Genomic DNA, 57,671 nt, shown 5'->3' on the forward strand with positions numbered 1-57,671 from the left:
GATCATCTGGATTCCACACACCCACATGATCACTGCGGTGGCCGTCTCACGTCTCAGCCTCGACCAGATCGAGATCTCGAAGTGCGGCTGGAGTACTAAGCCTCAACCGATCCCTGAGAAGTTGCCGAGCGTCGTAAAGTTTGCGTCGATGGGTTCAGTACACGTGGGGATGACGAATGCCGCAGATCTCGCCGCTGGTCGCCGGCGATCCCACCGAGCTGGGGTCCTTCCGGCTGTCAGGACGGATCGGTGAGGGCGGGCAGGGCATCGTCTACCTGGGGGTCAACGGCCAGGGCGAGCGGGCCGCGATCAAGCTGCTGCACGTCAAGTTCAGCGGTGACCAGATCGCGCGCTCGCGCTTTGCGAGGGAGCTGAAGGCGGCGCAGCGGGTCGCGTCGTTCTGCACGGCCCGGGTGATCGAGGCCGACCTCGACGGCGACACGCCGTACATCGCGAGCGAGTACATCGACGGCCGGCCGCTGCGCGAGATCGTCGAGACCGACGGGCCGCTCACCGGCACCGTGCTCGACCGGCTGGCCATCGGCACGGCCACCGCGCTGACCGCCATCCACCACGCCTCGATCATCCACCGCGACTTCAAGCCCGACAACGTGCTGATCGCCGCCGACGGGCCGCGCGTGGTCGACTTCGGCATCGCCCGGATCATCGACTCCACCGGCACGATCACCAGCCGCGCCATCGGCACGCCCGCCTACATGGCGCCCGAGCAGATCGCCGGCGACGACATCGGGCCGTACACCGACGTGTTCTCGTGGGGCGCGACCATCGCGTTCGCCGCCACCGGGAAGGTGGCCTTCGAGGGCAAGTCGATCGCGGTCGTGCTCAACCGCATACTCAACCACGAAGTCGACGTCACCATGATGGACGAGCCGCTGCGCAGCGTGGTGCGCTCGGCGCTGGCGAAGAACCCCGCCGACCGGCCGTCCGCCGACCAGATCCTGCTGCGGCTGCTCGGCCAGTCCTCCTCGGCCAAGGGTGCCTCGACGGCGGTGCTGACCAAGGGCGCCGAGGTGGCGAGCGACGACACCACGCCGTTCCTGCGGGTGTCGGCGAAGTCGATCACCGACCGTCCGGGCGCGACGGGCGCGACGGGCGCGACGGGCGCGACCGGGGCGACCGGGGCGACGGGGGCGCAGTCTTCGTCCGGCTCTTCCGTCGTGCCGGGCGCGCGCACCGGCTCCCAGGTCGCGCAGAGCGGCCGTACCGGTGGGCAGGCGGTGTCCGGCACCCATTCCGGCACGTCAGCGCCTCAGACCGGTGCCCAGGCCCCGCAGAGCGGCACGTCAGCGCCTCCGGCGGGTGCCCGGACACCTCAGACCGGGGTCCCCCATGGCGGCACGCCGGTGCCGCACAGCGGCCCGCACGCCGTCGCGCCCACGGGGCTTCCCACGGCTCCCACCGCGGCCTCCGGGATTCAGCATCCGCCGACCGGCCCCGGGCACACCGGTGGCGTGGCGCCGCCGGACGGAGGTGCGGTGCCGTACGGGCCGGTCGAGCCCGCCGCGCCCGCCCGGCGTCGGCGGGCCCGGCTGTGGATCGCGGTGGTCACGGTGCTCGTGCTGCTCGCCGCCGCGGCGCTCGCCCTGTTAGCGAACGGCTGGAACCCGCTGGCCTTCGGTGAGCAGACCGACCCGACGCCGCCGCGCAAGGGGTCAGGGGGGAAGACCAGATACACCTCGGTCGTGGACAAGGTGGCCGAGACCGGGAAGATCGTGATCGGTGTCAAGGGCGACCTTCCCGGTATCGGGCTGCAGAACGGCGACTCCTTCCAGGGCTTCGACGTCGATGTCGCCAAGCGCATCGCGGCGGAGCTGGGCGCGAGGCAGACGACGTTCGTCAGGGTCGGCCGCTTCGACCGCGCGTCCGCGCTGGCCGAGGGGCGGGTCGATCTCGTCGTGGCCACGTACTCGATCGACGACAGCGACACGCAGTTCGCCGGGCCGTACTACCTTGCGCACCAGGACGTCCTGGTGCGCAAGGGCGACATCGACGACATCGGCGACCTGAAGGGCAAGGCCATCTGCGCGCCCAACACCCCGTCGGTCGGCGTCGTCCAGGACCGCGTGCCGGTCAAGCCGGTCGCGGCCAGCGACTACGCCGCCTGCATGGACATGCTGCGCACCGGCCAGGTGGACGCGGTGCCCGGCGAGGACCTCATCCTGGCCGGGTTCGCGGCCCGCGAGAACATCCGCTACAAGGTCCTCGGACTCAAGCTCAGCAACGAGCGCTACGCGGTCGGCATCAAGAAGGGCGACGTCAAGACCTGCAAGGCCGTGTCCGGCATCATCGCCGACATGTACGCCAAGGGCGTCATCAAGCAGCTCCTGACCAGCTATTTCAGCAAGGTCGACTTCAACGAGGAGCTGAAGGTGCCCGCGATGGAAACCTGCTGATGACGAGCGGGTAACATCCCGAACGTCAATGAACCACGCAGCGAGTTAGGGGAAGGCCATGGCGTCGTCAGCCACTGAGCCCGTCAAGGTGACCGTTACCGGAGCCGCCGGCCAGATCGGCTACGCATTGCTGTTTCGCATCGCGTCCGGGCAGCTGCTCGGTGCCGACACGCCGGTGAAGCTGAGCCTGCTGGAGATCCCGGCGGCGGTGAAGGCTGCCGAGGGCACCGCGATGGAGCTGGACGACTGCGCGTTCCCGCTGCTGTCCGGCATCGAGATCACCGATGACCCCAATGTCGCCTTCGACGGTGCCAACATCGCACTGCTTGTCGGTGCCATGCCGCGTAAGGCCGGCATGGAGCGCGGCGACCTGCTCGGCGCCAACGGCGGCATCTTCGGCCCGCAGGGCAAGGCGATCAACGACCACGCCGCCGACGACATCAAGGTCCTGGTCGTGGGCAACCCGGCCAACACCAACGCGCTCATCGCCCAGCAGCACGCCCCCGACGTGCCGGCCGAGCGCTTCACCGCGATGACCCGCCTCGACCACAACCGCGCGATCTCGCAGCTCGCGGCCAAGCTCCAGGTGCCGGTCACCGAGATCAAGCACATGACGATCTGGGGCAACCACTCCGCGACGCAGTACCCCGACCTGTTCCACGCCGAGGTCGGCGGCAAGACCGCGGCCGAGCTGGTCGAGGAGGAGTGGCTGCGCGACACGTTCATCCCGACCGTGGCCAAGCGCGGCGCGGCCATCATCGAGGCGCGCGGCGCGTCCTCTGCCGCCTCCGCCGCCAACGCCGCGATCGACCACGTCTACGACTGGGTCCACGGCACCGAGTGGACCTCGGCCGCCGTGGTGTCCGACGGCTCCTACGGCGTGCCGGAGGGCCTCATCTCGTCCTTCCCGGTGCGCGCGGTGGACGGCCGTTACGAGATCATCCAGGGCCTGGAGATCGACGCCTTCTCCCGCGAGCGCATCGACGCCAGCGTGCGCGAGCTGGAGGAGGAGCGCCGGGCGGTCAAGGAGCTCGGCCTCATCTGAGCAGCGTCCGGTTTCATCTGCGGCACGCGCGCCTTCCGCCTCGGCGGGGGCGCGCGTTCGCGTTCGAGCCGGTCGCGTGCGTGCCGGTCATGAAGGGCCGGTCATGAAGGGCCGGTCATGTAGGGCTCGCCTCGACGCACGGCACCGTGCCGGCGGCCGGTACGGGCTCCGGCGTGGCGATGACCACGCCGGCGGCGGTCAGGAGGCTGCCCACCACGACGAGGGCGACGAAGAGCACCCTCGTGACCCTTGGTGAAAAGCTCCTCACATTTCGGTATCACAGCACAGATCGCCCCCGCGAGGGGTCATTTCCGAGAAAGCGCTCCCCAGGCGTCGGCGACGATGTCGCGCAGCGCCGCCCGCTCGGCCTTCCACCCCAGCTCACGCTGGATTTTCGCGGACGATGCCACCAGCACGGCCGGGTCGCCGGGCCGCCGCTCGCCCACCACCGCGGGGATCTCGTGGCCGGTGACCTCGCGGCAGACGTCGATGACCTCCTGCACGGAGAAGCCGGTGCCGTTGCCCAGGTTGTAGATCTCGTGCCGGCCGGGCGTGACCGCGTCAAGCGCCAGCAGGTGGGCCCTGGCCAGGTCGGCGACGTGGATGTAGTCGCGGATGCAGGTGCCGTCGGGCGTGGGGTAGTCGGTGCCGAACACGCTCACCGACTCCCGCTCGCCGGTCGCGACCTTGAGCACGTTGGGGATGAGGTGGGTCTCGACCGCGTGCCGCTCGCGGTAGCGGCCGTAGGCGCCGGCCACGTTGAAGTAGCGCAGGCTCACCGCGCCCAGGCCGCGCTGCTCGGCGTACGCGGTGAGCGCGCTGTCCACGGCCAGCTTCGTCGCGCCGTACGGGTTGGTGGGCCGCGTGGGATCGGTCTCCTCGATGGGCGTGCGCTCGGGCTCGCCGTACGTGGCCGCCGTCGAGGAGAACACGATCCGGTGCACGTCGTGCTCCCGCATGGCGTCGAGCAGCGCCAGCGTGCCGCCCAGGTTGTTGGCCCAGTAGCGCTCGGGCTGCTGCACCGACTCGCCGACCAGCGACTTGGCGGCGAAGTGCAGCACCGCGTCAACGCCGTCGAGCGCCTGCCCGGCCTCGGCGATGTCGGCGCGGACGAACCGGGCGCCCTCGGGCACCGCGTCCTCGTGCCCGGTGGACAGGTCGTCGAGCACGGTCACCTCGTGCCCGGCCTCGATGAGCTGGGCCGCGACGACGCTGCCGATGTATCCGGCCCCTCCGGTGACCAGTAGCCTCATGTGTACCCCTGTGGAAATATGTTTGATTTTGTAAGGCTCGCGGTTCAGCATACGCCGGAAAGGCGGCGAGTACGCTGCCAACCACCATGTTTGACACCGTCGCGGCCAACATCGCCCTGGTCCTGCTCTTCATCCTGATCGGGGGCTTCTTCGCCGCCGCCGAGATCGCCATGGTGTCCCTGCGCGACAGCCAGGTCCGCAAGCTCTCCCAGCAGGGCAAGCGCGGTGAGCGGGTGGCCAAGCTGGCGCAGGACCCCAACAGGTTCCTGTCGGCCGTGCAGATCGGGGTGACCGTGGCCACCATGCTGTCGGCCGCGTTCGGTGCCGACCGGCTCGCCGCGCAGTTCGCGCCCGTCCTGGTGGGCTGGGGGGTGCCGGAGGCCGTGGCGGAGGTGCTTGCGCTGGTGCTGGTGACGCTGGCGATCTCGTACGTCTCCCTGGTCCTCGGCGAGCTGGCCCCCAAGCGCCTCGCGCTGCAGCGCACCGAGGGGCTCTCGCTCTTCGTCGCCCCGTTCCTCGACCGCATCGCCTCGCTGTCGCGCCCGGTCATCTGGATGCTGTCGAAGTCCACCGACCTCGTGGTCCGGCTGCTCGGCGGCAACCCGGCGGCCGACAGGGAGGAGGTCACCACCGAGGAGCTGCGCGACATGGTGGTGGGACACACCGACCTCACCGCCGACGAGCGCAAGCTCATCGTCGAGGTCTTCGCCGCCGGCAAACGGCAGCTCAGGGAGGTGATGCTGCCGCGTACGGAGGTGGAGTTCATGGACGCCGACACGCCGCTGAACGAGGCCGCCCGCCTGGCCGCGACGCTGCCGCACTCCCGGTTCCCCGTCTACCGCGAGTCGTACGACGAGGTGGTGGGCTTCGTCCACGTACGCGATCTGCTGGATCCCGGGCTGATCGGGCGCACCGAGCCGATCAGCGCCGTGGTGCCGATCAGGCCGGTCAAGTTCGTGCCCGCGTCCAAGCGCCTGCTCACCACGCTCAACGAGATGCGCGACGAGGGCCAGCACCTCGCGATCGTGGTGGACGAGTACGGCGGCACGGCCGGCATCGTCACCATGGAGGACCTGGTCGAGGAGCTGATCGGCGACATCAGGGACGAGTACGACATCGAGGAGGAGGTCGTCGTCCTGCCCGCCGGTGAGATCGAGATCGACGGCCTGACGAACCTCAACGACTTCGCCACCGAGACCGGCATCCGCCTGCCGGACGGCCCGTACGAGACGCTGGCCGGCTTCGTCATGGCCATGCTCGGCCACATGCCGGAGATTGGGGAGCGCGTGGAGTTCTCCGGCTTTGAGCTGATCGTGACCGAGCTCGACGGCCGCAGGATCGCTCGCGTCAGAGTGAAACGCCGACCGCCCGCCGAGTCGGCACCCGAGCAGGATTCCTGACACAATTGCCTGCTATGGCCAGACCTCGTGTACTCTCCGGCATCCAGCCCACAGCGGACTCATTCCACCTGGGCAACTACCTGGGTGCTCTCCGTCAGTGGGTCACGTTGCAGGAGACCCACGACGCGTTCTACTGCGTGGTCGATCTCCACGCGATCACGGTGCCGACCGAGCCCGCCGCGCTGCGCCGCCGCACCCGCGTGGCCGCCGCCCAGCTCTTCGCCGCCGGTCTCGACCCCGAGCAGTCCACGGTTTTCGTGCAGTCGCACGTACGCGAGCACACCGAGCTGGCGTGGATCCTGATCTGCCTCACCGGCATGGGCGAGGCCGGCAGGATGACGCAGTTCAAGGACAAGGCGGCCAAGTTCGGCGAGAGCGCGGCCAGCGTGGGTCTGTTCACCTACCCGATCCTGCAGGCCGCCGACATCCTGCTCTACCAGGCCGACCGGGTGCCGGTGGGCGCCGACCAGAAGCAGCACCTCGAGCTGACCCGCGACCTCGCGCAGCGCTTCAACCACCGCTTCGGCGAGACGTTCACGCTGCCCGAGCCGCACATCCTGAAGGAGGTCGAGAAGATCACCGACCTCCAGGACCCGACCTCGAAGATGTCGAAGTCGTCCTCCAGCCCCGCGGGCATCCTCGACGTGCTGGAGCAGCCGGGACCGCTGCGCAAGAAGGTCATGCGCGCGGTCACCGACACCGGCTCCGAGGTGCTCTTCGACGAGGAGAACAAGCCGGGCATCTCCAACCTGCTGCGCATCCAGTCCGCGCTGACCGGCACGCCCATCCCCGAGCTGGTGGCCCGCTACGAGGGCCAGGGCTACGGCACGTTCAAGAAGGACGTCGCCGAGGCGGTGGTCGAGACGTTCACGCCGATCAGGGAGCGCACGGAGAAGCTGCTCGCCGACGAGAAGGAGCTCGACCGGCTGCTCGCGATCGGCGCCGAGCGCGCGTCGGCGGTGGCCAAGCAGACCATGGAGCAGGTGCGCGACCGCGTCGGCTTCCTGGTCTGACAGTCCTGCCCTGACAGACTGCTCTGCGGTTTCGATGGCCCGGCCCGCTTGAGACGCGGCCGGGCCCTCGGTCAAACGCGCGGGCGCTCGCTGTCGCGGCGGGCCCCTTCGAGACGGGCCCCTTCGAGACGGGCGCCGTCATGGCGGGTGCTGTCAGGACGGGTGCTGTCGTGCCGGACGGCCCGGTGCAGGCGCAGGATGGCGCGCAGGGCGGCCAGGCTGGGCCTGCGCAGGCGGGTCTGGTCGCGAGTGGCGGTCCAGCCCGAGCGGTCGCGTTCGAACGACCATCCAGGAAACTCCCGCGCGGCCTCCTGGAGCAGGTGGTCCATGACGAAATCGGCACTCGGCGCTCTGGTCATGGGACGCAGCGTGGCATCTCGGCGGCTGACGGTGACGAACTCGGGGTAAAGATCTCCGCGTTCGCAGGGCCCGAACTGAGAGTTCGGGCCGGCCGGTCGATCCGGCGGGGTTCGCGGGGGTTCAGACGGTGATGTCGTGCCGCTCGGCCAGGTGGCGCACCTCGGGAGCCCATGACGGGCGGGCCCGCCGCGCCAGCGACCTGACCATCTCCCGCAGCAACAGCTTGTGATCGAGCTCCTCGGGGCTCTCCCGCTCGATGCGCAGCAGGTGGAGCAGGCTGGCCGCGTCGTCGCCGAGGTCCTCGCAGGCGCGCGCGACCTGGGCGAGGTGGGCGGTGCGCCGCTCGATGGACGGCGTGCGGCGCAGGTCGATGTCGTCGGCGATGCGCAGCACGTTCTCGGGGCGGCCGACGTCGTTCTCGATGCTGGCCATGTGGATGGCGACGTTCGTGGGGCCGAAGAAGGCGAGGTCGTAGCAGTCGGAGGAGTCGTCCACGCGCTCGGCCAGCCGGGCGGCGGTGCCGCGCAGGCGCTCCTTGGCGGCCTCGTCGTCGCCCCTGCGGGCCTCGCCGATGGCGGCGAGCAGGTGGAGCGCGCCCAGCGCCTTCAGGTGCCGCTCGTCGCCGTCGGGGACGTGCGGTTCGAGGAGTTCGAGCCCGCGCCTGGCCACGTCGTAGGCGATCTGGTGCATGTCGTCCGACAGCATCGACTGGCCGAGGCTCCAGTACGCCCACGCGGTCATCAGCGGGTCCTCCGACTCCTCGGCGAAGCGCATGGCCCGGTCGGCGGCGAGGTGCGCGAGATCCACCCTGCGCAGGTGCTTGAGCACGCCCCTGGCCAGCAGGTACGCGTCCGTCGCCGCCGCGCAGGCCCGCGGCGTGCGCTCCAGCGCCACGCTCTCGGCGTCGGTGACCAGCGACGGCAGCGCGGACATGAGGATCGAGTAGCGGCGCGTGGAGGTGAACCAGGCGTTGCGCGCGGCGGCCACCCGTTCTGAGAGCTGCTCGGCGTCGGGCGGCTCGATGTCGGGCCGCTGCGAGCGGCTGGTGAACAGGGCCCGCTCGATGTCGCCGATCTGCGGCCTGCTGGGCTCGTGCGAGTCGCGCGGCGCCTCGCCGAGCAGCACCGCCGTACGGACGCCGAGCACCTTGGCGATCTCTCTGAGCAGGGGGAGCGACGGGGTGCGCTTGCCGTGCTCGATCAGCTCGATGTGCCTGGGAGTGCAGCCGGACTGCGTCGCCAGCGCGGTGGTGCTCATTCCCCTTCGCTCGCGCTGGAGCCTGACCATGTGCCCGGTGCTGATTTCGGCCATGGGCGTGACGCCTCCTGGGTCGGTCGGAACACAGCACAGGCTAGGGCGCGCGAAGTCCGCACGTCCTGGTTTCCGCCCTGCTCAGAGCACATATGACGGGCGCGGAAACGTGTGAAACGCTCGCGTTCTCCGGTCGGCGGTGGCGGTCGCGGGGCGTGCCGTGCAGCCTGCTGGGCAGGTGCTTCACCACGAGGTGGCGGCGGCCGTCGCCGCCCTGGCGGACAGCGCCCGCGCGGTGGTCGGATGATCACCGCCCCGGGCCCGGGGTAAGAGGGTGTGATGGCGAGTCTGGCGGAGCGCGTGGCGGCGGCGAAGGCGTGGGGACGCGGCAGGCTGACCGACTGGCGGGTGCGCAGGCCCGCGCTCGACCACCTCATCAGGGCCGTGCACCGCTACCAGCTCCAGTCGGGCGACCGGCTGGCGGGCGCGGTGACGTACTTCGCGTTCCTGTCGTTCTTCCCGCTGGTGGCGCTCTCGTACGCGGTGCTCGGCTACGTGGTGGCGGCCAGCGAGACCGCCAAGGCGGCCCTGACCAAGGCCATCGAGGAGCGCCTTCCCGGCATCTCCAGCCAGCTCGACCTGGCCGCCATCGCCACGGCCAAGGAGACCGCCGGCATCATCGGCCTGCTCGGCCTGCTCTACGCCGGACTCGGCGCCATGGACGCGCTGCGCGGCGCGCTGCGCGAGATGTACATGACCACCGTGCCGCCGCTCGGCTTCTTCCTCGGCAAGCTGCGCGACCTGGCCTCGCTGCTGCTGATCGGGGTGACGGCGATCTCGTCCGTGCTGGTCGCCGGGTTCGCCACCACGGCCACGACCAACGTCATACGCCTGCTGTTCGGCTCCGAGTCCGAGCTCGCCGCCTTCGGCCTCCGCACGGCGGCGGTGGGGGCCGGCGTGGGCGCCGACTGGCTGCTGTTCGTGATCCTGCTGGGCTGGGTGGCGCGTACGGACCAGCCGTTCCGCGTGATCGCCAAGGGGGCGCTGCTCGGCGCTATCGGGTTCGGGGTGCTCAAGCAGATCGCGACGCTGCTGCTCGCGAACACGCTGGGCAACTCCGCGCTGTACGGCGTCTTCGCCGTCATCGTGGGCCTGCTGGTCTGGATCAACTTCTCGGCCAGGCTCGTGCTGTTCGTGGCCGCGTGGACGGCTACGGCGGGCTTCGGCCCGCCACCCGCCCCCTCCCCGATCCCCGCCGCCGAGCAGACGAGTCGGGCCAGGGAGGAGGCGCGGGAAGCCGAGCAGGCGGCCCTGGGGAGGGTGGAGCGGGAGCGCGCGTCAGAGACCTGAACGTGAGCGCTTGCGGCGGATGCCGAAGCCCAGCCAGAGCAGCCCGAACAGCAGCCCGCCGCCGATCACGATCGAGCCGACCATTCTGGTGGAGTCGGTCTGCTTGGAGGCGGCGGTGTCGAGCAGCGGCGGCTGCGCGGCCGGCGTGACGGACGCGGCGCCCGACGGTGCCGCCGACGGCGTGGCCTTGGCGGCCTGCGGCCCGGCGAGCGCGTTCGCGGGCAGCGGGTCCACCAGCTTGCCGACCGGGGTGGCCTTACCGCGTACGGCGAAGCCCCAGTCCAGCAGCTTGGCCACCTCGTCCCAGAAGAAGCCCTCGTGCCGCATGATGCTCACCACGATCGTGTGGCCGCCCCGGGTGGCCGCGCCGACGAAGCTCGCCCGTGCCTTCGACGTCCAGCCGTTCTTGACGCCGATCATGCCGTCGTAGCGCCACAGCAGCTTGTTGTGGTTGCTGATCTCGTAATAACCCTTGGGCGCCGGGAACTTGGCGGTCTTGGTGCTGATGTAGCGGCGGAAGTCGGGGTTGGCCAGGCCCGCGCGGGCGATCAGCGCGAGGTCGTAGGCCGAGCTGCTCTGCCCCTTCTCGTCCAGCCCGCTGGGCGTCTTGGCCACCGTGTCGTACGCCTGCAGGCGCTTGGCCTCGGCGTTCATGTCGGCCATGGTCTTGGCCACGCCGCCGTTCGTCTCCGCCAGCGCCATGGCGGCGTCGTTGCCCGACGCCATCATCAGCGCCCTGAACAGGTCCTCGACCTTGTACGTCGCCTTCGGCGACAGGCCGACCGCGCTGCCCTCCTGGTTGCAGGCGTTCCTGCTGGGCCGGATCTTGCGGTTCTTGTCCAGCTTGGGGATCAGCGTGAGCGCGGTCAGCGTCTTGAGCGTGCTGGCCGGCAGGTAGCGCCCGTGGGCGTCCTTGGCCGCGAGCACGTCGCCCGTGTCGGCGTCCGCGATGACGTACGAAGTAGCCTTGCTTTTGGGCGGCTTCTTGACGCCTGCGGGGGCGACCAGGCCGCGGCTGCCCAGCGCCTCGCCGCCGATCGGCGTCGTCGGTTCCGCGTGCGCGGTCCCGCCGGTGAGCGCGACCGAGGCGATGAGTGCCGTGACCGGCACGAGTTTCGTCCACATGGCGGGTCTCAGCGTAGCTCCGTGTTAGTGCACATGTGGCGACACATCCCCCGAAGATCCACGTTCGATGCTAGAGAGGCACATGTGTCACGAAAGATCGCCGGATTCCTCATCATCCTAGGCGCATTCATGATCTTCGAGTGGGTGAACCTCGGGTTTAACTTGGCCGACGGCCACCCCACCGCCTTCTACGTGGTGCACGGGGTACTGATCGTGGTGAACGTCGTGCTCGGCGTCGTCCTCGGGGTGATCGGCTGGCGCGCGTGGCGCGGCTCGGGAGAGGTCAGAGGCCGCACAGGAGACGGCGGGTGAGCGCGTGCAGCTCGTCGGCCTCCTCGCGGGAGTCGCCGATCGAGGTGAAGCCCAGCTTGCCGTGCTCGGGCAGCGCCCCGAGCAGATGGAACACATTTCCGGTACGCCGCTGGGCGTCGAAGCCGATGCCCAGCCGTTCGGCGGTCCGCATCACCTCACCCGGCGTGCGGCCGCGCAGGCAGACCGACGAGCAGTTGTCGGTCGCGGTGTAGTACTTGGGCTGGTCACCGGCCATGAGGTGGCCGGTGTCCGGGTCGTACGTGGCGCCGGTCGTCAGCACGGCGGCCCCGTACGGGTGCGTGGTGCCGCCGATGCGCAGGTTGATCTCGCACAGCAGCGCCGCGTACCCGGCGTCGCCCTTGAGCGCGAAGAAGTCCATGCCGAACAGCCCCACCACGCCGCGCTCGGCGAGCACCTGCGCGATGCGGGAGGCGGACGCGCCCACCTCGGCGCGGTACTCCGGCGCGGCGGGGAACGTGCAGCCCTGGTAGACGTGCCCGTTGGGGCCGCCGAGCACCTGGTCGTGGGTGGCCAGCACCCGGGCCTGACCGCCGGGCGTGATGCCGGCCAGCGCGCTGGGGTAGTACATCGGCCGGTGCTCGATGAACTCCTCCACCACCGCGCCCCGCTCCCGGATCTTCGCGGTGAAGCTCTCCCAGTCCTCGCCGTCGGCCGAGAAGCTGATCAGCGACCGGTCGGACCTCGTGACGATGGCGTTGCCCAGCCCCGAGTAGCCGTCGTTGAGCTTGACGATCACCCGCTCGCCCGGCAGGGCCTCGATCGCCTCCTCGATCTGCGAGACCGTCCGCACGTCGCCGAAGCCGCGGGCCATCGGCACCCCCGCCTCGTGGCCCACCTCTCTGGCGCCGCTCTTGGAGCCGTAGTAGGAGAGCGCCGTGGCGGGTCCGTAAAGGGGCACGCCGAGCAGCGAGGCCAGCTCCTCCTCCAGCTCGCTCAGCACGAACGGCACCAGCCAAGCGTCCCCGTCGATCGCCGCGCGCAGCTGCTCGATCACGTCGGGACGGTCGAGCACGCCCCTGGTCAACGGCTGGGACCAGGGATCGTCGAGGGTGATCAGCGTCAGACGCTTGGCCGCGTCATCCGGATCGGGCAGGAAGCCGAAGTAGTAGTCGATGATGTCGGGATCGACGGGTGCGGAGGACAGATAGACCACTTTGACCCCGGGCTCCCGGAGCGTCAGCAGCAGGAACAGCAGGCGCTCCTCGTAGGACCTGGCCGCCGTGATCCGGCGGAGCTCGTCCTGCGGAAGGGAGAGCGAGGGTACGACCACCAGGGTCCCCTCGCCCGGCTCGAAGATGCTCAACCCGGCATACTTCTCCCCGAACGGGATTTTAGTGATCATATAGCGAGTGAAACACGCAATCCTCCCAAAAGCAGCAACCGCCGAAGACTGATGACCATGACGGAAGGTGACAGGATTCGTAATCGCTGACCACGTTTGAACTGGCAGCATCGGGTCACGATCTACTGATCCCTTGTGACTATTTCAGGATCAGTCGCCTCCGTACGGAACGTGACAACCTGCGATTTCGGACGTGCTCCAAGCCAACTTTTGGGGAGTCTGTCGGTCCGGAGTCACGTGAGGGCGATAAAGTCGAAGCTATCGCCATCAGGCTTCACGGCCGACCGCCGTGTTCCTGGCTGCGGCTACGGCTGCTCGCGAACATGCAACGCGGGGCCGTGCGCCTGACGATGTGACGCCGACTTTTGGGCGGGGCGATCTTGTGACCGCCGCACCCGGCCGCTGTTCAACCAGGTGGTGGCCGCCGCGGCGATGGAGAGGTTCTTTTGGAGCGCATGAAGCCATGCATCGCCTAGCACTTTCCGGGCAGTGCATGGCATAGGACGGGACGGTGACATATGCGGGGACGTGAGCTTCGAGGAGAGCTCGACGCGTTCCTGGCGGAGACCGAGCAGGATCTCGTGGCATTCCGCCGCGACCTCCACATGCACCCGGAGCTGGCCTTCGCCGAATATCGCACGACGCAGCGGATCGCCGAGCGGCTCACCGCCGCCGGGCTCAAGCCCTCCGTACTTCCCAAGGGCAGCGGGCTGATCTGCGACGTCGGCAGCGGCGACGGTCCCACCATCGCCCTGCGCGCCGATATCGACGCCCTGCCCCTGCAGGACGAGAAGGACGTGCCCTACCGCTCCACCGTGGCCGGCGCCTGCCACGCCTGCGGCCACGACGTGCACACCACCGTCCTGCTCGGCACCTCGCTCTTCCTGGCCCAGCAGGCCGCCGCCGGGTTGCTGCCCGGCCGCGTACGCCTGATCTTCCAGCCCGCCGAGGAGCTGCCCGGCGGCGCGCTCGAAGTCATGGCCCACGGCGGCATCAGCGGCGTCGACCGCATCTTCGGTCTCCACTGCGACCCGCGCGTCGACGCCGGTCAGCTCGGCATCAGGACCGGCCCCATCACCTCCGCCTGCGACAAGATCGCCGTGCGCGTGTCCGGGCCCGGCGGCCACACCGCCCGCCCGCACCTGACCGCCGACCTCGTCTTCGCGCTGGCCAAGATCCTCACCGAGCTGCCCGCCGCGCTGTCGCGTCGCGTCGACCCGCGCTCCTCGCTCAGCCTCGTCTGGGGCAAGGTCGTCGCCGGGTCCGCGGCCAACGCCATCCCCGACGACGGCGTGGCCGAGGGCACCGTACGATGCCTCGACGAGGACGCCTGGCACGCCGCGCCCGACCTGATCAAGTCGCTGCTGGAGTCCGTCGCCGGGGCCTACGGCGTTGAGGCCACGCTCGACTACACCCGCGGTGTGCCGCCCGTGGTCAACGACGAGCTCAGCGTCGAGATGATGTCCGCCGCGGCCGAGCAGGCCCTGGGCTCCGGCGCCGTCGTCCCGACCCAGCAGTCGCTCGGCGGCGAGGACTTCGGCTGGTACCTCGAGTCGATCCCCGGCGCCTTCGCCCGCCTCGGCACCCGCTCGCCCGGCGGGGTGACGTACGACATCCACCAGGGGACCTTCGACGTGGACGAGAAGGCGATCGCCGCCGGGGTGCGCGTGATGGCCACCACGGCGCTGACCTCGCTGTGGGAGGTCGGCCCGATCGACTCCATCACCAACGCCATGGCCTGACCCGGGCTCGGCCTTGTGCACGGGGGCGCTGACCTCCCGCCGTCGTGAGGACCCTCGCCGCATTTCGGCGAGGGTCCTTTCGCTTGCAGGGGGACGTCGCACTCCGGGACGCGCCGAGCCCTCGCCGGGGTCCCCGCCCGGCCTCTGACCTCGAAGGGGGCTTCGCCGCACTTCTGCGAGGTCCCCGGCTCAACCCTCAAAAAGGGCCTCGCCGTGGTGCGGCGGGGTCCGTGCTTCGACTTCCGAAGGGCGTTGCCGTGGTGCGGCGGGGTCCGTGCTTCGACTTCCGAAGGGCGTTGCCGTGGTGCGGCGGGGTCCGTGCCCCGACCTCCGAAGGGCCTCGCCGGAGTTGTGGCGGGGTTTGCGGTCCGACCTCCGAGTGACCTTGCCGTGGTGCGGCGGGGTCTTTGGTGCGGAGGGAGGGTGTCGCGCTCGCGCCGTGTGCGAGGGGCTTCGGCGCACGTCGGCGCGGGGCCTTCTGGCGCGGGGCCGTCTGGCGCGGGGCGCGCTGCGGCGCCCGTTCGGCTGCGCAGGTTCCCGCTGTGCTGCGGGCCTCGCCCGGCATCGTTGCACGCCGCCGGAGGGCCCCTCTCCAACCCCCAGAAGGGACCTCGCCGTAGTTCGGTGAGGTCCCTTCGGTGCGGAGGGAGAGGGCTACGGGAGGCGGCCGAGGGTTACGGGGAGGTTGAGGGTGGAGCGGGACGGGGAGACGGTGATCTTGGTGCCCGGCGGATAGCGGAGGGTGTAGTCGTAGTCGGTCGAGATGATGACCAGGCCCAGGCGGTGACCCTTCTTGAAGAGGTAGTCCGTGGGCTGGAAGTCCCAGGTGAAGTCGTACTCCTTGCCGGGCCGCAGCGGCTCGGTACGGTCGGCGCGGTGGCGGTTGCGGACGTCGAGCCAGCCCCGCGTCACGATCTTGTACGGCGTGCTCGCCGTCCCGAGGTTCCGCAGCACGGTGCAGCCGGTGTCACCGGGCACCCCCTGGCCGTAGCAGTACTGCTCGCCCGTCGAGACGAGGGTGCCGTTCGGGCGGACGTCGGTGCCGTAGTCCACGAGCAGCGCCGTCAGGTACGGCGAGGCACCGTCCCTGAAGGACGCGCGCACCTTCACGGTCGGCGTACCGGAGATCCGGACGTCGGTCGGCAGCGCGGGGGTGGTGTAGGCGAGCCGGTTCGGGTCGCGGCCGGTGGCCTCGACGAGCTGCTCGGCTGTCCTGACCTTCTGATCCACGAACGTCTCCTTGCGCGCACCGGGCCGGGGCAGCAGCCCGAGGGAGGAGCCGGGCCCGGGGCGCAGGGGCACGGTGACGGTGCCGGGCAGCGGCCACGAGCGGTGCCGCTCCCACTGGCCGGCCGCGATCTCGACGTCGGCCTGCGGCTCGCGCATGATGCCGGAGTCGATGCCGTGCAGCCAGTGGTCGAACCAGCCGTGGAGCTGGCGCAGCCATTCGGCGGTGCGGAAGTTGAACGGGCTCATGTGGGTGCCCTGGTGCAGCCAGATCTTGCGCGGCACCCGCTGCTTGGCCAGCGCGTACCACCACTGGGCGAACTGCTTGGTCTTGACGTTCCAGTCGTTGAGCCCGTGCACGACGAAGACGCTGGCCTTCACCTTGCGCACGTCGTTGAGGTAGTTGCGGGCGTCCCAGAAGGGGCTGTAGTCGCCGGTGATCCGGTCCTGCTTGGCGGCGATCTCGTCGATGACGGCGCCGCACGCCTCCTGACCGTTCTCCCTGGTCAGTACGTACTTGGCGAGCACGTCGAGGTCCTCGCCCTGGAAGCCGCCGGGTGCGAGGACGCCGCCGTTGGCGCGGTAGTAGTCGTACCAGCTGGAGATGGCGGCGATCGGGACGATCGTCTCGAGCCCTTCGACGCCGGTGGCGGCGACGGCGTTGGGCAGGGTGCCGTTGTACGAGACGCCGATCATGCCGACCTTGCCGGTGGACCAGGTGGCGTGGACGGGGTCGCCGTCGGCGTCGAACCCCTTGGCGCGGCCGTTGAGCCAGTCGATGGCGGCCTTGGGGCCTGCGGTCTCGTTGCGGTCGCCGGAGGTGGGGCAGCCGGTGGCGCGGGCGCTGCCGACGTTCTCGACGAGGGCGATGGCGTAGCCGCGGGGCAGGAAGTAGTTGTCGTAGTAGCCGTCGAAGGGCCCGGCGTCCTGGCGGGACTTGAGCGTCATCAGCGCGGGCAGCGGGTTGCCGTGCTCGTCGACGTCCACGGGGTGGTTGGCGACGTCGTTGCCGGGCGCGTAGTACGGGCTCGCCTCCATGATGACCGGGACCTTGAGTCCCTGCTCGGTCTCCTTGGGGCGCAGGATGTCGACGGCGACCCGGTCAGGCTTGCCGTCGTTGTCGCTGTCGGTGCCCTCGACCTCGACGAACACCGTCTGCCTGACGGCGTCCGCCCGGGAGAAGACGGGCTGCGTCGCGTTGTTCTCGACCTTGATGGCGGGGGTGTCGGCCGAGGCGGGCGCGGTGCCGGTGAGATTGGTCACGAGTAACGCGGCCAGCGGCACGGCGAGCCTCCAGCGGGCCTTGCGAGGATGCATGCGGGCTCCGATGAGAGTGTTCGACCTTCGCTGGGAATCTCCGTCACGATGAGCCCTTGGGGCAAGGGGGAAACGAGGGGCGAAGTTGGGAGAAAGTTTCCGGATGTCGTACCGTGTGCCTGCTTCGTGCCTGATTCAGGTGCCAGGTCACGGACGCGAGTGATGTCGATAACGGAGCGGTTGCGACCCTGTGCGACGGTTTGGTGGTCCCTGGTCAAGCAACTATCTTCCGTGCAGGTGCCGCGCGTTTCTTCGCGCCTGCGATGAGATCCGGCGGCGGGGAAATGGAAGGAGTCGCCTTGCTCGGCAAGCGATTCAGCAAGCTGATGCTCGGTTCGGTGGCGGGCGTCATGCTCATGGCAGCCGCCGCGTGTGGCGGCGGCGGTGGTGACACCACGGCCGGTCAGGAGCCGACGGGGGCCGCGAGCTCGGAGGCGGGCGGTGGCTCGCTGAAGGTGGGTCTCGCGTTCGACGTCGGTGGGCGTGGTGACAAGTCCTTCAACGACGCGGCATACGCCGGTCTGGAGAAGGCCAAGGCGGAGCTGGGTGCGGAGATCAAGGAGCTGAGCCCGTCCGCCGACGGTTCCAACCGCGGTGACCTGCTGCGCCAGCTCGCGGACGCGGGCTACAACCCCATCATCGGTGTCGGCTTCGCCTACGCCGAGGACGTCAAGAAGGCGGCCGAGGAGTACCCCGACATCCAGTTCGCGATCGTCGACTCGGCCTCGAACGCCCCCAACGTGACCGGCCTGCTGTTCGCCGAGGAGCAGGGCTCCTACCTGGCGGGCGTCGCCGCGGCGACCAAGTCGGAGACCGGCCACGTCGGCTTCGTCGGCGGTGTCGAGTCCGACCTGATCAAGAAGTTCGAGGCTGGCTTCGTGGCCGGCGTGAAGTCGGTCAAGTCGGACGCCAAGATCGACATTCGTTACCTCACCCCCGACGGTGACTTCAGCGGCTTCAAGGCCCCCGACAAGGGCAAGGTCGCGGCCGAGAAGATGTACCAGGACGGCGCGGACATCGTCTACCACGCCGCCGGCGACTCCGGTCTCGGCGTGTTCCAGGCGGCCGCCGCGGCCGGCAAGAAGGCCATCGGCGTCGACTCCGACCAGCGCGAGACGGTCAAGGAGCCGGAGCTGCAGTCGGTGATCATGACCTCGATGCTCAAGCGCGTCGATGTCAGCGTGTTCGAGTTCATCAAGGCCTTCCAGGGCGGCGCCAAGGGCGGCACGAACGTGACGTACGACCTCAAGGTCGACGGCGTCGGCCTGTCCACCACGGGCGGCGAGATCGACGACATCAAGGACAAGCTCGACGCTGCCAAGAAGGACATCGTCGACGGCAAGATCACGGTTCCTGCCAAGCCGTAATCGGGGTTGGACGTGAACAACTGAAGGCCCGGAGTCCGTACACTTCGGGCCTTCTGTCTATGCGCCCCACCCGCTTCTAGGAGAGGCGAAATGAGTGCTGACACCCTGGCCACGGCGCGACCCGCCGTAGAGCTGGAGGGCATCACCAAGCGTTTCCCCGGTGTCGTCGCGAACCACGACATCTGCATCACCGTCCAGCCCGGTACGGTGCACGCCATCGTCGGGGAGAACGGCGCGGGCAAATCCACCCTGATGAAGATCCTCTACGGCATGCAGAAGCCGGACGAGGGCACGATCAAGATCAACGGCACGGAGGTCAGCTTCCGCACGCCGAGTGACGCGATCGAGGTCGGGATCGGCATGGTGCACCAGCACTTCATGCTCGCCGACAACTTCACGGTGCTGGAGAACATCGTCCTCGGCGCCGAGCCGAAGCGGGCGGGACGGCTCGACACCGCATCGGCCCGCAGGCGCATCATCGAGCTGGCCGAAACCCACGGCCTGCGGGTGGACCCCGACAAGCTGGTGGAGGACCTCGGCGTCGGCGACCGCCAGCGCGTCGAGATCCTCAAAGTGCTCTACCGCGGAGCCCGCATCCTCATCCTCGACGAGCCGACCGCCGTGCTCGTGCCGCAGGAGGTGGACGAGCTCTTCCAGAACCTGCGCGAGCTGAAGGCCGAGGGCCTGACGGTCATCTTCATCTCGCACAAGCTCGACGAGGTGCTCGGCATCGCCGACGCCATCACCGTCATCCGGCGCGGCACCACCGTGGCCAGCGTCGATCCCCGCGAGGTCACCGCGCGGCAGCTCGCCGAGCTGATGGTGGGCAGCGAGCTGCCCACGGCCGAGACCCGCGACTCCACCGTCACCGACACCGTCGCGCTCCGGGTCTCCCACCTGACCGTGGAGGCCGACGGGCACCACCCGCCGCCCAAGGGCGTCGGCTTCGCCGGTTACGCCGCCAGGCTGCGCGAGGAGGGCAAGCGGCTGCTGCTGGACGACGTCACGTTCCAGGTGCGCAAGGGCGAGATCCTGGGCATCGCCGGCGTCGAGGGCAACGGCCAGTCCGAGCTGATCGAGGCCATCATGGGCATCCGCCCGGCGCACGGCCTGGTGGAGCTTGACGGCCGCGACATCAGCCACTGGTCCACGCTCAAGCGGCGCGAGGCCGGCATCGGCTACATCCCCGAGGACCGCCACCGCCAGGGCCTGCTCCTGGAGGCGTCGCTGTGGGAGAACCGCGTGCTCGGCCACCAGACCAGGAAGCCCGCCAGGCGCGGCATCTGGGTGGACAGGAAGGCGTCCAAGGCCGACACCCAGCGCATCATCGAGGCGTACGACGTGCGCACCCCGAGCGTGGAGACCCTGGCCCTGGCCCTGTCCGGCGGCAACCAGCAGAAGCTGATCGTGGGCCGTGAGATGAGCGGCGACCCCGCCTTCCTCATCGCCGCACACCCCACGCGCGGCGTCGACGTCGGCGCGCAGGCCGCGATCTGGGACCACCTGCGCAACGCCCGCGCCGCCGGGCTCGCCGTGCTGCTCATCTCCGCCGACCTCGACGAGCTGATCGGCCTGTCCGACTGCATCCAGGTCATCTACCGCGGCCGGCTCGTGGCCGCGCTCGACCCCTGCGAGATCACGCCCGAACAGCTGGGCGGTTACATGACCGGCGCCATCGCCGGAAACGAGGAGAAGTGATGCCCGCCGGGCTCAACCGGGCACTGCTCACCGTCGTCGGCGCCGCCGTGGCCGTCGTCCTGGCGATCGCCGTCTGCAGCGTGGCCATCGTCGTCGCGGGCGGCAGCCCGATCGACGCGCTGGCCGCCTTCTTCGACTTCGGAGAGAGCGCGCGTGCCCAGTCCAACTCCGTCGCCACTCTCCTGAACCGGGCCGTGCCGCTGTTCATCGCCGGTCTCGCGGTCGCCGTCGGCTTCCGCATGAACCTGTTCAACATCGGCGTCGAGGGCCAGTACCGCATCGCCGCCATCTGCGCGGCGTTCGTGGGCTCCACGTTCACCGCGCCCGCCCCCATCCAGATCACGGTCATCATCCTGGTGGCGGCCGCGGTCGGCGGCCTGTACGCGCTGATCCCCGCCGTCATGAAGGTGACCAGGGGCGTGAACGAGGTCATCTCCACGATCATGCTCAACTACATCGCGATCGCGCTGTCGGCGTACCTGCTGCGCGAGCCGTTCGCGGGCGAGCGGGCGGAGGGCCAGCTCAACACGACCACGCCGCCGCTGCCGGAGTCCGGCATGTTCCCCGATCTGAACTTCGTCTTCGAGTGGTTCGGCATGCTGCCGCCCACCCGCAACGGCGGTCTGTGGGGCTTCCTGCTGGTCGCCGTCGTGCTCGGCGTGGTGATCTGGGTGGTGCTCGAACGCACCAGGTTCGGCTTCAACATCAAGGCCAGCGGCCTGAACGGCCCGGCCGCGCTCGCCTCCGGCGTCAACCCCAAGACGATGATCATCGCCGCCATGATGCTGTCCGGCGGCATCGCGGGTCTCATCGGCCTGCCCGAGATCCTCGGCGACCGCGGCGCCTACACCAACAACTTCACCGCCGGGCTGGGCTTCCTCGGCATCGCGGTGGCGCTGCTCGGCCGCAACAAGCCCGTCGGCATCGCGTTCGCCGCCCTGCTGTTCGCCTTCCTCGACCGGGCGCAGGGCGCGCTCCAGTTCGCCGACATCCCCGCCTCCGTCGTCACCATCATCCAGGGCGCGATCGTGCTGCTGGTCGTCGTGGCCAACGAGGTGACGAACCGGATCGCGCTCAGAATCGAAGAACGGCGAGCCGCCCAGCAGCTCGGCAGGAACACCCCCGTTGAGGTGGCAGCATGACCAAGGTCCGCAAGTACCACCTCGCGCTGATCGCCGTCGCCGGGCTCATCCTGGTGGTGTCGCTGGTCCGCGTGCTGACGGGCTTCGACGACCTCACCTCGTCCGGCACCGTCGGCGCCGCGCTGATCCTCGCCGTGCCGATCGCCCTGGCCGGTCTCGGCGGCCTGTGGGCCGAGCGGGCCGGCGTGGTCAACATCGGCCTCGAAGGCATGATGGTGCTCGGCACCTGGTTCGCCGGCTGGGCCGGATACCAGTGGGGCCCGTGGGCGGCGCTAGTCGCCGGGCTGATCGGCGGCGCGCTCGGCGGTCTGCTGCACGCCGTCGCGACCGTGACGTTCGGCGTCGACCACATCATCAGCGGCGTCGCCATCAACCTGCTCGGCCCCGGCATCACCCGCTTCCTGTCGGAGGTGCTCTACAAGGAGGGCACACCGGCCGCCGAGGCGGGCGCGGGCATCACCAGCTCGCCCGCGGTCAGCGGGGACACGCCCACGATCAGCCTGCCGCTGCTGTCCTCGGGGCCCGACCTGCTCGGCAAGCTGGAGAGCACCCACTGGTTCCTGGTCGCCGACATCGCCGGCGTGCTGCGCGGGCTCACCCACGAGATGAACCTGCTCGTGGTGCTGGCCGTGCTGCTGCTGCCGCTGACGTTCTTCGTGCTCTGGCACACCGCGTTCGGCCTGCGGCTGCGCTCGGCCGGTGAGAACCCGTGGGCGGCCGAGTCGCTCGGCGTCAACGTCTACCGGATCAAGTACATCGCCGTGGTGATCTCCGGCGCCTTCGCCGGGCTCGGCGGCGTGTTCCTGGTCTTCGTCTCCGACAAGTACGTCGAGGGCCAGACCCAGGGCCGCGGCTTCATCGGCCTCGCCGCCATGATCTTCGGCAACTGGCGGCCGGGCGGCCTGGCCGCGGGCTCGGCCCTGTTCGGCTACGCCAACGGCCTGCAGCTGCGCAGCGCGCAGACCGTCAACACGTTCTTCCTGTTCGGCGCGGTGCTGCTGCTGGTCTACATCGCCCTGCAGATCCGCCGCATGACCGCGCCCGACCGGCCCGCCGAGCTGGCCGCGCCGGGGGGCAGGCAGTATGTGCTGATGGCTCTGGCCGTCGTGGGCGCGGCCGTGCTGTTCTGGCTCTGGCTGGTCATCGACCAGCTGCCGAACGACTTCGTCTTCATCACGCCACACGTGCTCACGCTGCTCGTGCTCCTGGTCGCCTCGCAGCGGCTGCGGATGCCCAAGGCGGACGGCGTGAGCTATCGCCGGGGGGAACAACATTGAGCATCGACTGGGACCGCCTGCGCGAGGAGGCCGCCGAAGCCATGCGGCACGCCTACGCGCCGTACTCGAAATTCCCTGTGGGAGCGGCGGCGCTGGTGGACGACGGCCGCGTCGTCACCGGGTGCAACGTCGAGAACGCCTCCTACGGGGTCGGCCTGTGCGCCGAATGCGGCCTGGTGTCGGAGCTGCAGCGCTCGGGCGGCGGCCGGCTGGTCGCCTTCACCTGCGTGGACGGCCACGGCGAGCTGCTGATGCCGTGCGGGCGCTGCCGCCAGCTGCTGTACGAGTTCGGCGGTGATGACCTGCTGGTCGAGACCGAGGACGGGCCCAAGCGCATGGCCGAGATCCTGCCGTACGCGTTCGGGCCCCAGGACCTCAGCAGGAGCTCATGATGGACGCCATCGAGGTCATCCGCGCCAAGCGGGACCGGCGCGAGCTGACCACGGCGCAGATCGACTGGATCATCGACGCGTACACGCGCGGCGAGGTGGCAGACGAGCAGATGTCGGCCCTGGCCATGGCGATCCTGCTGAACGGCATGGACCGGCGCGAGATCGCCGACTGGACCCTGGCCATGATCCGCTCGGGCGAGCGCATGGACTGGTCCTCGCTCGACCGGCCGACCGCCGACAAGCACTCGACCGGCGGGGTCGGCGACAAGATCACGCTGCCGCTCGCGCCGCTGGTCGCGGCCTGCGGGGCGTACGTGCCGCAGCTCTCCGGGCGCGGGCTCGGGCACACCGGCGGCACCCTCGACAAGCTGGAGTCGATCCCCGGCTGGCGGGCCTCGCTGTCCAACGCCGAGATGCTGGACGTGCTGCGCACGGCCGGCGCGGTCGTGTGCGCCGCCGGGTCCGGTCTCGCGCCCGCCGACAAGAAGCTGTACGCGCTGCGCGACGTCACCGGCACCGTCGAGTCGATCCCGCTCATCGCCTCGTCGATCATGTCGAAGAAGATCGCCGAGGGGACCGGGTCGCTCGTCCTCGACGTCAAGGTCGGCTCGGGGGCGTTCATGAAGACCGTGCCCGACGCCAGGGAGCTGGCCGAGACCATGGTCGCGCTCGGCACCGACGCGGGCGTGCGCACGGTGGCCCTGCTCACCGCCATGGACCGGCCGCTCGGGCTGGCCGTGGGCAACGCCCTGGAGGTCGCCGAGTCCATCGAGGTGCTGTCGGGCGGCGGTCCCGCGGACGTGGTCGAGCTCACCGTACGGCTGGCCCGCGAGATGCTGGAGGCCGCCGGCATCACCGGGGCCAAGGACCCGGCCAAGGCGCTGGCGGACGGCTCGGCCATGGACGTCTGGCGGCGGATGATCTCCGCTCAGGGCGGCGACCCCGACGCGCCGCTGCCCAGGGCGGCCGAGACCATGACGGTCGAGGCGCCCGGCTCCGGCGTGCTGACCAGGCTCGACGCCTATGCGGTCGGCCTGGCCGCCTGGCGGCTCGGCGCGGGCCGGGCGCGCAAGGAGGACCCGGTGTCGGCGGGCGCGGGCGTCGTGCTGCACGCCAAGCCCGGTGACGAGGTGCGGGCCGGGCAGCCGCTCATGACGCTGCACGCCGACGAGGCTCAGCGCTTCGAGCGCGCGCTGGAAGCCTTGGAGGGCGCGTACGAGGTGGGTGAGGCCGCCGAGGAGCGGCTGCCGCTCATCATCGACCGCATCACCCCCTGACGCGCGCAAAGGCAGCCGCCGCACGGCCGGACGGGGGTCGTGCGGCGTTCGTCATCGCGCCGCCGGTTCGCCGCTGAAGATCTCGTTGAGCACGGCGCGCTGCGTGGGCAGCGCCTCGGCGTGCCGCGCGCGGCCCTCCTCGGTGATGCTGACGAACACCCCGCGCCGGTCGGCGTCGCAGACCCCGCGCGAGACGAGCGCGGCCTTCTCCAGCCGCCCCACCACCCGTGAGAGCGCGCTCTGGCTGAGGTGGACCTCGTCGCACAGCTCCTGGATGCGGAGCTTGCGATCGTGATGGACGATCCGGTCGAGCACCTCGAACTCGCTGGGCCCGAGGCCGTGACGCTCGCCCAGCTCCCGCTCCAGCGCGCACATCGCCTGGGAGTGCTTGGCCAGGACGTAACGCCAGGTCTCGACCACGTGCTCCGCGTCCATGTCGCGGAGATTACCACCACGTCAAACGAGCATGCAACGACATTAAATGCATTTGCATTAGATGCGCGTGCATGTATTGTGTCGCGTCATGACCTCCTCTTCCTCGCGCTGGGCGGCACTGGCCGTCCTCTGTGCAGTGATCTTTCTTGACGCGCTTGACGTCTCGATGGTGGGTGTCGCGCTGCCCGCCATCCAGCACGATCTCGGTTTGACGACCTCATCGCTGCAGTGGGTGGTGAGCGGCTACGTGCTCGGCTACGGCGGCCTGCTGCTGCTCGGCGGCAGGACCGCCGACCTGCTCGGGCGGCGCAGGGTGTTCCTGGTCGCCTTGGGCGTGTTCGCCGTGGCGTCGTTGCTCGGCGGTGTGGTGGACGACGGCGGGTTGCTGATCGCGGCGCGCTTCGTGAAGGGCGTGGCCGCCGCGTTCACCGCCCCGGCCGCCTTGTCGATCATCACGACCACCTTCCCCGAGGGGCCGCAGCGCAACAGGGCGCTCAGCATCTTCACCGCCTGCGGTGCGAGCGGCTACTCCCTCGGTCTGGTGCTGTCGGGACTGCTGACCGAGCTGGGCTGGCGGTGGACGTTGCTGATGCCGGTGCCGGTCGCGATCGTCGCGCTGCTCGCCGCGCTGAAGGTGCTGCCGCGCGGCCGTGAGGAGCGGGCCGAGGGCGGCCACGACCTCCTCGGCGCAGTGACGATCACCGCGTCGATGCTGCTGCTGGTGTTCACGGTCGTGCAGGCGCCGGAGGCCGGGTGGGCGTCGCTCCGCACGATCGGCTCGCTGGCCGGAGTGGCCGCGCTGCTCGGCCTGTTCGTGTTCGCCGAGCTGAAGGTGCGCCACCCGCTGGTGCGGCTCGGCATCCTGCGCTCAGGTCACATCGTGCGGGCCAACCTCGGGCTGGTCATCCTCATGGGTTCGTACGTGGCCTTCCAGTTCGTGGCCATGCAGTACTTCCAGAACCTGCTGGGCTGGTCGGCGCTCGGCACCGCGCTCGCGTTCCTGCCCGCCGGCCTGCTCGTCGCGCTCACCTCGACCAAGATGGGCGACTTCGCCGACAGGTTCGGCACCGGCAGGCTCATCGTCATCGGCGCGGCGGCGCTGGCCGGCGGGTACGCGATCTTCCTCGGCATCGACCGCACCCCCAGCCTGGGCGGCATGGTGATCCCCGGCATGATCCTGCTCGGCATCGCGTTCGCGCTGTCGTTCCCGTCGCTCAACATCCAGGCCACCAGCGGCGTGGACGACGACGAGCAGGGCCTTGCCTCCGGCCTGCTGAACACCTCCGGGCAGGTGGGCGGCGCGATCGTGCTGGCCGTGGTGACCGCCGTGCTCACCTCGGGCGGCGGCGGTGAGACGCTCTCGATCGGCTCGCTGCGCGCGGCGATCGTGGTGTCGCTGGTGCTGGCGCTGGTCGGGCTGGCGATCTCGGCGACCGGGCTGCGGGCCCGCAAGGCGGTTCCGGCGCAGGCCGAGTCCGTACGGGCGTACGAAACGGTGTGATCATCGCAGAGCCCCTGCATTCGCTCAGTGCGGGGGCTCAGTGACAAAAGGGTTAATTCTCCCCCAATGCTGCGAGATCTGATCATCCGTTGACGGCCGGCGACTCTACAATCCCGGAGGACGAATGGGAGGATGCCGGGTGGCCGACGCGTTCGAGGCGACGATCGAGGAGATGGCGCGCGAGATCGACCAAGAGGTCGCTCGGGTCCGGGAGACGTACGCGGAGTACAACGCCATCGAGCACACCGCGCGCTCCAAGGACGGGCTGGTCGCCGTCACCGTCGGCACCGGCGGCCGGCTGCGCGGGATCGAGCTGCACCCGCGCGTCTACCGCAGCCTGTCGCCGTCCGAGCTGGCCGAGGCCATCATGCGCCAGGCCGACATGGCCACCGCCGAGGTCGCCGAGCGGGGCAGGGCGCTCATGGCGCCGCTCATGCCCGACACCGAGCACCTCGACGCGCTCTTCGGCGAGAACCCCGGCATCGACCCCTTCCTGCCCGGCCCTGCCTCGCCGGCCGCGCAAGAGGACGCCCGGCGGCAGGAGGCGAGGTGAAGGACGGCTTCTCCGTACGGCCGGAGTCGCTGCGCCGCCACGGCAACCGCTACCAGGACCTGAAGACCAACGTGGAGGAGGCGAGGACCGCTCTGCGGGCCGCCTTCGACCGCGACAGGAAGACGCTCGGCAACGACGAGTACGGCGCCGAGCTGGCCAGGAAGCTGCCCGGCATCGAGCAGGGCATCGAGGACGCCTTCAAGGCCTACCTCGGCGAGCTCGACGACCTCACCTCCGGCCTCAACGTGGCGAGCCGTAACTACGAGGCGGCGGACCGGCCGCCGGAGCGGCGCGGCTGATCGCCCATGGGGTTCGACGGGTTCCTTGTGCCCGACTGGGCCAAGCCGTACGTCGGCTGGGTCGTCGGCATGGACTGGCCGGAAGGCGACGAGAGCGGCTGCTTCCGCATGGCCGACGCCTGCATCACCGCCGCGTACCAGGTCGTCGAGGGCACCGACGCGTACCTGCCGCAGAGCGCCCGCCTGATCGGCGCCGACTGGGACGGCGACGCGCACCTCGCCTTCGCCGCGCACGTCAAGAAGACGGCGGACGCGAAGGTCGCCACCCTGGTCGAGCGGCTGGTGAACGCCGCTCTTTCGCTCAACGGCGTGGGCGTGCAGATCCAATGGGCCAAATACATGATCGAGGCCACGGTCTGGCTGCTGATCGCCCAGCTCGCCATGCTGATCAAGGCGGCCATCGTCAACAAGGCGGTGCTGCTGCTCATCCCCGCGCGCCTGCAGATCGCGCGCATGACGGTCATGCAGATCGCCAAGATCTGCCTGCGCAACATCGCCATCTACGCCGCCGTCGTGGGCGGCATGGAGGCCGGCGTCCAGGCGCTGCAGATCCAGCAGGGCCGCAGGGACGAGTTCGACCTCAAGACGATCGCGATCTCCGCGGCGAGCGGCGGCGCGATGGGCATGCTGATGGGCCTGCTGACGGGCGGGCTGTCCCGGCTGGCCACGCCCGGCCTGCGCGCCGGGCTGACCAAGGCCGAGATGTCCACGGCGGAGAAGCTGATCGCGGCGGCCCACTCCTCGCTGTACGGCCAGGCGGCGCAGTACGCCGTGACCGGCGGCCTCACCACCGCCGGGACCATGCTGGCGCAGGGGAACTTCAGCTGGGAGATGCTGGCCAAGGGCATCACGTCCAGCGCGCTCGGCGCGGACGGGCAGCACCTGGTGACGTCCCTGCACGGCGGCGGGCCCGGCGGCCAGGGCGGGCCCATGCCCGGCACCTCGCTCGCCTCGGCACCGGACCCCCAGCCCGGCGGTCCCCGTGAGCCGGGCTCCCCGCAGTCCGGGCCCCAGGGCGGCTCTCCGCAGGCGGGCGCACAGCAGCCGGTCGGCGGCCCTGTGGTGACACCTGCCGTGCCCAGGGGAGAGGCCGCCTTGCAGACGGCCCACCCGGACGGCGGCGGGCAGGCGGCGCGGTCCGAAGGGGCCGGGCAGACGGCTCGGGCGGGTGAGGGCGCGGGGCAGTCGCGTGGGCCGCTGCGCCCGCCGCGTACCGTCGAGATCGGCTCGCTCGGCGAGACGGCCGTGCACGACGTCAAGGTCCCGCGCGACGCGAAGGCCGCCGCGCAGACGATGACCGACGGCATGCCCGGCCTCACCAAGCGGGAGCGCGCGGCGGTCCGCGACTGGCTGGAGCGGGTGCTCGCCGACGGCGACCGCGACGCCTGGACCGAGCGCCTGGCGAAGGGCCACGCGCTGAGCGTCGGGGACAAGGCGCTCTACCTCAAGCTGCGCCCCGAACACTTCAGGCACGTCGAGAACCCGGACGTGGCCCCGGAGAAGCCGGTCGCGTTCGGCGGTGACGGCGTGGAGGGCAAGTCCGTACGCTCCTCCTCACGCGAGGTCAACGGCGGCCTGGTCCGCAACCTGTCCGAGTCGCCGGACGCGGCGGAGGAGTCGACCGCGCTGCCCCGTACGGGCCTGGTGGACTCCACGCGGACCACGCACATGAGCACCCTTGAGGTGATGAGCGGCCACAAGGTCATCTCGCCCACGCACGACTACTTCGTCGCGGACATCGCCATCGACGTCTACCGCGACGGCACGAAGCTCACGGGAGCGGGCAAGGTCCCCGATCTGTCGGTGACCCTCCCGTTCCCCGAGCAGTTCACCCGCGAGGGACCGGCGCGGCCCTCCGACCACCCGCCGGCCCGGCCGCGCCACGAGGTGCCGCAGGGGGCGGCGGGCAAGTTCCGCGACCACGGGATCACGGTCAGCGGGCTGGACATGACGCCGCTCGTCCTGGAGGTGCAGCGTCGCGCGCTCGCCCAGGGGGTGCCCGCGGGCGAGGTCGTCAAGATCATCGACCACCTCACCTCGACCATCCTGCAGGAGCAGGGCATCAAGAACCGCAGCCAGGCGCTGCTGTCGAGCGGGGCGGTCTCCGAGGCGGTCACGTTCAAGACGTCGATGCTGCGCTCGGCCGAGGAGTCCATCAGGATCACCGGCGAGGTGGCGCGGATCGAGCCGGTACGCGTGGACGGTCCCCCTGTCGAAGGCATGCTCAGGGACGACCTCGGGCGCCGCAACGGCGAGAACACGGCGTACCGGCAGGGCAGGGACCTCAACCTGCACGTGGGCGGCAAGATCGGCGTGCGCGTCGGGCGCTTCGCCGAGGCCATCGGGCGCGGCGTCTTCGGCTTCGGCTTCGGCTCCGACCACATCGCGACCTCGAACCGGGCGCTCGGCAACCACACCGTGGTCACCGAGAAGGCCGACCTCACCATGTACGACGCCCACCTGCGCCTGCGGGTCGAGACCGAGACGATGGGCACGTTCACCGTGGAGGTGCCCGCCGAGCTGGCCCTGCCGGCCCGGGACGCGCCGGGACTCGAACGCGACGTCTTCGGCCATGAGCTGACCCCGCCGAGCGAGTTCGGCCGCATCCAGGAGGAGCTGGCCGACCTGCACAGAGAGCTGAACCGCATACGCCGGGACTTCGCCCCCGACAGGACGGTCTACGACCCGCACCCGCTCGAACCGCGCACGCTCGCGGCGGGACGCGGGCCCGGCCTGGGCAGCGCCATCAGGGTGCACGCGGACACGCGGCTGTTCACCGAGCTGCGCCAGGCCGTCGAGCAGGCGCTGCCCGACATGCCGCAGAACATCAGGCGGCAGATCGTCCGCGACCTGGAGCTCCGCTTCGGCGGCGCCGCCCTGGAGGCGGACCTGACGTACGCGCTGAACGGCATCAGGTACGAGCGCGCGATCGCCGGGCACACGATCGAGGTGGTGGCGCGCGGCGAGCTCGGCGCCAGGCAGGAGGTCGGCGCGGCCAACCAGGTGCTGAACGAGCGCCGCATCACCTCCTGGAACGGCACCAGCCAGCGCGAGGTCTCGGCGGGCCTGCGCGGCGAGCTGGCCGCCGTGGCACGGGTGGACATCGGCAGGGCGCTCAACACCGGCGTGCCCGGGGGCCTGCTGAAGGTGGACGCCCCCAACATCGCGGGCATCCTGAGCGGCACGAAGGCCGACACGGTCGCGGTCACGTCGGGACACACGCGCTACGACCGTACCGAGGCGGGCGGCGGCTTCACCTTCACCAGGGACCTCTCGTTCGACGTCAGCATGCGGATCTCGCGGGACGGCGAGGTGGTCGCGGACACCTCATGGCGGGTGGACGGCAGCCGGGCGGAGATCGTCGTGCCCGAGCCGCACCTGCAGGAGACGCCGCTGCTGGCGGAAGACGTCGCCGGCGTCGGCCGCATCGAGCCGCTGTCCGAGCCGCCCCGCGACGTGTGGGCCCACGACGACCGCCTGCACGCGATCGTCCGCCTGGGCGCGATGCCGGACCTCGCGCGGGCGGTAGGCGAGGTCTACGCCGCCTGGGCCGATCTGCCGGCGCCCGCGCGGCGGCTCGACGTGCCGTACACGATCGAGAACGTCGTGGACGTGATCGGCCTGGAGACCATGATCACGTCGCATCCCGGCGGGCTGCCCCACCTGGTGGCCGAGCACGGCGGCTGGCGGCACGAGCTGCACGTGCGTGCCGACGTGGCGGGCATGACGTACGTGAAGTCGGAGACCGGGGTCGAGCACGAGGCGTACGCCAGCAGCAACTCGCGCGTGGCGGAGGGCGAGCGCGGCGCGCGCAGCGTCGGCGGGCACGCGCGGGCCGGCGTGCGGCTCACGCTCGGCGGCGACGGCGAGGGCGGCCACCCGGCCACCGGGACCGAGCACAAGCTGCTGGCGCGGGCCGGCGGGCACGCCGCCGCGAAGAGCATGTCGCTGGAGACGTCCTACCGTGGTGGCGGCGACGTCAGCCGGGTCACCTACAACGACGGCGGCACCTCGCACTGGTACCGGGGCGACCTGGTGCTGACCGTGACGCCGAGCAGGACCGACGGGCGGGTCGTCGAGCAAGGGGAGCCGGTCTACCTTCGCGTGTCCGACATCATGGACATCGTGCTGCCCGACGAGGTGGCCCGCCGCCACGCCCTGGACGTCCCCGAGGCGTCCGGTGCGGAGGCGGGGCGTACCCCCGAGCAGGCCGCGGAGGGGGCCGAGACGGCCGGGGAGGTGGCGCGTGCCTACGTGGCCCCCGAGGCGGCGATGAGCACCGCCTCCGTGCACCATCTCGATGCGCGCGGCGTCCTGCCCGCGATCGTCGAGACGCTGCGCGGCGAGGGCCTGCTCCTGCCCGGCCAGGAGTTCACCACGCACCCGGTGGCCGAGCACCTGCGCGGCCACTTCGGCCAGGAGGCGCTCGCCACCAAGCTGGGCGACCTGCGCGGGAACGGCGTGTCCTCGTGGCTGTTCGTCACCGACGCGGCCGGGCGGGTCACCGAACGCGTCGGCATCAGGGTCACCGCCGAACTCGGCGACGGCGTACACGTCGGCGAACGCCCCGACACGGGCCTGATGCTGCGCAGCGAGCGGCTCAGCGGCGGCCTGACGCTCAACGAGCGGGGCACCGATCACGGCGCCGAGCTGCTCGGCCGCTACATCGGGACCTCGGACGGCGACATCGTCGGCGGCGAGGCCGGAACCGCGACCTACCACGACACCCACGGCGTGGACACCCGCGGCACGAACGTCAAGGACATCAACCGCTTCCAGACCAGGGAGGCCCCGCAGGAGTTCCGGCACCCGGTCACGTACGACATCACGCTCGAACGCACCAAGGTCGGCCCCGTCATGGAGCCGGTGCAGGGCGCGGCGCGCGGCCTGCTGCTCAGGGCGGGCGAGCTGACCGGCCACGACGGCGCCGTACGCTTCTTCGACCGGCACGTCGGGGTCACCGCGACGACCGGCGCGAAGGCGCACGGCGAGGTCGGACTGCTGGTGGCGGGCCACCTGACCACGGAGGTGCCGCACGGCACACCGGTCGCGGCGCGCACCGAGGTCGTCGCGGCCCGGCCGCGCTGGGCGGAGCCGGGCGGGCCGGGCCCGCTGACCGCCATGCTCGGCCACGGGGTGCCCAAGGGAGACGTCAACCAGGTCGCCTTCCCCGCCGCCAGGGTGGTGGAGGAGTGGGCGCCGCTCGCGGCGGTGGCGCCCAAGCTGCGCGCCGAGGTGCCCGCGACGGCCGACAGGCCCGCCGGGTTCGAGCTCTCCCGCCCCGAGGGCATCGCGCTGAACGAGGCCACCAAGGAACGTACGATGCGGGCCCACCTCGGCGACCTGCTGACGCACGCGTACGAGCTGCCCGGCGTCGGCACGGTCGGCATCGAGGTCACCGGGGTCCGCGAGATCGCCGAGGCCCGGGTCAAGCAGCGCGTGTACGCGCAGGCCATGGACACGACCGGGCACGGCCGGGCACAGGGTCGGGGCCGGTCCGGGCGCGGCGGCCTTTCCGGCAGCGTGGGCGACCCGGCGCTCGGTGGCGAAGGCGGTCACGGCTCGGGGCCGGAGGGCGGCCACCATGAGAGGCCGCCGACCGTGGGGTACGGCGGCGTCGGCGGCGGCTCGAAGGCCCGGGAGGAGGCCGGGTCGCGCAACGCCGACGTGCTCGAACGCAACTTCCTGGAGAAGGAGCACGAGAACACGTACCTGGAGTGCGACATCTCGGTCGTGGTCCGCGGCAAGGGCACGCCGCTCGTGCTGGACGTGGAGCGGGGCCTCTACCTGAGGCTCACGCCGGAGGGGCTCGCCGCGCTGGAGGACGCCCATCCCGGAGTGCTCGAACGATAGGCGCTTGCGGGCCCGCGCGCTGGGAATCTACCGGGCATGCGCACGTCATCACCGCCGCCGAGCCGGCCGTCGCGCGCCCGCCTGGCGCAGCCGGAAAAGCCGTCGCGCGCCCGCCTGCTGCCGCCGAGGCAGCGGTCGCGTGCCCGGACGCTCCCGCTCGCCCGCCTCGCCGCGCTGACCGTGCTCGTCGTGCCGGCCGTGCTGGCGGGGTGCGGCGACGTGCGGCAGGCGACGCTGTCGCAGACCCCGCCCACGGCATCTTCCTCGCCAGGGAAGAGCGCGGCGGCGGAGCCGGCGCCGACGCGCACGGCCGAGGTGGAGGTCGAGCGCGGCGGCATGGAGCCGGCGATCGTGACGGGCGTGCGGTACGCGGCGCACGACACGTACGACCGGCTCGTGGTGGACCTGCGTGGCGGCATACCCGGATATGACGTGAAATGGGTGGACGAGTTCGTCCAGGACGGCTCAGGCAAGCCCATCGACGTGCCCGGCGGCGCGTACCTGCTGCTCACGCTCTTCCCCGCGCACGCGCACAACGAGGACGGCAAGCCCACCTGGCGCGGCGGCCCCGTCTACACCGCCGGGCTCGGCAACATCACCAAGGTCGTCAGGACCGGCGACTTCGAGGGCCGCGTCGGCATCGGGCTCGCGCTGAACAGGCGGGCCGGGTTCCGGGTCACCGAGCAGGGGTCGCCGGACCGGCTCGTGCTCGACGTGGCACACTGACCTGTCGTGGTGAGAAAGATCGAGGGGGCGTCCCGCATCCCCGTACCCGGTGGCAAGGTGATCGACGAGCACGTGGGCCGCGTCAACAGCGGCGACGAGGCGGTGTCCATCGCCCACATGATCGCGCCGCCCGGCTGGGAGGAGCCCCCGCAGACGCCGTCGTTCACCGAGTACACCGTGGTGCTGCGCGGCACCGTGCTGGTCGAGCACGACGGCGGCACCACCAGGGTCGACGCGGGGCAGTCGGTGGTGACCTCGCCGGGGGAGAAGGTCCGCTACAGCGTCGGACCCGAGGGCGCCGAGTACATCGCGGTCTGCCTGCCCGCGTTCTCCCCCGAGGCCGCCGGCCGCGAGTGACGGGCGGGGGCGACCGGGGGCCGGGCCGTCCTCATATCATGGGCGGATGAGCCCCACGCTTGACGAGATCCGGCGGGCTCCCAAGGTGTTGCTGCACGATCACCTCGACGGCGGGCTCCGCGCCGAGACGATCGTCGAGCTGGCCCGGGAGACCGACTACGGCCGGCTGCCCACCCACGATCCCGACCACCTGCGCCAGTGGTTCGAAGAGGCGGCCGACTCCGGCTCGCTCGAACGCTACCTGGAGACGTTCGAGCACACCGTCGCCGTCATGCAGACCCGCGAGTCGCTGATCCGGGTCGCCCAGGAGTGCGCGGAGGACCTGGCGGCCGACGGGGTGGTCTACGCCGAGGTGCGCTTCGCGCCCGAGCAGCACACCACCCTGGGGCTGAGCCTCGACCAGGTGGTGGAGGCCGTGCTCGAGGGCTTCCAGCGCGGCTCGCAGGGGCGGAACATCCGGGTCGGCACGCTGCTGACCGCCATGCGCCACCAGGCCCGCTCCCGCGAGATCGCCGAGCTGGCGGTGCGCTACCGCGACGTCGGCGTGGTCGGGTTCGACATCGCGGGCGCCGAGGCCGGCTACCCTCCCACCCGCCACCTCGACGCGTTCGAATACCTGCAGCGGGAGAACGCCCACTTCACCATCCATGCCGGTGAGGCGTTCGGGCTGCCGTCGATCTGGCAGGCCATCCAGTGGTGCGGCGCCGACCGGCTCGGCCACGGCGTGCGGATCATCGACGACATCTCGGTGTCGAGCGACGGCACCGCCAAGCTGGGGCGGCTGGCGGCGTACGTACGCGACAAGCGCATTCCGCTGGAGATGTGCCCCACGTCCAACCTGCAGACCGGCGCCGCCGAGTCGATCGCCGAGCACCCCATCGGGCTGCTGCGGCGGCTGTACTTCCGTGTCACCGTCAACACCGACAACCGCCTGATGAGCTCCACCAGCGTGTCGCAGGAGTTCCACAAGCTGGTCGAGGCGTTCGGCTACGGCTGGGACGACCTGCAGTGGTTCACGGTCAACGCGATGAAGTCGGCGTTCCTGCCGTTCGACGAGCGGCTCGCGCTCATCAACGGCGTCATCAAGCCCGGGTTCGCACAGCTCAAGTGGCAGCCGTGAAGCAGGTCTACCGCAGCAAGGCCGCCTACGTCATGGCGTGGGTCTGGCTGGTGTTCGTCGCGCTCAACGTCGTCGATTTGATCGTCCGCTTCAGCGGCAAGTCGTCGCTGGTGGCGCTGGCCGTGCTCGCCGCGCTGACGGCGCTGGTCTACGCGGTCGCGCTGCGCCCCGCCACCGTGCTCACCGAGGAAGGGCTGGTGGGGCGCAACCCGTTCCGCACCACGTTCCTGCCGTGGGCCTCCATCGAAGACGTCAGCGTCTCCCACTCGATCAACGTCCGCCACGGCGACGATCAGGTGCTCCGGCTGTGGACGCCGATGAGCAGCGCCCGCGAGCGCGCCAAGGCGCAGCGGCGCGGCACGCCCGCCAAGCAGCGAGGACGCTTCGCCACCGAGCCGGTCCTGTCGAAGGGCGAGCAGGCGGCGGCCGAGGCGTTCGCGGGCAAGACGCACGCCGACTGGGTCGGCGACCAGATCCGCGACCGCGCCGAGTCCGCCAAGCGTCGTGACGAGCAGGCAGGGCCCGCCCGGGTGACGTGGTCGTACGACTCGATCGCGGTGCTGGCGGTCGCGCTGGTGCTGGTGATCGTGGCGATCGTCGCGTAGGGACGGGACCGGGACCGGCGTCGCGCGGGGTGGCGGCTGGCGCCGCGCGGGGGCCGGGATCGGCGTCGCGCGGGGTGGCGGCTGGCGTCGCGCGGGGGCCGGGATCGGCGTCGCGCGGGGTGGCGGCTGGCGCCGCGCGGGGGCCGGGATCGGCGTCGCGCGGGGTGTGGCGGCTGGCGTCGCGTCGCCTGGGCGATGAGTTTCGCGGCCGCGGCCGGTCTGATGGGGGAGAAGGAGGCTTCATCATGCCTGAGATCGTGGAACTGCCCGACCGGCCCTACGTCGGGGTGCGCGGGACCGTCACCATGAGCACCATCCCCGCCATCGCCGACCGGATCGGCGAGATCGTCGGCTGGCTGGCCGGACGCGGCCTCGCCCCTGCCGGGGCACCGTTCCTGCGCTACGAGAGCTTCGAGCCCGACGGCGACGGGATGGTGCTGCAGGCCGGCGTGCCGGTCGCCGAGCCGGTGGACGTGGAGGGCGACTACTTCGCCGGCGTGCTGCCCGCCGGCCGCTACGCCACCGCCACCCACCGCGGCCCCTTCGACGGCCTCGCGGGGGCCACGGGCGCGCTGCTCGCGTGGGGCGCGGAGCAAGGCGTGACGTGGGACGTGACCGAACGAGACGGCGCCGAGCACTGGGGCTGCCGCCTGGAGCTGTACAACACGGACCCGCGCACCGAACCCGACCCCGCCGGCTGGCTCACGGACCTCCAGATCCGCCTGGCCTAACCGCTCCCTGGCCCGGGTCCCGCCTGCCAGGTGGTCTCGTCCACCGGGCCGGATGCGCCTGCCGGGGCAGACACGCGCCGCTCGGGCCTGCGGCGGCGTCGGTCCTCTTGCGCGGGGTGGGACGTCGGCATCGGTCGTCCTGTGCGGACCCTGCTCGTCGCGGCGGGTCAGCTTCCGGTGCGGCACGTGCAGCGGCATGCCCGCCGTACGCATGCGATGGCGCTGGCGGGGGGCGTGTTCGTGCTGGCCTGCGCCCTGTACGGGGTCGCCGCCCTGGCCCCGTCAGGGGTGCCCAGGGTGGCGGTGCTGGTCGTGGCGACCCTGGTCTTCACGCTGGCCGAGCTGCTGCACACGGCGCCCGCCGCGTCGCTGGCCGCCGGGGCGGCGCCCGCCGGGCTGCGGGGGCGCTACCTGGCCGTGCACCAGATGACGTGGGCGGTCGGGCAGGTGGTGGCGCCGGCCGGGTTCTCGGCGCTGGTGAGCTTCTCGCCGCCGCTGCTCTGGGCGGCGCTCGGCACGCTGCTTGCCCTCGCCGCCGCCGGCCTGCTCCGCCTGGCCGAGCGCCTTCCGGCCGAAGCCGTCAGCGCCCCTGCCGGCTGAAGCCCTGCTCTTCCAAGCCGTCAGCGCGCCTGCCGGCCCGAGCGGTCAGCGCACCCGCGGGAACGCGAGGTCGTGCCCGCACGAGTCGTGCCCCTCGGGGTCCGGCAGGACGTGGCCGAGGAAGCGCTCGTACGCCGTCACCCGAGGCCGAGCCGGGCGGCGAGGTCGGACTTGATCGCCTCGAGACGCTCGGCGGCCACCGCGCGGGCCACGGCGGGGGTGGTGGCGACCGGGACGACGACCTCCAGGTAGCACTTCAGCTTGGGCTCGGTGCCGGACGGGCGGACGACTACGCGGGCGCCGTCCGCCAGCCGGTAGCGCAGCCCGTCGGTCGGCGGCAGGCCGCCGTCGCCGCGCGTGAGGTCGTCGGCGGCGGTCACCGCGAGGCCGCCGAGGCCGGTGGGCGGCTCGGCGCGCAGCCGCGCCATGGCCCCGGCGATCAGCGACAGGTCGGCGACGCGGAAGGAGAGCTGGGTGGTGGCGTGCAGGCCGTAGCGGCGGGCCTGGTCGTCGAGCAGGTCCAGCAGCGTACGCCCGTCGCGCTTGGCAGCGGCGGCGATGGCGGCGACGGTGAGCGCGGCGCCGATGCCGTCCTTGTCGCGGACCGGCAGGCCGGTGTCGGAGCCGACGCTGTAGCCGATGGCCTCCTCGTAGCCGAACACCAGCCCGGGACCCGCCTTGATGATCCACTTGAAGCCGGTCAGCGTCTCGCCGTAGCGCACGCCGTGCGCCTGAGCGATCTTGGCGAGCAGGCTGGAGGAGACGATGGTGGTGGCCACCATGCGGTCGCCGGTGGTGTGCGCGATGACGTGCTCGGCGAGCAGGCCGCCGACCTCGTCGCCGGTCAGCATGCGTACGCCGCCGTCCGGCAGCGGCACGCCCACCGCGCACCTGTCGGCGTCGGGGTCGTTGGCCAGCACCAGGTCCGCGCCGGTCTTGGCGGCCAGCGCGACGGCGAGGTCCATCGCGCCCGGCTCTTCCGGGTTGGGGAAGGCGACGGTGGGGAAGTCAGGGTCGGGGTTGCGCTGCTCCTCGACGGCCATCGGGCTCTCGAACCCGGCGGCGAGGAACGCGCCGGTCAGCGTGGCAGCGCCGACGCCGTGCAGCGGCGTGTACGCCACCCGCAGCTCGCGCGCGTCACCGAGGGGGAGCGCGGTCAGTGCGGCGATGTAGTCGTCGACGATGTCGTCGCCCAGCTCGGTCAGCGTGCCGGGGCCGCCGAGCGGCAGCTCGTCCACCCGCCCGACCGCGTCGATGGCGGCCGAGATCCGGGCGTCGATGGGCGGCACGATCTGGGAGCCGTCGCCCCAGTAGACCTTGTAGCCGTTGTCGCGGGGCGGGTTGTGGCTGGCCGTGACCGTCACCCCGGCGTCGGCGCCCAGGTGGCGTACGGCGAAGGCCAGCACGGGCGTGGGCAGCGGGCGCGGCAGCAGCGAGGCGTTCACCCCGGCGCCGGTGAGCACGGCGGCGGTGTCGCGGGCGAAGACGTCGGACTTGTGCCGGGCGTCGTAGCCGATGACGACGTGCTTGCCGGGCCCGAGCACCGCGGCCAGGCCGGCGGCGGCGCGCATCACGGTCACCCGGTTCATCCGGTTCGGCCCGGCGCCCAGCTCGCCGCGCAGGCCCGCGGTGCCGAACTCCAGCCGGGATCCGAAGCGTTCCCGCAGCGCGGGCAGGTCCTCGGTCTCGATCAGGGCCGACAGCTCGGCCCTGGTGTCGGGGTCGGGGTCCTGAGCCAGCCAGGCGCGGGCCTCCTCCAGGAGGCTCACAGCCGGTCCACCACCTTGGCCAGCAGCACGCCCATGCGGGCGGCGGTCGCCCGGCCGACCTGAAGGACCTCCTCGTGGTCGAGCGGCTCGCCCGACAGCCCGGCGCCCGGGTTGGTGACGAGGGAGATGCCGAGCACCTCCAGGTTCGCCTCGCGGGCGGCGATGGCCTCGAGGACGGTGGACATGCCGACCATGTCGCCGCCGAGCGTGCGCAGCATGCGGATCTCGGCGGGCGTCTCGTACGTCGGGCCCCTGAAGGCCACGTACACGCCCTCGGCCAGGGTCGGGTCGACCTCGCGCACGAGCGCGCGCAGCCGCCGCGAGTAGACCTCGGTGAGGTCGATGAACGTGGTGCCGGTGATCGGGTTGGCCCCGGTCAGGTTGATGTGGTCGCTGATCAGGACCGGGTCGCCGACGTTCTGGGTCTCGGGGCGCAGGCCGCCCGCCGCGTTGGTGAGCACCAGCGTGCGCACGCCTGCCGCGGCGGCCGTGCGCACGCCGTGGACCACCGCGTCCACCCCGAGCCCTTCGTACAGGTGGGTGCGGCCGAGGTAGATCAGCGCGTACCGGCCGCCGGGGGTGCGGACGACGCGGATCTTGCCGCCGTGCCCGGCGACGGCGGGGGCGCGGAAGCCCGGCAGGTCGGTGAAGGGGATCTCGCTCACCGTCTCGCCGAGCGCGTCGGCGGCGGGCACCCACCCCGACCCCATGACGAGCGCCACGTCCAGCGGCGCGTCGAGCTTGTCGAGGCCCGCGGCGCTGCGCAGCGCCGCGGCGGCCTCACTGGCCAGGGTGTATGCGTCTTTCGTCACCTTCAGTAGTTTAGAAGCAGCCTGTCCAGCACCCGCACGCCGAACTGCAGCGCGTCCACCGGCACCCGCTCGTCCACGCCGTGGAACATCGAGGCGAAGTCCATGTCGGCGGGCAGCCGCAGCGGCACGAAACCGAAGCCGCGCACGCCGAGGTCGGCGAAGAACGTCTTGTTGTCGGTGCCGCCCGACATGCAGTACGGGATGGCCCGCGCGGACGGGTCCTCGGCCTTCAGCGCCGCGATCATCGACTCGACCAGCGCGCCGTCGAACGAGGTCTCCAGCGCGATGTCGTGGTGCACGAACTCGCGCCGCACCTTCGGCCCGATGAGCTCGTCGATGGTCTTGAAGAACTCCTCCTCGTGGCCGGGCAGGAAGCGCCCGTCCACGACGGCCGTGGCCTGGCCGGGGATGACGTTCGACTTGTAGCCGGCGCCGAGCTGCGTCGGGTTGGTGGTGTTGCGCAGCGTCGCGCCGACGAAGCGCACCAGCGGCCCGATCTTGTCGAGGATCGGCTGCGGGTCGTTCTCGTCGAACGGGATGCCGAAGGCGTCGGCGACCTCGGTGAGGAAGCGGCGCACGGTCTCGGTGTAGGTCAGCGGCCAGTCGTGGGCGCCGATCCTGGCCACCGCCTTGGCGATCTCGGTGACGGCGTTGTCGTCGTTGAGCATGGAGCCGTGGCCGGCCGTGCCGTCGGCGATGAGCTTCATCCAGGCCAGGCCCTTCTGGGCGGTCTCGATGAGGTAGAGCCGCAGCGACGGGTCCACTTCGAGCGAGTAGCCGCCGACCTCGCTGATCGACTCGGTGACGCCCTCGAACAGCTCGGGGTGGTTCGCGGTGAGGTACTTGGCGCCGTAGACGCCGCCGGCCTCCTCGTCGGCCACCCAGGCGAAGACGATGTCGCGGCGCGGCCTGACGCCCTCGCGCTTGAAGCGGCGCAGCACGGCCAGCATCATCGCGTCCATGTCCTTCATGTCCACGGCGCCGCGGCCCCAGATGTAGCCGTCGCGCACCTCGCCCGCGAACGGGTCCACCGACCAGTCGGCGGCGTTGGCCGGCACGACGTCCAGGTGGCCGTGCACGAGCAGGGCGGGCAGCGAGGAGTCGGTGCCCTCGATGCGGGTGATGACGTTCCCGCGGCCCGGCTCGCTCTCGATGTAGGCCGGCTCGATGCCGACCTCGGCCAGCCTGGCCATGACGACCTCGGCGGCGGCCCGCTCACCGGGGCCGCTGCCGTCGCCGTAGTTGCTGCTGTCCACGCGGATGAGCTCCGCGCACAGGTCGGCGACTTCCCTCTCGGCAGGGGTCATGGTGTGTTCTCCCAACGGTGATCGAGCGTGAGCAATCCGGACTTATGGAGGTGACCGCGCTTGTAGGCGCGGGTGATCAGGGTGAGGTCGACGTCGGTGATCTCGTCGTACTTGCCGACGACGCCGGTCATGAACCGGTAGAGCGCCGCTTCGTGCGCGGCCACGACCTGCACGATGAGGGAGTGAGTGCCCGTGGTGGCGGCGCAGTAACGGACGTCGGGGTGCGCGGCGAGCTGCTGGCCGACGCTGTCGAGGCCGTGAGGGCGGACCTTGAGCCAGAGCATGGCCTCGACCTCCAGGCCGAGCAGCGCGGGCTCCACCTCGGCGCGCGGCAGCAGCAGCCGCCGCTCGATGAGCGAGGTGAGCCGCCTGCGCGCGGTCGGCACGGAGACGTCCAGGCGCTCGGCGACGGTGGTGAACGCGATGCGCCCGTCGGCGGCGAGCAGTTCGGCGATCTCCTTCTCCAGCGGCGTCAGGCCCTCCTCGTCGAGCAGCGGCTCCGGGGGAGGGGGCGGCCGCAGCTCGGCGACCTCGCGCTCGGTCAGGTAGGGCGCGTGCCACTCGGCGACGGTCCTGAACGTGTGCAGCACGACCTGGGTCTGCGTCTGCAGCACGCCGTCGATGCCGGTCACCTCGGCCGACAGGATGTGGTGCAGGTCCTCCCTGGTGGGGGCGACCAGCTCGCAGCCGATGTCGGCGGCCCCGGTCAGCGCGTAGACCGAGCGGGTGTCGTTGCGGGCGGCCAGCGCCCTGGCCACCTCGGGCACCGAGCCGGGACGTACCTGGACGTGCAGGTGCACGGGACGGCCGTGGCCGGTGCGCAGGTCATCGTAGATGGCGGTGACGCGGACGACGCCGTCGGCCATCAGCCGCTGCAAGCGCCGCGCGACCGTGCGTTCGTGCTCGCCGACGGCCCTGCCGATCTCGCCCCACGACGCGCGGGGGCTCACTTGCAGGGCGGCGACGAGTCGCCGGTCGAGAACATCCACCTGATGCCGTTTCTATGTCTGGTTTGTAAAAGTTTGCATCGACATTTGACTGTTTCGGTCGTCCGATTGCACAGTAGGCCATCACTGAAGTTGTCAGCAAAGGAGCCCACGTGGCGACTTCCCCGGTGGCGCCATCACCCCTCGGCATCCCCAAGAGCCGCACCCGCCAGCTCATGGCGGCCAGCATCGGCAACGTCGTCGAGTGGTACGACTGGTACGCCTACAGCTTTCTCGCCCCCATCTTCTCCGGCCTGATCTTCGCCGAGAACTCCGACAACGACCTGGTGCCGCTGATCAGCTCGTTCGCCGTGTTCGCAGTGGGCTTCTTCATGCGCCCGCTCGGCGGCCTGGTGGTGGGCGCGTTCGCCGACCGCTACGGGCGCAAGGCAGCGATGACGTTCACCATCGTGCTGATGGGCGTCGGCTCGCTGATCGTCGGCCTGACCCCCACCTACGCGGCCGTCGGCCTGCTCGCCCCCGTCATCCTGACGCTGGCCAGGCTCATCCAGGGCCTGTCGGTCGGCGGCGAGTTCGCCGCCGCGACCACGTTCCTTGTGGAGTCGGCCCCGACCGGCCGCCGCGGCCTCTACTCGAGCTTCCAGTACGTCAGCACCACCATCGGCCAGCTCCTGGCCTCCGGCCTGGCCGCGCTGCTGACCACGGTGCTGCTCGAACCCGACATGAAGTCGTGGGGCTGGCGCATCCCGTTCTTCGTGGGCGCCCTGCTCAGCCTCGTCGGCCTGTGGATCCGCAAGGGCGCCGACGAGACCTCCGCGCTCGCCGAGGAGGTCAAGAGCGGCAAGGCCGAGCGGCCCAAGATGTTCGAGTTCCTCAAGAACTACCCGAAGGCCGCGGCCACCATCGTGGGCATCACGATCGCCGGTACCGTCGCCTACTACACGTGGACCACGTTCCTGCCCACGTACGCGCAGATCACCGTCGGCTTCGACGAGGCGGACTCGCTGCAGATCGGCACGATCTCGCTGGTCTTCTTCATGATCCTGCAGCCGCTGCTCGGCATGCTGTCCGACAAGATCGGTCGCAAGCCCATGCTGATCACGTTCGGCGTCGGGTTCCTCGTGCTGCCGGTGCCGCTGCTCGGGCTGCTCACCGACTCGTACGCGAGCCTGCTGATCGTGCAGCTCATCGGCATGGTCTTCCTCGGCTGCTTCACCTCGATCTCGGCGGCGGTGAACTCCGAGCTCTTCCCCACCCGGGTGCGGGCGGCGGGCGCCGGGTTCCCGTACTCGCTGACCGTGGCGGTCTTCGGCGGCACCGCCCCGCTGATCGGCACGGCGCTGAAGGACGCGGGCAACCCCGGTGCCTTCCCGTGGTACATGTCGGCGCTGGCGCTGATCTCGACCCTGGTCTACCTCTTCGTGCTCAAGGAGACCAAGGACAAGCCGCTCAGCTAACCGCCGTAGGACGTGCAGGGGCGCTCGCGCAGCTCTTTGACGTAGTCGTCGGGGGCGCCCGCACGCTCGGCCGCCTCGGCCAGGCTGCACAGGTAGCGGGCCGAGGGCAGGCCGCCCTCGTAGCCGTCGAGCACGTAGAACCAGGCCACGACCTCGCCTTCGAGCGTCTGCACCCGCAGCCGCACCTTGTGGTACGCGCCGCGCACGGCGCCCTCCCACTGATCGAGCGAGGTCTCCTCCCACTCGGGCACGTCGTAGAGCACCACGAAGACGTGCTCGTTGGGATCTTCGACGATCGTGGCGACCGCGCCCTCCCAGGCGATGTCGTGACCCCCGAACGTCAGGCGCCATCCCGGCAGCCATCCGACGCCCCGGATCGGAGAGTGCGGGGCGCGCATGGCCATCTGCTCGGGGTCCATGTTGCTGCCGTAGGCGGCGTAGACAGGCACAGCGAACAAGATTAGCGCGTGAGGGCGCGCCCCGTTTCGCTCTCAGCAAGGGGCATGCGGGACAATGGTGACGTGACGAGGATCGTGATCATCGGCGGCGGACCAGGCGGCTACGAGGCGGCGCTGGTGGCCGCTCAGCTAGGCGCGCAAGTCACGATGGTCGAGCAGGACGGACCCGGCGGCGCGTGCGTGCTGACCGACTGCGTGCCGTCCAAGACGCTGATCGCGACCTCCGTGCGCAAGCAGGCATTGCTCGACGCCCCTTCGCTCGGCGTGTCGTTCTCCGGCGGGGCCGACGGCGACGCGGGCTCGGTCGGGGTCGATCTGCCGCTGGTCAACAAGCGGGTCAAGGAGCTCGCGCAGGCGCAGTCGGCCGACATCGCGACGCGGGTCGAGGCCGAGGGCGTCGAGATCATCAGGGCGCGGGGCCGGCTGGTCGATCCGCAGGTGGTGCGGGCGGGTAACCGTACGATCAGGGCCGACGTGGTGCTGGTGGCCACGGGGGCGACCCCGCGGGTGCTGCCCGGCGCCGAGCCCGACGGCGAGCGCATTCTCAACTGGCGGCAGCTCTACGACCTCAAGGAGCTGCCCGAGCACCTGATCGTCATCGGGTCGGGCGTCACCGGCGCCGAGTTCGCCGGCGCCTACCGGTCGCTGGGGTCGGAGGTCACCCTGGTCTCCAGCCGCGACCGCATGATGCCCAACGAGGACGCCGACGGCGCCGAGGTGCTGGAAGAGGTCTACCGGCGGCGCGGCATGAACGTCATGGGCCGCTCGCGGGCGGCCTCGGTCAAGCGCACCGCCGACGGCGTGGTGGTGACGCTGGAGGACGGCCGCACCGCCGAGGGCTCCCACGCGCTGATGACGGTCGGCATGGTGCCCAACACCTCCGGCATCGGCCTGGAGGAGGCCGGGGTGCAGCTCGACCGCAACGGCTTCATCAAGGTCGACAAGGTCTCGCGCACGTCCGCGCCCAACGTCTACGCCGCCGGCGACTGCACCGGCGTGCTGATGCTCGCCTCCGTCGCGGCCATGCAGGGGCGCATCGCGGTCTGGCACGCGCTGGGCGAGGCCGTCCAGCCGCTGCGGCTGGCCACCGTCGCCTCCAACATCTTCACCGACCCCGAGATCGCCGCCGTCGGCGTGGCGCAGCGGGCCATCGAGGCGGGCGAGATCGACGCGAACGTGGTCAAGCTGCCGCTCGCCACCAACGCCCGCGCGAAGATGCAGGGCTTCAACGACGGTTTCGTGAAGCTGTTCTGCCGCCCGCACACGGGCATCGTGCTGGGCGGCGTGGTGGTCGCGCCGCGGGCGTCGGAGCTGATCCTGGCCGTGTCGGTGGCGGTGCAGCAGCGGCTGACCGTCGACCAGCTCGCCCACACGTTCGCGGTCTACCCGTCGCTGTCGGGCTCGATCACCGAGGCGGCGCGCCGGCTGATGCAGCCGGGCGTGTCCATCTGAGACCGGACCATCCCGCCGCCGCCCTTCCTGCGACGGCGCGACGATTCAGGGCCGAGGCATCCGCCTCGGCCCTTCTCTTTTGCCGCGCGGTACGCGGAGGGTCCTCCGACCGTTGACCTTTGTTGGTATGGACAGCAAACTAATTCAGAGTCTTGCGCCCGCGTTGAAGGAGCCTCCATGCCCTATCGCCCGCCCTTGGTCGCGCACGAATACTTCGTCGCGGACCCGCCCGAGCTGCCGGTACGCGAGCGGGGTGAGGGCGGCCTGTCGGCGCTCGCCTCCGCCGAGCTGCTGGCGGCCGACGGCGCCGAGGTGCTGCTCAAGGCGGTGACCACGGCGCAGGAAACGCTGGTCGTGCAGGTCGGTGCGGCCGGCGAGGGCGTGATCAGGGTCAGGTTGTCGGAGGACGCGACCGCGCGGCCGCGTTCGGAGCAGGCGATCGCGTTGGTGACGCCCGGCACGTACGAGGGCGCCCGCGCGGTGGCCGAGCCCGGCGAGCCGATCGTGATCGACGCCGGCTCGCTGCGCGCCGAGATCGGCCTGTCGCCCTTTCACCTGCGCTTCACCGACGCCTCCGGCGCGACGCTGGTCGAGCAGGACCGGGGGCACACCGACATCAGCGGCCGGCTGCGCACGCTGCCCTTCGGCCGCTCCCGCGTCTCGGGCACGCCGGTGGCCTACCACGAGAGCTTCGCCGCCGCGCCCGACGAGGCGTTCTCCGGGTTCGGCGAGTCGTTCACCCGGCTGGACAAGCGCGGCCAGCGGCCGGTGATGTGGAACTTCGACGCCTTCGGTGCCGAGTCGCAGCGCGCGTACAAGAACGTGCCGCTCTACCTGTCGAGCCGGGGCTACGGCGTGCTCGTGGACAGCGGCGCGCCGGTGGAGTTCGACATGTGCCAGTCCACGCACAGCGTCGTGCAGATCGTGGTGCCCGACGACGTGCTCGACTACTACGTGATCGCCGGGCCGACGCCGCCTGAGGTGCTGGAGCGATACGACCGGCTGACCTGCCGGCCCTCGCTGCCGCCGAAGTGGGCGTTCGGCACTTGGATCTCGTCCGGGTTCTGCGTGGACAGCCAGGAGCGGGTGCTGGCCAGGGCGCGCACGATCAGGGAGCGCGGCATCCCGTGCGACGTGCTGCACCTGGATACGTACTGGCAGACCGACGGGCACTGGTCGGACCTGGAGTGGGACGCCAAGAACTTCCCCGACCCTGACGCGATGCTGGCGGAGCTGGACGCGATGGGGTTCAAGGTCTGCCTGTGGATGAACCCGTACGTCTCCCACCTCAGCCCGCTCTTCCGCGAGGCCGCTGAAGCCGGATATTTCCTGAAGAATCAGGCGGGGCTCGTGTACGTCGCCGACTGCTGGCACGGTTCCTTCCCCGCCTGCGGCATCGTCGACTTCACCAACCCGGCGGCCGTCGAGTGGTTCAAGGGCCTGCTCCGCCCGCTGCTGCGCCAGGGCGTGGCGCTGTTCAAGACCGACTTCGCCGAGGGCGTGCCGGCCGACTCGGTCGCCTACAACGGCATGTCCGGCACCGACCTGCACAACGTCTACACGCTGCTGTTCAACGACGTCGTCGCCGAGGTCACCCGCGAGGTCAACGGGCACGGCCTGGTGTGGGCGCGCTCGTCGTACCTGGGCGGGCAGCGCCACAGCGCCCAGTGGGGCGGCGACACCTACACCAGCTACGCCGCCATGGGCAGCACGATCAGGGGCGGGCTCGCGCACGGCCTGTCGGGCGTGCCCTTCTGGAGCCACGACGCCGGCGGCTTCACCGGCCGCCCCACCGACGACCTGTACGTGCGCTGGACCCAGTTCGGCGCGCTGTCGCCGCTGCTGCGCCTGCACGGCACCACCACCCGCGAGCCGTGGGAGTTCCCCGCCGTCGAGGCCGAGGCGGTGGCCGCGCTGAGGCTGCGCTACCGGCTGATGCCCTACATCTACTCGGCCGCCGTCGAGGCCGCGCGTACGGGGGCGCCGATGATGCGGGCGCTGTGCGTCGATTACCCGGACGACCCGGTGGCCTGGCAGGCCGACCTGCAGTACCTGCTCGGCCGGGACCTGCTCGTGGCCCCCATGACCGCGCCCGAAGGCGTCCGGCAGGTCTACCTGCCCGCGGGCCGGTGGGTCGACTACTGGACGGGCGAGGTGCTCGACGGCTCCCGCTACGTCAGGGTCGCCAAGCCGCTCGACCAGATCCCGCTCTTCGTCCGCTACGGCGCGCTCATTCCGGTCCAGGAGGAAGGGGACACGGTGGACGTGCCGGAGCAGATCACGCTCGTCGCCTTCGGGGGTGGCGACGCCACGGTCCACATCCACGACGCCGACGGCCTGACGGTCGCGGTCGCCACCAGGGACGGCGACGAGCTGCGCGTCGCCGTCACCGGCCCGAAGCGCGTCACCGGCGTGGACATCGTCCCGGTGACCGGAGCTCCCGTGCGGGCCGTCCTCTCGTAACACCCCCTGGAGGGATCATGCTCAGATCACGAGGCGCGGCGATGCTGGCCGCCGCCGTGCTCGCCCTGTCGGCCTGCGGCTCAGGAGGCTCGGGCAGCCCCGACCCGAGCGGCACCGAGCCGCGCGTGTTCCAGCTCTGGCACTACGAGAGCGCCGAGAGCGCCATGGGCAAGGCGTGGGCGGAGGCGATCAAGAAGTTCGAGGCGTCGCACCCGAACGTCAAGGTCGAGTTCGAGGAGAAGAGCTTCGAGCAGATCCAGAAGACGGCGAGCATGGTGCTCAACTCGGACGAGGCGCCCGACCTCATGGAGTACAACAAGGGCAACGCCACGTCGGGTCTGCTGTCGAAGCAGGGCCTGCTGACCGACCTCACCGAGGAGGCCACCAAGCGCGGCTGGGACAAGCTGCTGCCCGGCGGCCTGCAGACCACCGCCAAGTACGACGAACGCGGCGTGATGGGCTCCGGCAAGTGGTACGGCGTGCCCAATTACGGCGAGTTCGTGATGGTCTATTACAACAAGGACCTCTTCGCCAAGCACAAGGTCGAGGTCCCGACCACGTACGAGGAGTTCACCGCCGCGCTGGACACCTTCGTCAAGGCCGGGGTGACCCCGATCGCGAACGCCGGCGCCGAGTACCCGGCCCAGCAGATCGTCTACCAGCTCGCGCTGAGCAAGGCGCAGAAGCCGTGGATGGAGGCGTACCAGCTCTACAAGGGCAAGGTCGACTTCCACGGGCCCGAGTTCACCTACGGTGCGGAGACGTTCGCCGACTGGGTGAAGAAGGGCTACATCGCCCAGAACTCGGCCGGCCTGAAGGCCGAGGACATGGGCGTGGCGTTCATGAAGGGCGAGTTCCCGATGGTCATCAGCGGAAGCTGGTGGTACGGCCGCTTCGCCTCCGAGATCAAGGACTTCGAGTGGGGGCACTTCCTGTTCCCCGGCTCGACCATGGCGCCAGGATCGAGCGGCAACCTCTGGGTGGTGCCCGAGAACTCCGAGAACAAGGACCTGGCCTACGACTTCATCGACATCACGATGAGCAAGGAGATCCAGAACCTGCTCGGCAACTCCGGCGGCGTGCCCGTGGCCGCCGACCCGGCCGCCATCACCGACGAGAAGAGCAAGGAGCTGATCGAGACCTTCAACAAGCTGACCGCCGCCGACGGGCTGGCCTTCTACCCCGACTGGCCCGCGCCCGGCTACTACGACGTGCTGGTGGCCGGCGTCCAGAACCTCATCAACGGCAGCAAGACCCCTGCCCAGGTGCTGGACGAGATCGCCGGGCCGTACGAGGACAACCTCGCCGACCTGGGCAACTAGATGAGCGCACGCACACGCGGCAGGCGGGGTTACTGGCTCTACCTGGTGCCCAGCCTGCTGCTGTTCACCGCCGTCATCGTCGTGCCGTTCGCGATGAACGTGGCGGCGAGCTTCACCCGCTGGTCGGGGGTGGGCACGCCGCGCTGGATCGGCTTCGACAACTACATCCGGCTGCTGTCCGACGAGCGGTTCTGGGAGTCGTTCCAGCACAACGTGGCCCTGATCGTGGCGATGGCGATCGTGCCGACCGCGATCGGGCTCGTGCTGGCCGCCGCCCTGTTCGACTACATCGGCAAGCGGTTCGGCACCCGCACGGCCGCCGCGCTGCGCGCGATGTACTACCTGCCGCAGGTGCTGCCGGTCGCGGTGGCGGGCGTGGTGTGGGGCTGGATGCTGCACCCGTCGTACGGCGCCGTCAACCAGATCTTCGGCCTCGACCTCGACTGGCTCGGCGACCCCGACCTCGCGCTCGCGACCGTGATGGGGGTCATGGTCTGGTTCCAGCTCGGCTATCCGGTGGTCATCTTCATGGCCGGGCTGCAGCGGGTGGACCCGTCCTACTACGAGGCCGCCGAGATCGACGGGGCCTCGTGGTGGCGCAGGTTCTGGCACATCACGCTGCCGCAGATCCGGCCGGAGATCTTCGTGGTGCTGCTGACCTGCACGATCGCGGCGCTGAAGGTGTTCGGGCCGATCTTCGTGCTGACCCGCGGCGGGCCCGGCAACGCGACGATGGTGCCGTCGTACTTCTCGTATCTGAACTTCTTCCAGAAGAGCAACGTCGGCTACGGCTCGGCGATCGCCACGGTGCTCGCGCTGATCATCGTCGTGGTGACGTTCCTCTTCCTGCGGGTGCAGGAGCGTGAGTCATGAGGGGCCCGGGACGCTGGGCGGTGCTGGCCGCGCTCGCCGTGCTGGCCGTAGTGATGATCTTCCCGTTCGTCATCGTGGCCATGAACGCGATCAAGTCGCCGGCCGAGTACAGCTCCCAGGGACCGCTGAGCCTGCCCGACGGGCTCTACCTCCAGGGCATCGTGGACTTCTGGAACCGGGTGGAGTTCGGCACCAAGCTCTGGAACAGCTTCCTGATCAGCGCGTCCGTGGCGGTGCTCGCGGTCGCGCTGTCGGTGCTCAACGCGTACGCGCTGGGCATCGGCAGGGTGAAGGGCCGGCTGTGGATCCTCGTGCTGTTCCTGGTGGCCAACACGCTGCCGCAGGAGTCGCTGGCCTACCCGCTGTACTACCTGGCCAAGGTGGCCGGCCTGTACGACACGCAGCTCTCGGTGATCATCGTGATGACCGCGATCCAGGCGGCGTTCGGCACGTACCTGCTGAGCGCGGTGCTCGGCCAGTTCCCGAAGGAGATCCTGGAGGCGGCGGCGATCGACGGCGCGGGGCGGCTGCGCGCGCTGGTCAGGATCGTGGTGCCGATCAGCCGGCCCACGATCAACGTGCTGCTGATCTTCTTCTTCATCTGGACCTGGAACGAGTTCTTCCTCCCGCTCATCCTGCTCATCTCGAACGACACCCAGACCGTGCCGGTGGCGCTCGGCGTCCTGCAGGGCGAGCGGTACATGGACGCCACCATGTCCAGCGCGTCGGCGCTGCTCGGGGTGCTGCCCGCGGTCGTGTTCTTCCTGATCTTCCAGCGCACGCTGACCCGAGGTGTGACGGTCGGCGCCATCAAGTGATGGAGACCCCGTAATGCGAAAAGTCCCGTTATCGGCCGCGCTCACGCTGGCCGCGTCGCTGCTCATCGCGCCCGCAGCGTCCCCAGCGCCCGCTCAGGCCGCCGAGACCTTCCCCTTCCAGAACCCGGCGCTCCCGCTGGAACAGCGCGTGTCCGACCTGCTCGGCCGGCTCACGCTGGACGAAAAGCTGAGCCTGCTGCACCAGTCGCAGCCCGCGATCCCCCGGCTCGGCATCGGCTACCACAAGAACGGCACCGAGGCCCTGCACGGCGTCGCCTGGTCCAACCACCGCGACGACGGCTGGAGCCAGAAGTTCGCAAGCGGCACGGTCTTCCCGCAGGCCGTCGGCCTGGCCAGCACCTGGGACCCGGAGCTGGTCAAGCGGATCGGCTCGGCCGTCGGCGACGAGGCGCGCGGCTACAACGCCACCGACCCCGTGCTGTGGGGCCTTCAGGTGTGGGCGCCCGTGGTGGACCTGCTGCGCGACCCGCGGGCGGGACGCAACGAGGAGGGCTACTCCGAGGACCCGCTGCTGACCGGGGCCATGGCCACCGCGTACGGCAAGGGCCTGCAGGGCGACGACCCCTTCTACCTCAAGACCGCGCCCGTGCTGAAGCACTACCTGGCCTACAACAACGAGACCGACCGCAGCCTCACCTCCTCCAACCTGACGCCCAAGCTCAAGCACGAGTACTACGAGCCCGCGTTCAAGGCGCCGATCGCGGCCGACGCGGCGACCGGGGTGATGGCGTCGTACAACCTGGTCAACGGGCGGCCCAACCACGTCAACCCCGACCTGGACACGGTCGTGCGGTCGTGGACCGGCAAGACGCTCTACAACGTCAGCGACGCCTGGGGGCCGCACGCGCTCACCGACCTGGAGCGCTACTACGACGACAAGCCCGAGGCGTTCGCGGCGGTGCTCAAGGCCGGGCTGGACGGCTTCACCATCGACGACGGCGACGGCGGGCCGCTGGCCACCCACCTGAAGGCGGCGCTCGACCAGGGCCGCATCACCGAGGCCGATGTGGACAGGGCCGTGTCGCGGGTGCTGTCGATCAGGACCAGGCTCGGGCACTTCGACCCGGACGGCGGGCCGTACAAGAAGATCGGCGCCGAGGTGATCAACAGCGCCGCGCACAAGCGGCTGAACCGCGAGGCCGCGGGGAAGGCGGCGGTGCTGCTGAAGAACTCCGGCGTGCTGCCGCTGTCGGCGCCGAAGTCCGCGGCCGTGGTCGGCCCGCTGGCGGGCAAGCTCTACCGCGACTGGTACTCGGGGCGGCTTCCTTACCAGGTGACACCGCTCGACGGGATCAAGGAGCGGGTGCCCGAGGTGACGACCGCTGAGGGACTCGAACGGATCGCGCTCAAGCACGTGGAGTCCGGCAAGTACCTCACCGCCACCGGCACCGGGCCCGACGACAATGCCGCGCTCATCGACACCGCGCCCACGGCGGCCTCCCAGTGGGACCTGACCGACTGGACCGGCGGCGTCTCCACGCTGCGCAACGCGGGCAACGGCCGGCTGCTCGGCGGCGACTGGCGCTCGCTCGACACCGACGACGCCGAGCCCGACGGCTGGTACGTCTCCCAGCAGTTCGCCCTGGAGAAGCAGCAGGACGGCTCCTACCTCATCCGATACGCGGGTTACGAGACCGTCGAGAGCTGGTTCGGCCTGCCCGACGCGTACGTGGGCGTCACCCCCGAGGGCGCGCTCGGCCTGGTGCCCAAGGCGCAGGCCGCGACGTTCGCCAAGGAGGTCGTCTCCGACGGCATCGCGCAGGCCGCGGCGCAGGCGAAGCAGGCGCAGGTCGCGGTGGTCGTGGTCGGCAGCCACCCGTTCGTGGCCGGGCGCGAGTTCCACGACCGCGACACGCTGCGGCTCGGCGAGGGCCAGCTCCGGCTGATCGAGGCCGTGCGCAAGGCCAACCCGAAGACCGTGGTCGTGCTGGAAACGAGCTACCCGGTCATCGTGGACGCGCCGACGCTGCTGTGGACCACGCACGCGGGCGCCGAGACCGGGCACGCGCTCGCCGACGTGCTCTTCGGCGACGTCAACCCGGGCGGCCGGCTCACCCAGACCTGGCCGGCCCGCGACGACCTGCCGGATCTGCTGGACTACGACCTGGTCAAGACCGGCATGACGTACCTGTACGGCAAAGAGAAGCCGCTGTACGCCTTCGGGCACGGCCTCAGCTACACCACCTTCGGCTACCAGGGCCTGCGCGTGCAGGGGGAGCAGGTGAGCGTCCGGGTCACCAACACCGGCAAGGTCACCGGCGACGAGGTCGTCCAGCTCTACACCCACCAGCGCGACTCCCGCTTCGCGCAGCCGGTCAAGCAGTTGCGCGGCTTCCAGCGGGTGACGCTGAAGCCGGGCGAGAGCCGCACGGTGACGTTCCGGCTGAAGAAGTCCGACCTCGCGGTCTGGGACCACACCAGGAACACGTGGGTCGTCGAGAACGCCACCCATGACGTGCTCGTCGGCTCCGCATCCGACCGGATCCGCCAGTCCACGACGCTGCGGGTCTCCGGCGAGACCGTCCCCGTGCGCGACCTGACGACGACCACCAGGGCGATGGACTTCGACGACTACCGGGGCGTCGTGTTTGCCGACGAGAGCAAGGTGAGCGGCGAGGTCGTCGAGGGCTCGGCGGGCGACTGGCTGGCCTTCACCCGCGCCTCGTGGGGCGGGCGGCTGACGGCGTCGGTGGCCTCGGCGGGCGGCGGCTCGTTCGAGGTGCGGCGCGGCTCGCCGAAGGGTGCGCTGCTGGCGACCGTCGAGGTGCCGGCGACGGGCGGCATCTACGCCTACGGCACCGCGACCGCGACCGTGCGGCCCGGTAAGGGCGATCTCTATCTGGTGTTCAAGGGAGACCTGCGGATCAAGGACTTCGCCGTCGCACGCTGAGAAAAGATGTGACGCCATTGGATAGTCGTGGTATCTATTATGAGTAGATAGCACGACTATCCAAGGAGTTCTCATGACCGTGATCGTTCTCGTGGTCGCCACGCTCGTGTTCCGGGCGCTCGGCGCGCTGGGCGTGCGCAGGTTCGGTACGTGGCGGGAGAGCGCGGCGCACGGCCTCGCGGTCATGCTCGTCATGACGGCGAGCGCGCACTTCGTCCCGGAGAGCGTGACCTTCATGCCGAACTACGGGGACATGGTGGCGATGGTGCCGCCGTTCGTACCGTTCCCGGGGTTCATGGTGTACCTGACCGGGGTGCTGGAGCTGGCCGGGGCCGCCGGGCTGGTGCTCGCGCGCTTCCGCAAGCCCGCGGGGATCTGCCTGGCGCTGCTCTTCGTCGTCCTGCTGCCCGCCAACATCTACGCCGCCATCGCCGGCACCTCGATCGCCTCGCCGCTGATCGAGCGGATCCCCGAGCAGGCGCTCTACATCGCCATCGCGCTGTGGGCGGCGCTCGGTGCGCGCTCGGAACGCCCTGAGGCCAGCGTTTCTGTTACTCGTTAATTCGTCGTACATCCAAACTATTGACCGCCGCCACGCCCGTGTGTGAGCCTTCTTGTGAAGCTCATGCGCGAAGGCGCGGCGACGGTCAGGGTCTCGCATTCTGCTCGTGCATGGCGGTCATCCACGCTCTTGGGGCGCTTCTGGCGTGCCCGGAAAGGAAACCGCGCATGCGAAACAGGCTGCTTGTCATGCTCACGGCCGCCGCCGTCCTGCTCGTGGCGGCCATCGTGCGGATGACGCCGGTCGCGGCCGTCGCCTCCGACCCGTACGAGTTCAAGAACGTGCGGATCGACGGCGGCGGCTTCGTCCCCGGCATCATCTTCAACCCGTCGGAACGCAACCTCATCTACGCCCGCACCGACATCGGCGGCGCGTACCGGTGGAACCAGACCACCAAGTCCTGGACCCCGCTGCTCGACTGGGTCGGCTGGGACACGTGGGGCTACAACGGCGTGATCAGCCTGGCCACCGACCCCGTGCAGACCAACCGCGTGTACGCCGCCGTCGGCATGTACACCAACGACTGGGACCCGGGCAACGGGGCCATCCTGCGCTCCACCGACAAGGGCGACACCTGGCAGGTCACGCCGCTGCCGTTCAAGCTGGGCGGCAACATGCCCGGCCGCGGCATGGGCGAGGCGCTGGCCGTCGACCCCAACGACGACCGCGTGCTGTACCTCGGCGCGCCCAACGGCAACGGCCTGTGGCGCAGCACCGACTACGGCGCCACCTGGTCGAAGGTGACCAGCTTCCCCAACCCCGGCGACTACGCCCAGGACCCGAGCGACCCCAACGGCTACCTCAGCCACCGCCCCGGCGTCGTCTGGGTCACCTACGACCCCCGCTCGTCCAGCGAGGGCAGCCCCACCAAGACCATTTATGTGGGCGTCGCCGACAAGGACGACACCGTCTACCGCACCACCGACGGCGGCGCCACCTGGTCGCGCCTGGCCGGTCAGCCCACCGGCTACATCGCGCACAAGGGCGTGCTCGACACCGAGAACGGCTACCTCTACATCGCCACCAGCGACACCGGCGGGCCGTACGACGGTGGCAAGGGCGACGTGTGGCGCTACGACACCGGCACCGGCGCCTGGACCCAGATCAGCCCCGTGCCGTCGTCCAGCTCCGACGCCTACTTCGGCTACAGCGGCCTGACCATCGACAGGCAGAACCCCGAGACGATCATGGTGGCCACGCAGATCTCCTGGTGGCCGGACGTCATCTTCTTCCGCTCCACCGACTCCGGCGAGACCTGGACCCGGGTGTGGGACTGGACCTCCTACCCCGACCGCTCGTTCCGCTACACCATGGACATCAGCGAGAACCCGTGGCTGACCTTCGGCACCGACCCGCAGCCGCCCGAGGTCACGCCCAAACTCGGCTGGATGACCGAGTCGCTGGAGATCGACCCGTTCGACTCCGACCGGATGATGTACGGCACCGGCGCCACCATCTACGGCACCGAGAACCTCACCGCGTGGGACTCCGGCGGCAAGTTCACGATCAAACCCATGGCCCGCGGCCTTGAAGAGACCGCCGTGCTCGACCTGATCAGCCCGCCCAGCGGCGCGCCGCTGATCAGCGGCCTCGGCGACATCGCCGGCTTCCGTCACACCGACCTGGACGCCGTGCCGTCCATGATGTTCACCCAGCCCAACTTCACCTCCACGACCAGCCTCGACTACGCCGAGAAGGCACCGTCGATCATGGTCAGGGCCGGAAACTTCACCGACTCCGACCGCCCGGACGACAGCCACGTGGCCTTCTCCACCGACGGCGGCGCCAACTGGTTCCAGGGCACCGAGCCGGGCGGCGTCAACGAGGGCGGCACGGTCGCCGCGGCGGCCGACGGCTCCCGCTTCGTCTGGGCGCCCAAGGGCGTGACGCCCGTCTACTCCGTCGGGTTCGGCAACTCCTGGCAGACCGCCTCCGGCCTGCCCACCGGCGCGATCGTGGAGTCCGACCGGGTCAACGCGATGACGTTCTACGGCCTCAGCGGCGGCCGCTTCTACCGCAGCACGAACGGCGGGGCCACCTTCGCCGCCACCGCCGCCACGGGGCTGCCCGCCAGCGGCAAGTTCAAGGCCGTGCCCGGCATCGAAGGCGACGTGTGGGTGGCCGGCGACGGCGGCATCTGGCACTCCACCGACGGCGGCTCCTCGTTCACCAAGCTGTCCGGCATCACGAACGCCGTGAACGTCGGCTTCGGCAAGGCCGCGCCCGGCGCCGACTACCCGGCCGTCTTCGCCGTCGCCACCATCGACGGCGTCACCGGCCTGTACCGCTCGGACGACGGCGGGTCGAGCTGGCTGCGCATCAACGACGACGAGCACCAGTGGGGCAACATGGGCGAGGCGCTGACCGGCGACCCGCGCGTGTACGGCCGCGTCTACCTCGGCACCAACGGGCGCGGGATCATCTACGGCGACCGTACGAGGCCGCCGATCACCGTGACCCCGACCGTCACGCCGACCGGCGACCCGACCGAGGAGCCGACCGAGACGCCCGCGCCCGGCGACGACGGGTGCACGGCCACGTACGAGGCGGGCAACTCCTGGCCCGGCGGCTTCCAGGCCGGCGTCACCGTCGAGAACACCGGCGACGCCGCGATCAGCGGCTGGAAGGTGACCTGGACCTGGCCGGGCGACCAGCAGATCACCAACCTCTGGGGCGGCGCCCACACCCAGACAGGCAAGGAGGTCACGGTCACGAACGCCGGCTACAACGGCACGGTGGCGGCCGGGGCGAGCACCTCGTTCGGCTTCAACGCCACCGGAAGCGCCACCCCACCGGCCACCCTGACCTGCACCCCCTCGTAACAGCCCCCGGAACCCGAGCCGTCCCACCCCGCATCCGCCAGGCGGGACGGCTCGGCCTCACCCACCCCGCAAAGGCACACGGACTCCCAAAAGCACCTCAGCCTGGCAGGAGGGGCGCCTGCTGCCGGGCGGCCCGCCGGCTACGGACTTCCTTTCGAGGAGGGGAAGGGGCACCCTCTCCTCGAAAGGATCCTTCGCCCCCACCACGAAGGACCTCTCCTGGGAAGGACCTCTCCTGGGAAAGAGAGGCGGGAGGGTGGGTAGCTGCGGGGGCATGCACACACTCGTCAAAGGACTGATCGCCGGCGCGGCCGGCACCTGCGCGCTCAACCTCGCCACGTACCTCGACATGCTCATCAGGGCGAGGCCCGCGAGCGGCACACCGAAGGAGACCGCGCGCAGGCTGACCGAGGTGGCGGGCGTGAGCCTGGGCGACGAGGAGCGGGCGGGCAACCGCCAGGAGGCGATCGGCGCGCTCCTCGGGTACGCCACCGGCGCGGGCGCGGCCGTCTGCTACGGGCTGCTGGACGGGAGGCGGCGCCTGCCGTGCCCGGTCGGGGTGGCGGCGCTGACGGTGCTGGCCATGGCCGGCT

Annotated in this window: 46 protein-coding genes (1 of these 46 running past the window's edge); 33 read left to right on the forward strand and 13 right to left on the reverse strand. The window is 70.7% G+C overall.

Annotated features, from left to right (window positions below; all coding sequences use genetic code 11):
• Positions 1-176 precede the first annotated feature (176 nt).
• Both AB0K67_RS16050 and AB0K67_RS16055 read left to right on the forward strand, forming a co-directional pair.
• Positions 177-2,414 (forward strand): transporter substrate-binding domain-containing protein, encoded by a 2,238-nt coding sequence (locus AB0K67_RS16050; RefSeq protein WP_364059615.1) that lies wholly within the window; start codon positions 177-179, stop codon positions 2,412-2,414.
• Between the two features lie 58 nt (positions 2,415-2,472).
• Positions 2,473-3,459, forward strand: a complete 987-nt coding sequence (locus AB0K67_RS16055) for a malate dehydrogenase (RefSeq protein WP_364059618.1) — start codon at positions 2,473-2,475, stop codon at positions 3,457-3,459.
• A 115-nt stretch (positions 3,460-3,574) separates the two neighbouring features.
• Here AB0K67_RS16055 and AB0K67_RS16060 read toward each other — a convergent pair whose 3' ends face one another.
• Positions 3,575-3,697, reverse strand: coding sequence for a hypothetical protein (locus AB0K67_RS16060; RefSeq protein WP_364059621.1), 123 nt, complete (start codon positions 3,695-3,697; stop codon positions 3,575-3,577).
• Between the two features lie 67 nt (positions 3,698-3,764).
• Positions 3,765-4,712, reverse strand: a complete 948-nt coding sequence (gene galE, locus AB0K67_RS16065; protein WP_364059624.1) for a UDP-glucose 4-epimerase GalE — start codon at positions 4,710-4,712, stop codon at positions 3,765-3,767.
• 86 nt (positions 4,713-4,798) lie between these two features.
• On the opposite strand from galE, the gene AB0K67_RS16070 reads away from it, so the two are divergent.
• Together AB0K67_RS16070 and trpS are read left to right on the forward strand one after the other, a co-directional pair.
• Positions 4,799-6,112, forward strand: coding sequence for a hemolysin family protein (locus AB0K67_RS16070; protein ID WP_364059627.1), 1,314 nt, complete (start codon positions 4,799-4,801; stop codon positions 6,110-6,112).
• Between the two features lie 14 nt (positions 6,113-6,126).
• Positions 6,127-7,125: a tryptophan--tRNA ligase gene (gene trpS / locus AB0K67_RS16075; protein WP_364059630.1), complete on the forward strand. Its 999-nt coding sequence runs from the start codon at positions 6,127-6,129 to the stop codon at positions 7,123-7,125.
• 71 nt (positions 7,126-7,196) lie between these two features.
• Here trpS and AB0K67_RS16080 read toward each other — a convergent pair whose 3' ends face one another.
• Positions 7,197-7,484 carry a hypothetical protein gene (locus AB0K67_RS16080; RefSeq protein ID WP_364059633.1) on the reverse strand — a complete coding sequence of 96 codons (288 nt, stop codon included), beginning with the start codon at positions 7,482-7,484 and terminating at the stop codon, positions 7,197-7,199.
• A gap of 121 nt (positions 7,485-7,605) precedes the next feature.
• Positions 7,606-8,796 (reverse strand): helix-turn-helix transcriptional regulator, encoded by a 1,191-nt coding sequence (locus AB0K67_RS16085; protein ID WP_364059636.1) that lies wholly within the window; start codon positions 8,794-8,796, stop codon positions 7,606-7,608.
• Between the two features lie 279 nt (positions 8,797-9,075).
• On the opposite strand from AB0K67_RS16085, the gene AB0K67_RS16090 reads away from it, so the two are divergent.
• The gene (locus AB0K67_RS16090; protein WP_364059639.1) at positions 9,076-10,086 is read left to right on the forward strand and encodes a YihY/virulence factor BrkB family protein; all 1,011 of its coding nucleotides are present in this window, start codon (positions 9,076-9,078) and stop codon (positions 10,084-10,086) included.
• Here the strand turns inward: AB0K67_RS16090 and AB0K67_RS16095 are convergent.
• Entirely contained in the window at positions 10,075-11,211 is a 1,137-nt protein-coding gene (locus tag AB0K67_RS16095) for a D-alanyl-D-alanine carboxypeptidase (protein WP_364059642.1), read from the reverse strand. The genes AB0K67_RS16090 and AB0K67_RS16095 overlap by 12 nt on opposite strands.
• A 129-nt stretch (positions 11,212-11,340) precedes the next feature.
• Between AB0K67_RS16095 and AB0K67_RS16100 the strand changes: the two genes are divergently transcribed.
• Positions 11,341-11,523 (forward strand): hypothetical protein, encoded by a 183-nt coding sequence (locus AB0K67_RS16100; protein WP_364059645.1) that lies wholly within the window; start codon positions 11,341-11,343, stop codon positions 11,521-11,523.
• Here the strand turns inward: AB0K67_RS16100 and AB0K67_RS16105 are convergent.
• Positions 11,495-12,886: a peptide ligase PGM1-related protein gene (locus AB0K67_RS16105; RefSeq protein ID WP_364059648.1), complete on the reverse strand. Its 1,392-nt coding sequence runs from the start codon at positions 12,884-12,886 to the stop codon at positions 11,495-11,497. The two genes, AB0K67_RS16100 and AB0K67_RS16105, sit on opposite strands and share 29 nt — an antisense overlap.
• Before the next feature lie 518 nt (positions 12,887-13,404).
• On the opposite strand from AB0K67_RS16105, the gene AB0K67_RS16110 reads away from it, so the two are divergent.
• Positions 13,405-14,628, forward strand: coding sequence for a M20 family metallopeptidase (locus AB0K67_RS16110; RefSeq protein WP_364059651.1), 1,224 nt, complete (start codon positions 13,405-13,407; stop codon positions 14,626-14,628).
• 654 nt (positions 14,629-15,282) lie between these two features.
• On the opposite strand, the gene AB0K67_RS16115 is transcribed toward AB0K67_RS16110, so the two are convergent.
• Positions 15,283-17,172 carry a Xaa-Pro dipeptidyl-peptidase gene (locus AB0K67_RS16115; RefSeq protein WP_364059654.1) on the reverse strand — a complete coding sequence of 630 codons (1,890 nt, stop codon included), beginning with the start codon at positions 17,170-17,172 and terminating at the stop codon, positions 15,283-15,285.
• 299 nt (positions 17,173-17,471) lie between these two features.
• Here AB0K67_RS16115 and AB0K67_RS16120 point away from each other — a divergent pair, with 299 nt between their 5' ends.
• The 6 genes from AB0K67_RS16120 to AB0K67_RS16145 all read left to right on the forward strand — a co-directional run bounded on the left by AB0K67_RS16120 (position 17,472) and on the right by AB0K67_RS16145 (position 24,325).
• Positions 17,472-18,539 (forward strand): BMP family ABC transporter substrate-binding protein, encoded by a 1,068-nt coding sequence (locus AB0K67_RS16120; RefSeq protein ID WP_364059657.1) that lies wholly within the window; start codon positions 17,472-17,474, stop codon positions 18,537-18,539.
• Between the two features lie 90 nt (positions 18,540-18,629).
• Entirely contained in the window at positions 18,630-20,237 is a 1,608-nt protein-coding gene (locus tag AB0K67_RS16125; protein ID WP_364059660.1) for an ABC transporter ATP-binding protein, read from the forward strand.
• The gene (locus AB0K67_RS16130; RefSeq protein ID WP_364059663.1) at positions 20,237-21,379 is read left to right on the forward strand and encodes an ABC transporter permease; all 1,143 of its coding nucleotides are present in this window, start codon (positions 20,237-20,239) and stop codon (positions 21,377-21,379) included. The genes AB0K67_RS16125 and AB0K67_RS16130 overlap by 1 nt, the downstream gene beginning before the upstream one ends.
• Entirely contained in the window at positions 21,376-22,656 is a 1,281-nt protein-coding gene (locus tag AB0K67_RS16135; protein WP_364059666.1) for an ABC transporter permease, read from the forward strand. The genes AB0K67_RS16130 and AB0K67_RS16135 overlap by 4 nt, the downstream gene beginning before the upstream one ends.
• Positions 22,653-23,048 carry a cytidine deaminase gene (locus AB0K67_RS16140; RefSeq protein WP_364059669.1) on the forward strand — a complete coding sequence of 132 codons (396 nt, stop codon included), beginning with the start codon at positions 22,653-22,655 and terminating at the stop codon, positions 23,046-23,048. The genes AB0K67_RS16135 and AB0K67_RS16140 overlap by 4 nt, the downstream gene beginning before the upstream one ends.
• Complete coding sequence (locus AB0K67_RS16145) at positions 23,048-24,325, forward strand: thymidine phosphorylase (protein ID WP_364061347.1); 1,278 nt, start codon at positions 23,048-23,050, stop codon at positions 24,323-24,325. The genes AB0K67_RS16140 and AB0K67_RS16145 overlap by 1 nt, the downstream gene beginning before the upstream one ends.
• Positions 24,326-24,376: 51 nt before the next feature.
• On the opposite strand, the gene AB0K67_RS16150 is transcribed toward AB0K67_RS16145, so the two are convergent.
• Complete coding sequence (locus AB0K67_RS16150; RefSeq protein WP_364059672.1) at positions 24,377-24,760, reverse strand: MarR family transcriptional regulator; 384 nt, start codon at positions 24,758-24,760, stop codon at positions 24,377-24,379.
• 136 nt (positions 24,761-24,896) lie between these two features.
• Here AB0K67_RS16150 and AB0K67_RS16155 point away from each other — a divergent pair, with 136 nt between their 5' ends.
• The 10 genes from AB0K67_RS16155 (at position 24,897) to AB0K67_RS16200 (ending at position 37,105) form a co-directional block, all read left to right on the forward strand.
• Entirely contained in the window at positions 24,897-26,261 is a 1,365-nt protein-coding gene (locus tag AB0K67_RS16155) for an MFS transporter (protein WP_364059675.1), read from the forward strand.
• Positions 26,262-26,400: 139 nt separating this feature from the next.
• Positions 26,401-26,814: a YbaB/EbfC family nucleoid-associated protein gene (locus AB0K67_RS16160; protein ID WP_364059678.1), complete on the forward strand. Its 414-nt coding sequence runs from the start codon at positions 26,401-26,403 to the stop codon at positions 26,812-26,814.
• Positions 26,811-27,113: a hypothetical protein gene (locus AB0K67_RS16165; RefSeq protein ID WP_364059681.1), complete on the forward strand. Its 303-nt coding sequence runs from the start codon at positions 26,811-26,813 to the stop codon at positions 27,111-27,113. Before AB0K67_RS16160 ends, AB0K67_RS16165 begins: the two co-directional genes overlap by 4 nt.
• A 6-nt stretch (positions 27,114-27,119) precedes the next feature.
• Positions 27,120-32,966 (forward strand): proline-rich domain-containing protein, encoded by a 5,847-nt coding sequence (locus tag AB0K67_RS16170; protein WP_364059684.1) that lies wholly within the window; start codon positions 27,120-27,122, stop codon positions 32,964-32,966.
• A 36-nt stretch (positions 32,967-33,002) separates the two neighbouring features.
• The gene (locus AB0K67_RS16175) at positions 33,003-33,692 is read left to right on the forward strand and encodes a hypothetical protein (RefSeq protein ID WP_364059687.1); all 690 of its coding nucleotides are present in this window, start codon (positions 33,003-33,005) and stop codon (positions 33,690-33,692) included.
• A gap of 6 nt (positions 33,693-33,698) precedes the next feature.
• Positions 33,699-34,049, forward strand: coding sequence for a cupin domain-containing protein (locus AB0K67_RS16180; RefSeq protein WP_364059690.1), 351 nt, complete (start codon positions 33,699-33,701; stop codon positions 34,047-34,049).
• A gap of 46 nt (positions 34,050-34,095) precedes the next feature.
• On the forward strand, positions 34,096-35,169 hold the full coding sequence (locus tag AB0K67_RS16185; protein WP_364059693.1) for an adenosine deaminase: 1,074 nt from the start codon (positions 34,096-34,098) through the stop codon (positions 35,167-35,169).
• Positions 35,166-35,774: a PH domain-containing protein gene (locus tag AB0K67_RS16190; protein WP_364059696.1), complete on the forward strand. Its 609-nt coding sequence runs from the start codon at positions 35,166-35,168 to the stop codon at positions 35,772-35,774. The genes AB0K67_RS16185 and AB0K67_RS16190 overlap by 4 nt, the downstream gene beginning before the upstream one ends.
• A gap of 245 nt (positions 35,775-36,019) precedes the next feature.
• Entirely contained in the window at positions 36,020-36,505 is a 486-nt protein-coding gene (locus tag AB0K67_RS16195) for a GyrI-like domain-containing protein (RefSeq protein WP_364059699.1), read from the forward strand.
• Positions 36,506-36,646: 141 nt separating this feature from the next.
• Positions 36,647-37,105 (forward strand): hypothetical protein, encoded by a 459-nt coding sequence (locus AB0K67_RS16200; RefSeq protein ID WP_364059702.1) that lies wholly within the window; start codon positions 36,647-36,649, stop codon positions 37,103-37,105.
• A gap of 137 nt (positions 37,106-37,242) precedes the next feature.
• Here the strand turns inward: AB0K67_RS16200 and AB0K67_RS16205 are convergent, their stop codons facing one another.
• Genes AB0K67_RS16205 through AB0K67_RS16220 form a run of 4 tightly spaced genes read right to left on the reverse strand, consistent with a single transcriptional unit; the run spans position 37,243 to position 41,982 of the window.
• Complete coding sequence (locus AB0K67_RS16205) at positions 37,243-38,874, reverse strand: phospho-sugar mutase (RefSeq protein WP_364059705.1); 1,632 nt, start codon at positions 38,872-38,874, stop codon at positions 37,243-37,245.
• On the reverse strand, positions 38,871-39,686 hold the full coding sequence (locus AB0K67_RS16210; protein WP_364059708.1) for a purine-nucleoside phosphorylase: 816 nt from the start codon (positions 39,684-39,686) through the stop codon (positions 38,871-38,873). The genes AB0K67_RS16205 and AB0K67_RS16210 overlap by 4 nt, the downstream gene beginning before the upstream one ends.
• Before the next feature lie 2 nt (positions 39,687-39,688).
• Positions 39,689-40,993, reverse strand: coding sequence for a M20/M25/M40 family metallo-hydrolase (locus AB0K67_RS16215; protein ID WP_364059711.1), 1,305 nt, complete (start codon positions 40,991-40,993; stop codon positions 39,689-39,691).
• Positions 40,990-41,982, reverse strand: a complete 993-nt coding sequence (locus tag AB0K67_RS16220) for an Lrp/AsnC family transcriptional regulator (protein WP_364059714.1) — start codon at positions 41,980-41,982, stop codon at positions 40,990-40,992. Before AB0K67_RS16220 ends, AB0K67_RS16215 begins: the two co-directional genes overlap by 4 nt.
• Positions 41,983-42,092: 110 nt before the next feature.
• Between AB0K67_RS16220 and AB0K67_RS16225 the strand changes: the two genes are divergently transcribed.
• Complete coding sequence (locus AB0K67_RS16225; protein ID WP_364059717.1) at positions 42,093-43,397, forward strand: MFS transporter; 1,305 nt, start codon at positions 42,093-42,095, stop codon at positions 43,395-43,397.
• Here AB0K67_RS16225 and AB0K67_RS16230 read toward each other — a convergent pair.
• The gene (locus tag AB0K67_RS16230) at positions 43,394-43,846 is read right to left on the reverse strand and encodes a gamma-glutamylcyclotransferase (RefSeq protein WP_364059720.1); all 453 of its coding nucleotides are present in this window, start codon (positions 43,844-43,846) and stop codon (positions 43,394-43,396) included. The genes AB0K67_RS16225 and AB0K67_RS16230 overlap by 4 nt on opposite strands.
• Before the next feature lie 72 nt (positions 43,847-43,918).
• Here AB0K67_RS16230 and AB0K67_RS16235 point away from each other — a divergent pair, with 72 nt between their 5' ends.
• The 9 genes from AB0K67_RS16235 to AB0K67_RS16275 form a co-directional block, all read left to right on the forward strand.
• A complete protein-coding gene (locus AB0K67_RS16235; protein WP_364059723.1) occupies positions 43,919-45,307 on the forward strand; it encodes an NAD(P)H-quinone dehydrogenase in 1,389 nt (462 codons plus the stop codon).
• Positions 45,308-45,484: 177 nt separating this feature from the next.
• The gene (locus AB0K67_RS16240; protein WP_364059726.1) at positions 45,485-47,770 is read left to right on the forward strand and encodes a TIM-barrel domain-containing protein; all 2,286 of its coding nucleotides are present in this window, start codon (positions 45,485-45,487) and stop codon (positions 47,768-47,770) included.
• A 17-nt stretch (positions 47,771-47,787) separates the two neighbouring features.
• The gene (locus AB0K67_RS16245) at positions 47,788-49,092 is read left to right on the forward strand and encodes an extracellular solute-binding protein (protein ID WP_364059729.1); all 1,305 of its coding nucleotides are present in this window, start codon (positions 47,788-47,790) and stop codon (positions 49,090-49,092) included.
• The gene (locus tag AB0K67_RS16250; RefSeq protein WP_364059732.1) at positions 49,093-49,965 is read left to right on the forward strand and encodes a sugar ABC transporter permease; all 873 of its coding nucleotides are present in this window, start codon (positions 49,093-49,095) and stop codon (positions 49,963-49,965) included.
• Complete coding sequence (locus AB0K67_RS16255) at positions 49,962-50,783, forward strand: carbohydrate ABC transporter permease (protein ID WP_364059735.1); 822 nt, start codon at positions 49,962-49,964, stop codon at positions 50,781-50,783. Before AB0K67_RS16250 ends, AB0K67_RS16255 begins: the two co-directional genes overlap by 4 nt.
• Positions 50,784-50,796: 13 nt before the next feature.
• Complete coding sequence (locus AB0K67_RS16260) at positions 50,797-53,694, forward strand: glycoside hydrolase family 3 C-terminal domain-containing protein (protein WP_364059739.1); 2,898 nt, start codon at positions 50,797-50,799, stop codon at positions 53,692-53,694.
• 73 nt (positions 53,695-53,767) lie between these two features.
• Positions 53,768-54,256, forward strand: a complete 489-nt coding sequence (locus AB0K67_RS16265; RefSeq protein WP_364059742.1) for a hypothetical protein — start codon at positions 53,768-53,770, stop codon at positions 54,254-54,256.
• 167 nt (positions 54,257-54,423) lie between these two features.
• Positions 54,424-57,078, forward strand: coding sequence for a cellulose binding domain-containing protein (locus tag AB0K67_RS16270; protein WP_364059745.1), 2,655 nt, complete (start codon positions 54,424-54,426; stop codon positions 57,076-57,078).
• Between the two features lie 274 nt (positions 57,079-57,352).
• Positions 57,353-57,671: the 5' portion of a hypothetical protein gene (locus tag AB0K67_RS16275; RefSeq protein WP_364059748.1), read on the forward strand. The gene runs 131 nt beyond the window's last position; only the first 319 of its 450 coding nucleotides appear in the window; it begins with the start codon at positions 57,353-57,355; its stop codon lies beyond the right edge, outside the window.

Source organism: Nonomuraea sp. NPDC052634 (genome assembly GCF_040678535.1).
Lineage (GTDB): Bacteria > Actinomycetota > Actinomycetes > Streptosporangiales > Streptosporangiaceae > Nonomuraea > Nonomuraea fastidiosa.

Coding starts and splice junctions, on each gene's coding strand:
- AB0K67_RS16050 (WP_364059615.1), top strand. CDS start 177: ATGCCGCAGATCTCGCCGCTGGTCGCCGGCGATCCCACCGAGCTGGGG.
- AB0K67_RS16055 (WP_364059618.1), top strand. CDS start 2,473: ATGGCGTCGTCAGCCACTGAGCCCGTCAAGGTGACCGTTACCGGAGCC.
- galE (WP_364059624.1), bottom strand. CDS start 4,712: ATGAGGCTACTGGTCACCGGAGGGGCCGGATACATCGGCAGCGTCGTC.
- AB0K67_RS16070 (WP_364059627.1), top strand. CDS start 4,799: ATGTTTGACACCGTCGCGGCCAACATCGCCCTGGTCCTGCTCTTCATC.
- trpS (WP_364059630.1), top strand. CDS start 6,127: ATGGCCAGACCTCGTGTACTCTCCGGCATCCAGCCCACAGCGGACTCA.
- AB0K67_RS16080 (WP_364059633.1), bottom strand. CDS start 7,484: ATGACCAGAGCGCCGAGTGCCGATTTCGTCATGGACCACCTGCTCCAG.
- AB0K67_RS16085 (WP_364059636.1), bottom strand. CDS start 8,796: ATGGCCGAAATCAGCACCGGGCACATGGTCAGGCTCCAGCGCGAGCGA.
- AB0K67_RS16090 (WP_364059639.1), top strand. CDS start 9,076: ATGGCGAGTCTGGCGGAGCGCGTGGCGGCGGCGAAGGCGTGGGGACGC.
- AB0K67_RS16095 (WP_364059642.1), bottom strand. CDS start 11,211: ATGTGGACGAAACTCGTGCCGGTCACGGCACTCATCGCCTCGGTCGCG.
- AB0K67_RS16100 (WP_364059645.1), top strand. CDS start 11,341: ATGATCTTCGAGTGGGTGAACCTCGGGTTTAACTTGGCCGACGGCCAC.
- AB0K67_RS16105 (WP_364059648.1), bottom strand. CDS start 12,886: ATGATCACTAAAATCCCGTTCGGGGAGAAGTATGCCGGGTTGAGCATC.
- AB0K67_RS16110 (WP_364059651.1), top strand. CDS start 13,405: ATGCGGGGACGTGAGCTTCGAGGAGAGCTCGACGCGTTCCTGGCGGAG.
- AB0K67_RS16115 (WP_364059654.1), bottom strand. CDS start 17,172: ATGCATCCTCGCAAGGCCCGCTGGAGGCTCGCCGTGCCGCTGGCCGCG.
- AB0K67_RS16125 (WP_364059660.1), top strand. CDS start 18,630: ATGAGTGCTGACACCCTGGCCACGGCGCGACCCGCCGTAGAGCTGGAG.
- AB0K67_RS16130 (WP_364059663.1), top strand. CDS start 20,237: ATGCCCGCCGGGCTCAACCGGGCACTGCTCACCGTCGTCGGCGCCGCC.
- AB0K67_RS16135 (WP_364059666.1), top strand. CDS start 21,376: ATGACCAAGGTCCGCAAGTACCACCTCGCGCTGATCGCCGTCGCCGGG.
- AB0K67_RS16145 (WP_364061347.1), top strand. CDS start 23,048: ATGGACGCCATCGAGGTCATCCGCGCCAAGCGGGACCGGCGCGAGCTG.
- AB0K67_RS16150 (WP_364059672.1), bottom strand. CDS start 24,760: ATGGACGCGGAGCACGTGGTCGAGACCTGGCGTTACGTCCTGGCCAAG.
- AB0K67_RS16170 (WP_364059684.1), top strand. CDS start 27,120: ATGGGGTTCGACGGGTTCCTTGTGCCCGACTGGGCCAAGCCGTACGTC.
- AB0K67_RS16175 (WP_364059687.1), top strand. CDS start 33,003: ATGCGCACGTCATCACCGCCGCCGAGCCGGCCGTCGCGCGCCCGCCTG.
- AB0K67_RS16185 (WP_364059693.1), top strand. CDS start 34,096: ATGAGCCCCACGCTTGACGAGATCCGGCGGGCTCCCAAGGTGTTGCTG.
- AB0K67_RS16195 (WP_364059699.1), top strand. CDS start 36,020: ATGCCTGAGATCGTGGAACTGCCCGACCGGCCCTACGTCGGGGTGCGC.
- AB0K67_RS16215 (WP_364059711.1), bottom strand. CDS start 40,993: ATGACCCCTGCCGAGAGGGAAGTCGCCGACCTGTGCGCGGAGCTCATC.
- AB0K67_RS16240 (WP_364059726.1), top strand. CDS start 45,485: ATGCCCTATCGCCCGCCCTTGGTCGCGCACGAATACTTCGTCGCGGAC.
- AB0K67_RS16245 (WP_364059729.1), top strand. CDS start 47,788: ATGCTCAGATCACGAGGCGCGGCGATGCTGGCCGCCGCCGTGCTCGCC.
- AB0K67_RS16250 (WP_364059732.1), top strand. CDS start 49,093: ATGAGCGCACGCACACGCGGCAGGCGGGGTTACTGGCTCTACCTGGTG.
- AB0K67_RS16255 (WP_364059735.1), top strand. CDS start 49,962: ATGAGGGGCCCGGGACGCTGGGCGGTGCTGGCCGCGCTCGCCGTGCTG.
- AB0K67_RS16260 (WP_364059739.1), top strand. CDS start 50,797: ATGCGAAAAGTCCCGTTATCGGCCGCGCTCACGCTGGCCGCGTCGCTG.
- AB0K67_RS16265 (WP_364059742.1), top strand. CDS start 53,768: ATGACCGTGATCGTTCTCGTGGTCGCCACGCTCGTGTTCCGGGCGCTC.
- AB0K67_RS16270 (WP_364059745.1), top strand. CDS start 54,424: ATGCGAAACAGGCTGCTTGTCATGCTCACGGCCGCCGCCGTCCTGCTC.